The organism is Agromyces arachidis (assembly GCF_052805135.1).
In genome coordinates this window covers 1-57671 of record NZ_JBRBDK010000011.1, presented here as the reverse complement: position 1 = coordinate 57671, position 57671 = coordinate 1, and the positions used below count along the sequence as shown (strand labels likewise).

Sequence of the window (57671 nt, the reverse complement as noted above, 5' to 3'; positions counted from 1 at the left end):
TCGTCGTTGATCGTGTAGGTCGCGACGACGAAGTCGACCTCGCCGTTCTCGATGAACGGCTCGCGGTTGGCCGAGACCGTCTCGACCCACTCGATGTCCTCGGGCGCGATGCCGAGCTCGCCGGCGATGATCTTCGCGATCTCGACGTCGAACCCGACGGGCACGCCGTCGGGACCGACGAGGCCGAACAGCGGCTGGTCGAACTTCGTGCCGATCGTGACCGTGCCCGCCTCGGCGAGATCGGCCATCGTCGTGCCCTCCTCGAACTCGGGGGCCTCCTCGACGGTGGGCTCCTCGGCCGCGTCGTCGCCGCCGCCGGCGCAGCCGGTGAACAGGAGTGCGCTCGCGGCGGCCGCCGCGACGAGTGCGATTCTGCTGCGTCTCATGTCGTGCCTCATCTCTCGTGGTTCGTTCGGGTTCCCCGCAGCTCGTGGCCGCGGAGGTCTAGTGCTCGAGGATCTTCGACAGGAAGTCCTTCGCGCGGTCGGTCTTGGGGTGGTCGAAGAACTCGGCCGGGGTCGCCTCCTCGACGATCTTCCCGTCGGACATGAAGAGCACGCGGTCGGCCGCCTTGCGGGCGAATCCCATCTCGTGGGTGACGGCGATCATCGTCATGCCCTGCTCGGCCAGGCCGACCATCACGTCGAGCACCTCGTTGATCATCTCGGGGTCGAGCGCGCTCGTGGGCTCGTCGAGCAGGATGAGCTTGGGGTTCATCGCCAACGACCGGGCGATCGCGACGCGCTGCTGCTGCCCTCCGGAGAGCTGCGCCGGCATCTTCTGCGCCTGGTTCGCCACGCCCACTCGCTCCAGGAGTTCCATGGCCTTCGCCTCGGCCTCCTTGCGCGGCACCTTCCTGACCCGGATCGGCGCCAGCGTCACGTTCTCGAGCACCGTCTTGTGGGCGAAGAGGTTGAACGACTGGAAGACCATGCCCACGTCGGCGCGCAGCTTCGCCAGCCCCGCGCCCTCTTCGGGCAGCTTCTCACCGTCGATCGTGATCGTGCCGGAGTCGATCGTCTCGAGCCGGTTGATGGCACGGCAGAGCGTGGACTTGCCCGAGCCCGACGGCCCGATCACGACGACGACCTCGCCGCGGTTGACGACCGTGTTGATGTCGTTGAGCACGTGGAGGTCGCCGAAGTGCTTGTCGACGTGGTCGATCACCACGAGCGGTTCGCCGCGGCGGACCGAGATGTTCGACGTGGGCGGAGCGGTGTCGGCCGGAGGCATACCCCTCAAACTAGGGCTCGGCGCCGTCCCGCGGCCACCCGCACGCCGGGGGGTTTACCGTTTCGTGACCTAGACGTCGCGCTGGGCGAAGGCGCTCTCGTAGAGGCAGACGGCGGCCGCCGTCGCGAGGTTCATCGACTCCGCGTTGCCGTAGATGGGCACGGTCACCACGCGGTCCGCGAGCTCCAGCTTCTCGTCGGGCAGCCCGCGCGCCTCGTTGCCGAAGAGCCACGCCGTCGGTCGCTCGAGCAGCCCCTCGCGGCGCGCGGCCAGCAGGTCCTCGCCCTTCACGTCGGCCGCGAGGACGGTGAGCCCGGCTTCGCGGGCGCGCGCCAGCACGTCCTCCAGCTCCGCGCCCACGGCGACGGGAAGGTGGAAGATCGATCCGGTCGACGAGCGGACCACCTTGGGGTTGTACAGGTCGACCGCTCGGCCGGTGAAGACGACGGCGTCGGCGCCCGCGGCATCCGCTGCACGGACGATCGTGCCCGCGTTGCCGGGGTCGCGCACCTCCTCGAGGATGGCCACGAGCGTGGGCTTCGTCGCGAAGACGTCCTTCACCGCGGTCGGGAACTGGTGGCACACGGCCACGAAGCCCTGCGGCGTGACCGTGTCGGCCATCGCGTTCAGCACTTCCTCCGACACGAACTCGACGTCGACGCCCGCATCGATCGCGGTGTCGCCGATGTCGGCGTAGCGTTCGAGCGCGGTCGGAGTGGCGTACAGCTCGACCACGAGCTGCGGGCGGAACGTGAGCGCCTCGGCGACGGCCTGCGGCCCTTCGAGCAGGAACATGCCCGTCTCGACGCGTGCGGGCTTCTTCGCGAGCTTCGCGACGGCCCGCACGCGCGGCGACCTCGGGTTCTCCAGCATGCCGTCAGTCTATTGACCGACGGGGATGGCGCGGCATGGCGCGCCATCCCCCCGACGACGGCGAACGGCCCGGCACCCGCGAAGGGTGCCGGGCCGTTCGGACCGGAGGACGGGGCTACGCCGCGTCCTTCGGAGCGTTCACGTCGCTCGGGAGCGCCTGCTTGGCGGACTCGACGAGGGCGGCGAACGTCGCGGGCTCGTGGACCGCGAGGTCCGCGAGGATGCGGCGGTCGACCTCGATGCCGGCCAGGCCGAGGCCCTGGATGAGGCGGTTGTAGGTCATGCCGTTCTGGCGCGCGGCCGCGTTGATCCGCTGGATCCAGAGGCGACGGAAGTCGCCCTTCTTGGCACGACGGTCGTTGTACGAGTAGACGAGGGAGTGGGTGACCTGCTCCTTCGCCTTGCGGTAGAGGCGCGACCGCTGACCGCGGTAGCCCTCGGCGCGCTCGAGGATGACCCGACGCTTCTTGTGGGCGTTGACCGCCCGCTTCACTCTTGCCATTGCTCTGTTACTTCCTTATCGGGTCTCGTCGCTCAGCGACCGAGCAGCTTCTTGATGACCTTGGTGTCGGGCGCCGAGGCGACCTTGTCCTGGTTCAGACGGCGGGTGCGCACCGAGGACTTGCCCTCGAGGTTGTGACGCATACCGGCCTGCTGCTTCTTGATCTTGCCGCTGCCGGTGACCTTGAAGCGCTTCTTGGACCCGGAGTGGGTCTTCTGCTTCGGCATCTCGTGTTTCTCCTTGGTTCTGCCGCCACTCGGGGATGGCGGACGTCGTACTGGCCTAGGCCTCGGTGGCCTCGGCCGACTGCGACTGGTCGCCCTCGGCCTCGGCCGGGGGGCGCTGCTTCGCCGCAGCACGCTGTGCGTTCGCCTCGGCCTTGGCCTCGGACTTGTTCTTCAGCGGAGCGATGACCATCACCATGTTCCGGCCGTCGATCGTGGGGTTGTGCTCGACCGTGCCGAACTCGGCCACGTCCTCCGCGAAGCGCTGCAGGAGGCGGACGCCCATCTCGGGACGCGACTGCTCGCGACCCCGGAACAGGATCATCGCCTTCACCTTGTCGCCGGCCTTCAGGAAGCCGACGGCGCGCTTCATCTTGGTCTCGTAGTCGTGCTTGTCGATCTTGAGGCGGAACCGGACCTCCTTGAGGATCGTGTTCGCCTGGTTGCGCCGAGCCTCCTTGGCCTTCTGCGCAGCCTCGTACTTGTACTTGCCGTAGTCCATGATCTTGACGACCGGCGGACGGGAGTTCGGCGCGACCTCGACGAGATCGAGGTCGGCCTCCTGCGCGAGCCGCAGTGCCACCTCGATCTTCACGACGCCGACCTGCTCTCCGCCTGGGCCCACGAGGCGGACCTCGGGGACGCGGATACGGTCATTGGTACGCGGATCGCTGATGCGTGTCTCCTCTACTCGAACTGGTTCCAGCTCCTCGGGAGACGGATGCCGCCCGAGGACGAGAGCGGAAATCCACGCGATGATCCCAGCGGTTCTGCACCGCGGACTCATGCGGCACCCTTGCTACTCCCCCGCCGGAGCGGGGAAGCGGAGTGCGAACGACCCGGTAACCTTGATGAAGCGGTATGCGCGGGTGGGAGTCTCTCCACTTTCGTACCGGGGACTGGCCCCGGAGCCCGCAGTAGTCTAGCAGAGGAATCCCCCGGTGACCGACACTTCGCCCGAGCCCACGCCTGCGCCCGAGCACGCCCCCGCCGACGACCAGGGCGACGCGGTCGCCGGCGCGACGCGCGACATCGCCGAGGTGCCCGCCGTCGAGGTCATCACGACCGCGTCGGTGCACCTGATGAGCGCGGCGGCCGTGAAGGTCGGGCTCGCGGACGACCCGGCGTCGCAGACCGACCTCGACGAGGCTCGGAAGCTCATCAACGCGCTCGCCGGCCTGATCACCGCGGGCGCACCGGAGATCAGCGACATGCACGCCCGCTCGCTCCGCGACGGCCTCCGCTCGCTGCAGCTCGCGTTCCGCGAGGCCTCGTCCATCCCCGACCCGATCGGCAAGGGGCCGGGCGAGAAGTGGACCGGCCCGGTCACCTGACCGAACGCCGGCCGGTGCGTCGCTCACGGCTGGCAGTGCGGACACCAGTAGGTCTCGCGCAGTTCGACGTCGTTGCGGCCGAATCGCCCGTGCGCGATGCGCGTCCCGCACCGACGGCACGGCTCGCCCTCGCGACCGTAGACCCACAGTCGGCGCCCCGGGCGCGTATCGCCCGTCGTGGTGCGCTCGAGCCGGTCGCGGTTGGCGAAGATGACCCGGCGGGCGAGGTCGATCGTCGGCGCGAGGTCGACCTCGCCGATCGGCCGGTCGGGGCGGATGCCGCGCAGGAAGCACACCTCGTTGACCAGGACGTTGCCGAGGCCGGCGAGGTTGCGCTGGTCGGCCAGTGCGACGACGGCGGGCACGTCGGGGGCGGCGGCGAGGCGGCGGCCGGCTTCCGCCGCATCCCAGTCCGGGCCGAGCAGGTCGGGACCCAGGTAGCCCATGCGCTCGGCTTCCTCGGAAGCGGCGAAGACCTCGACGAGGCCGAGATCGAAGCCGACCGCGGTGGCCTCCGCGGTCTCGACGATCGCCCGGGCCCGGTACGCCGGGCGTGGCCACTTCTGGCCGGGCCGGAGCACGCGCCACTCCCCCTCCATCTTGAGGTGGGTGTGCAGCACCGCGTCGCCGATGCGCATCAGCAGGTGCTTGCCTCGGCTTCCCACCGAGTGGATGGCGTCGCCGGCGAAGTCGACGGTCGCGAAGGCGGGCACGCGCAGGTCGCTCCGGGTGACCACGCGCCCGGCCAGCGCGGCATCGAGCCGCTTCGCGGCACGGAAGACGGTGTCGCCCTCGGGCACGGCCTCAGCTCCTCGACTCGAACCGGAGCCCCTGCGGCGACTCCCGGAATCCGGCGGCGCGCAGCGGCGCGTCGAGCACCGACCCGTGGACGCCGTCGCCGTTGACCGACTCGACCCGGAACCGCGCTCCACGGCCTCGGGCCAGCGCTGCGGCGAGGGCGGAGGCGCCCGCCGCGAGCACCTCGGGGTCGTCGGTGAAGACGAGGGCCGTCCGTCCGCCGCGTTCGAGGTAGAACGCTGCCTCGCCGTCGACGATGGCGACGAGCGCCCCGCCCTTGCGGGCGGGCCGATGGGTGAGCTCCGCCGTCGGCTCCGGCCAGTCGAGCGCGGCGCCGAACGGATTGGCCGGGTCGGTCGCCGCCAGCACGAACGCACCTCCCGACGGCGCCTGGCGCAGCCGGTCGACTGCGGCGCTCGTGGCGAACTGCGCCCCACCCTGGCCGTCGACGAAGTACCCGCGGCGAACCCGGCCCGACTCCTCGAAACCCGCGAGCGTCCGGTAGGCCAGCGCGAAGCCCCCGAGCAGGTCCTCCGCCATCACTGAGCCGCGGGTCACGACGCCGTAGCGCTCGAGCAGGGTCTCCCCGAGCGCGTGGGCGCGGGGGGTCGCCGCATCGCTCGGCATCGGGAGCACCGACCAGCGGCCGGCGGCGCGGGGCGGGGCGGCGCGAGGGGCGCGAGCACCCTCCGCCGCGGCCGCCGCCGCGGCGAGCGCCCGTCGCGACACCGCTCGGCCTCGGACTCGCGCCCGGGGCGCCGCGGCCTTCGTCTTGTGCGCGCCGCCTCCCGCGAGCAGGCCCCGGACCGGCGCGAAGGTGTCGTTGGTCACGAGCCCGCCCCACACGAGCCGCCAGAGCGCGTCGAGCACGGCGCGGTCGTCGGTGCCGCCGACGGCGTCGACGAGTTGCCGGAAGAAGAACGCGCCGCCGCCGCCGAGGACCGCGAGCAGCTCGGTCTCGAGCGCGTCGAGCGGTTGATCGACCGCCGCCGGCATGGTCAGCTTCGCGGTGTCGGCCAGGTGGAGGCTGATCCAGACGTCGTCTCCTGAGAGCGGCCCGCGACCGACCCAGAGCACCTCGCCGTTCGCGGTGAGCTCGTCGAGCATCTCGGGGCGGTAGTCGCCGACCCGTGCCGGAAGCACGAACGTCTCCCACGCCGACGCCGGGACGGGGACCCCCTCGAGCTGCTCGATGACCGCCGCCACGCCGTCGACGCCCCGCAGTCGACCGCCGACGTGCTGCCAGTCGGGCAGGAACCGCGCGAACTCCCGAGGAGCGACGGGTTCGACCTCCTCCCGCAACGCCGCCAGTGAGCGTCGGCGCAGCCGGCGGAGGACTTCGGCGTCGCACCACTCGGCACCGCTGCCGTGCGGTAGGAACGCCCCCTCGACCAGCCGGCGGTCGCTGGCGAGGCGCGCGAGCGCGGCCTGGGCGATCGCCACGCCGATGCCGAAGCGCTCCGCGACGGCAGGGGCGGCGAACGGGCCGTGCGTACGGGCGTATCGGCTCACGAGGTCGCCGAGCGGGTCGCCGACCGACTCGCCGAACACCTCGGGGAGCCCGGGCGGGATCGGCACGCCGAGCGCGTCGCGGAGTCGGCTCAGGTCCTCGACGGCCACGAACCAGTCGCTCCCCGCGAACCGGACCGCGGCGGCGCGGCGTGCGGCGACGAGCTCGCCGACCGAGGCGGCGACATCGGTCTGGGAGTCGACGCGCTCGCCGAGCTCGTGCGCCGTCAACGGGCCGAGCTCCCGCAGCAGGTCGGCCACGCCCTCGGCGCCGTCGGCGCGCCGGTCGGGGTGCGTGCGCTGCAGCATCCGCTCGACCTCGTCGACGATCGCGGGGTCGAGCAGTTCGCGCAGCTCGACCGTGCCGAGGAGTTCGGCGAGCAGCCCCGGGTCGAGCGAGAGCGCGGCGGCGCGCCGCTCGGCCAGCGGGGCGTCGCCCTCGTACATGAACGCGCCGACGTACCCGAAGAGCAGGCTCGCCGCGAAGGGGCTCGCCGTGTCGGTCGCGACGTCGACGAACCTGACGCGACGCGCGCGGATGCGCTCGGCGATCGCCGTGAGCGCGGGCAGGTCGTACACGTCCTGCAGGCATTCCCGGACGGCCTCGAGCACGATCGGGAAGTCGGGGAAGTCGCGCGCGACCTCGAGCAGCTGCGACGCCTTCTGCCGCTGCTGCCAGAGCGGCGACCGCCGGCCGGGGTTCTGCCGCGGCAGCAGGAGCGCTCGGGCCGCGCACTCCCGGAACCGGGAGGCGAACAGCGCCGAGTCGCCGACCCGCTCCGTCGCGAGCTGCGCGAGCTCGGCGGGCTCGAAGTCGAACAGCTCGCTGCCGGGCGGGTCGTCGGCGGTGTCGGGCAGCCGCAGCACGATGCCGTCGTCGCTCGCGACCGCATGCGACTCGACGCCGAGGCGCTCCCGGATCCGCGCGTCGACCGCCAGCGCCCAGGGCGCGTGGACCCGCATGCCGTACGGCGAGTGCAGCACGATGCGCCAGTCCCCCAGCTCGTCGCGGAACCGCTCGACGACCAGGTTCTGGTCGTCGGGCACGATGCGCGTGGCGTCGCGCTGGTCGCCGATGAACCGCACGAGGTTCGCGCCGGCGCGTTCGTCGAGCCCTGCGGCGGTGCAGCGCTCGAGCGCTGCGGGCGGTTCCGCGCCGGCGAGCTCGCCGATGAACCCGCCGATCGCCTCGCCGAGCTCGGCCGGCCGGCCGATGCCGTCACCCTTCCAGAACGGGAGACGCCCGGGTTCGCCGAACGCCGGCGAGACGAGGACGCGGTCGTGCGTGATCTCCTGGATGCGCCAGCTGGTGGCGCCGAGGGCGAACACGTCGCCGACCCGGGACTCGTAGACCATCTCCTCGTCGAGTTCGCCGACCCTGCGGCCGGGACCGGCATCGCCGATCATGAAGACGCCGAACAGCCCGCGGTCCGGGATGGTGCCGCCCGACGTGACCGCGAGGCGCTGGGCGCCGCGGCGACCGGTGATCGTACCCGCATCGCGGTCCCACACGATGCGGGGCCGGAGCTCGCCGAACCGATCGGACGGATAGCGGCCCGCGAGCAGGTCGAGCGTCGCGTCGAACGCCGAGCGCGGCAGGGTGTGGAACGGCGCCGCACGCCGGACGACGTCGAACCAGTGCTCCACCTCCCACTCGTCGACCGCCGAGGCCGCGACCGTCTGCTGCGCGAGCACGTCGAGCGGGTTGGCCGGGATCCGCAGCGGCTCGATGCCGCCGGCGACCATGCGCTCGGCGACGACCGCCGAGTGCAGCAGGTCGGCCCGGTGCTTCGGGAACATCACGCCCTTGGAGACCTCGCCGACCTGGTGCCCGGCGCGGCCGATGCGCTGCAGCCCGCTCGCGACGGATGGCGGCGACTCGACCTGCATGACGAGGTCGACCGCGCCCATGTCGATGCCGAGCTCGAGGCTCGAGGTCGCCACGACGCACTTGAGCCGGCCGGCCTTCAAGTCGGCCTCGACGAGCGCGCGCTCCTCCTTGCTCACCGAACCGTGATGGGATCGGGCGATCACGGGCTCGGCGCCGGCGGTGATCCCGGATGCGCCGGCGAGCTCGGCGGGAGGGCGCCGGGGTGCGACCGGCGCCGCGCCGCCCGAGGCGCCGGGCGTCGCGGAGGCCGACACCGCCTCGAGCTCGGACTCGGCGGTCGACTCATCGGGCGGCGCGTTCCGCTCGGCCCAGAGCTCGTTCAGCCGCGCGGTGAGCCGCTCCGCCAGGCGCCGCGAGTTCGCGAACACGATCGTGGAGCGGTGCGCGAGCACCTCGTCGAGGATGGCCTCCTCGACGTGCGGCCACACGGATCCGCCGGTGTCTCCGGACAGGTCGGCGAGGTCGTCGACCGGAACGGTCACGCGCAGGTCGAACCGCTTGCCGGATGGCGGCGCGACGATCGTCACCGGGCGGGTGCCCGAGAGGAACCGTGCGACCTCCTCATGGGGCCGCACCGTCGCCGAGAGCCCGATGCGCTGGACCGGTGCGGCGACCAGCTCGTCGAGCCGCTCGAGCGACAGCGCGAGGTGCGCGCCGCGCTTGCCGCCCGCCAGCGCGTGGATCTCGTCGACGATGACCGTCTCGACTCCGGCGAGGGTCTCGCGGGCCTGCGACGTGAGCATCAGGAAGAGCGACTCGGGCGTCGTGATCAGGATGTCGGGCGGCCGCTTGACGAGCGCACGCCGATCGGTGGGCGACGTGTCGCCGGACCGCACGCCGACGGTCACCTCGGGGACCGACGCCCCCGTCGCCGCCGCCGTCCGCGCGATGCCGATGAGCGGCGCGCGCAGGTTCCGCTCGACGTCGACGCCGAGGGCCTTGAGTGGCGAGATGTACACCACCCGGGTCCCGCGCTGGGCGGCGTCGCCCACCTCGCCCGTCGCCGGATCGGCCAGGGCGGCGGGTGCGTGGTGGAGCCGGTCGATCGCCGACAGGAACGCGGCGAGGGTCTTCCCGGAGCCGGTCGGCGCCACCACCAGCGCGTGCTCGCCGCGCGCGATGGCCCGCCAGGCCGCCTCCTGCACGGCGGTGGGCTCGCGGAAGGACTCGGTGAACCACGCCCGCGTCGCGGGCGCGAACTCGTCGAGCGCGCCGGTCATCCTCCCATTCAAACGGATGCCGCCGACATCGCCGCCGGACCGCGCTCAGGGTTCGGCGCGCACGGCGCGGAGTGCGCGCTCGACCGCCTCGACCGTGCGGTGCGCCTGCGCCGCATCCGTCCCCCAGTTGCTCACGGAGAAGCGGACGACCGCGCGGTCGTGCCACCGGGAGGTCATCGCGAGGACCTCGCCGTCGTCCCACAGCCGCGCGCTCAGCGCCTCGGTGGCCGAATCGTCCTCGAGGGCGATGCACACCTGCGTGAACACGACCTCGTTCAGGACCTCGACCCCCGGCAGTGCCGCCACGCCCTCGGCGATGATCCGCGCCGATGAGGCGAGCCGGTCGATGAGGTCCGCCACGCCCTCGCGACCGAGGGTGCGCAGGACCGCCCACGTCGGCACGCCCCGCGCGCGACGCGACAGCTCGGCCACCTTCTCGTGCGGGTCGGCGCCCTCCGCGGTCGCCTGGAGGTAGCTCGCGTGCATGGTCAGCGCATGCCGCATCGCCGCGCCGTCGCGCACCATCGCGATGCCGCAGTCGTACGGGACGTTGAGCGTCTTGTGCGCGTCGGTCGACCAGGAGTCGGCGTCGGCGAGCCCGACGGTGAGCGGCCGGAGGCGCGGCGAGGCCGCCGCCCACAGGCCGAAGGCGCCGTCGACGTGCACCCAGGCGCCCGCCTCGTGCGCGACCCTGCACGCCTCGGCGAACGGATCGAAGGCGCCCGAGTGGATGTTGCCCGCCTGGAGGCAGACCACCGCCGGACCCGAGTCCGCGGCGAGGACCTCGCGGAGGGATTCCGGGACGATCCGTCCCTGCTCGTCGGACGCCGCCGCCACGGGCGCGCCGAGGCCCAGGTATCGGCCGGCGAGGTCGATCGTGCCGTGGCGCTCCGCTCCGACGATGAACCGCACGCGCGGACCGCCCGCCAGCCCGTCGCGCGCGACATCCCAACCGGCGCGACGCAGGACCTCGTCGCGGGCCGCCGCGAGGCAGGCGAACTGCGCGGTCGTCGCCCCGGTCGCGAATCCCACCTCGCTCTCGGCGGGCAGCCCGAGCAGGTCGAGCACCCACGCTGCGGCGAGCTCCTCCACGGCCGCGGTCCCGGGGGTGACGTTCCGCAGTCCGTTGTTCTGGTCCCACGCCGACACGAGCCAGTCGGCGGCGAGCGCGACCGGCTGGGCGCCGCCGATCACCCAGCCGAAGAACCGGGGCGAGCCCATCGCCATGAGCCCCGGCTCGATTCGCTCCGCGAGCCGTTCGATCACCTCGTCGGCGGGCTCGCCGCGATCCGGCAGCTCCCGCCCGAGCGCCTCGGCCACCTCGTCCACCGTGGCGCGCGGCGGGATCGGCCGCTCGGGCAGGGCCTCGAGCCACTTCGCCGCGTGCCTGCGAGCCAGGTCGAGCAGGGCCGGGTCGTGCGGCCGGAGGTCGGGCGCCGAGGGCGCCCCGATCGTCTGATCGGACATCATGCACCTGGATTCCGCGCGGCGTCGCGCAATCCTGATCATGCTCCGTCGCGCGCGCGTGCGTCAAACGCCTCGCTGCGGTGGGCTACGGCGCCGGACAGGTCACGTCGGCCGACGGCACCACCCCGTCGAGGAGGTACTGCTCCACGACGTCGTCCACGCACGCGTCGCCCTTGTTGAAGGCGGTGTGGCCCTCGCCCGTGCGGGTGACCAGCACGCCGCTCTCGAGCTGCGATGCGACCGCGACCGCCCAGGCGTGCGGCGTGGACGGATCGCCCGTGGTCCCGAGGACGAGGATCGGTGCCGCGCCCGGTGCGGTGATCGCCACGCGCTCCAGCTCGGAGCGGTACGGCCACGAGAGGCATGCGATGTCGCCGTACGAGAAGTAGACGCCGAGGTGGGGCGCGGCCTCGCTCAGCGACCGCGCCTCCTCCTTCATGACCTCGACGTTGTTCTGCGTGGTGTGATCGAGGCAGTTGACGGCTCGGATGGCCTCGGGGAGGTTGCCCGAGTACTCGCCCTCCGCCGTCCGGCCGTAGTACCCGTCGACGACGGCGAGCGCCGACTCGGCCTGTCCCGCGGCGACGGTCGCGAACACGGCGTCGAGCACGGGCCAGGTGTCCTCACGGTACAGCGGTGCCGCGATCGCGAGCAGGAGGTTGTCGACGCCGAGGACCCGCCCGTCGGTCGACGGGATGGGGTTCCGTCCGACGCCGTCGAGGATCTGGCGGACCACCGGCAGCGCGTCGTCCGCGCTGCCCTCGAACGGGCAGGTGGCGGCGGCGATGCAGGCCGTCAGGTACGAGCGGAGCGCGGCCTCGAATCCCTTCGCCTGGGCCAGGGTGATCGCCGCCCGGTCGAGCGACGGATCGATGGGACCGTCGAGCACGAGCCGGCCGACCCGATCGGGGAACAGCCCGGCGAACACGGTGCCGAGGTAGGCGCCGTACGAGTAGCCGAGGTAGGCGAGCTCGTCCTCGCCGAGAGCGGCGCGCAGCATGTCGAGGTCGCGGGCGACGCTCGCGGTGTCGACGTGGGCGAGCAGGTCGCCGGTGTCGCGGAGGCACGCCTGGCCGAACCGGTGGGTGAGCTCGTTCTGCGAGGTGAGCCAGGTCGTGCTCCCGCGGATGCCGCGGGCCGGCGCGTAGAGGAACCGGTCCAGGTCGGCGGGCGGCAGGCAGTCGACGGCGGTGGAGCGGCCCACGCCGCGCGGGTCGAAGCCGACGATGTCGTAGCGATCCTGCACGGACTCCGTCGCGACGACGTCGAGCGAGACGGCCACGGCGTCGTAGCCGGACACGCCTGGCCCGCCGGGATTGACGAGCATGGAGCCGATCCGGTCCCCCTGCGCCGGCTGCCGGATCAGCGCCAACTCGATCTCGGCGCCGCCCGGGGCGTCCCAGTCGAGCGGGGCCACGGCCGTCGCGCATTCGAAGTCGCCGCACTGCTCCCACCGGAGCACCTGGCCGTAGAACGGCTCGAGTGCGGCGTCCACCTTCTCGCCCGTCGGCGTCGACTCGTCCACCACCGGGAAGAAGGTGGAGAGGCCGCAGCCGCTCGCGCTCGCGGCCGCGGCGAGCGCGATGACGCCGGCGACCGGGAACGCCACCCCCCTCGGCGCTCGACCCATGGAACCCACGTTCCCCCACCTCCGCGCGGACCGCCCCTCCCCCGTTCTGGGGGTTCGCTCGTTCCGGCCGTTTGTCCCCCGGTCCAGCGCCCGGATCCGCGAGGATCGTGGGGTCCGATGCGCTGTTTGTACCCCGAAACGGGGATGCGCGGGCGGGTTGTGGCCGTCCGCGGACCACGCAATACTGCACGGGTCGCGGCATGGACTCGAACGGCGCACGCCGGTGCCGCGCAGGGGGGTTGAGTCCGTGAACTCGTACGCGCTCGGAATCGACATCGGCACGACCTTCACGGCCGCCGCAGTGGGGCGGCGCGGAGCCGACGGCGACCTTCGGCTGAGGCCGCTGGAACTCGGCACGCGCCGGTCGGCCGTGCCGACCGTGGTCTTCCTCGGCGACGACGGGGCCGTCGTCGTCGGCGAGCCGGCCGAGCGGCGTGCGATCGACGCGCCCGACCGCGTGGTCCGCGAGTTCAAGCGCCGCATCGGCGATGAGACCCCGTTGATCGTCGGCGACGTCGCCGCCGCGCCCGAGGAACTGTTCTCGCTGGTCGCCCAGTGGGTCGTCGCTCGAGCCGAGGCCGAGGAGGGGGCGCCGCCGTCCGCCGTGGCGCTGTCGTATCCGGCCGCGTGGGGCGAGCATCGGATCGGGTCGATCCGGGACGCCCTCGCGGGCGTCGGACTCGACGAGGTCGACCTCGTGAGCGAGCCCGAGGCAGCGGGGCTGAAGTACCTCGCCGACCACGAGCTCGACGACGACGGCGTGCTGGGCGTCTACGACCTGGGCGGCGGGACGTTCGATGTGGCGCTGCTGCGCCGCGACGCGGACGAACGCCTGGCGCTGCTCGGCGCGCCCCGCGGCATCGACCGCCTGGGCGGCTCGGACTTCGACCAACTCGTGTTCGACCACGTCCGCAGCGCCGCCGAGCGGGCCTTCGACGGGCTCGACGAGGGCACCGACGAGGCGACCGTCGCCCTCGCCGCCGTGCGCCGCGAGTGCACCGAGGCGAAGGAGGCCCTCTCCTTCGACGCGGAGACGGCCGTCGCCGTCGCCCTGCCGACCGGCCATGCCCGAGTGCGGCTGGTGCGAGGCGAGTTCGAGCGGATGATCGACGCCGACCTCAGGCGCACGGTCGACACGTTCCGTGAGGCCATCGATGCCGCGGGTCTCGATGTCGACGCCGTGTCCACAATCCTGCTCGTCGGCGGCTCGTCCCGGATCCCCGCCGTCACCCAGGTGATCTCGACGGAGCTCGGCCTGCCGGTGGCGATCGACGCGGATCCCAAGGCCTCCATCAGCCACGGGGTGGCGCTCGCGGCAGGGCGGCGACTCGACCCCGTCGTCGCTCCGATCGCCCTCGCTCCCCCGGCCGTCGACTCGGCCTCGACCGAGGAGCGCCTGGCGAGCCCCGCGAACGAGCGCGGTGGTCGCACCGCGGTGCCCGCGTGGATGCGCGGCGCGACGTCGACGCCCCATCTCTCGATGGGCGTGCGCACGACACTCCTGGCCGGCGTCGCGGCCGCGCTCCTGGCCGCCGTGGTGCCCATCACCCCGCTCGGAGCGGGCGGCCAGGCGGATGGGGCGACCGGCGGTGCCGCAGAACTGCAAGGGGCGGATGCCACGGCCGCCGGCCGGTACGTCACCGGAGCCCCCGACGCTACGGAGCGGGAGCCGCTCGCCGACGATCCCCTGACCCGAGTCGACGAAGCCGAGGTCGACGAACCGACGGGCCCGCTGAAGCCCGGCAAGACGACGCCGACGACCAGGAGCGCCTCGGCGAGCTCGTCCGGATCGTCGTCGACGGGGTCGGGAACCTCCGCGGCAGGCGACACGTCGGCCGCAGGAGGAGACCCGGCCGACACCACGCTCACACCGACCACCTCTCCGTCGCCCACGCCCACCGCAGATCCCGCACCGGCCCCCGATCCCGCTCCTGACCCCACTCCGGACCCCGCACCGGACCCCGCACCGGACCCCGCACCCGACCCCGAGCCCGTCAGCGAGCCGGCACCGGAGCCGACGCCTGAGCCCGCACCCGAACCCGCGCCGGACCCCGCACCCGATCCCGCCCCGGAGCCCACGGTCGCGCCGGAGCCGACGGTCGCGCCGGAGCCGACGTCCGACCCGGCCACCGACCCCGCGGAGCCCGTGCCCGCGCCATGAACGCCTCCCCACGCAACGATGCGCTGCATGCGCCCGCGATCGCGGGCTGGTCCGGCGGAGAGCAGATCGTCCGGCTCATCCTCCGCAATACGGACCGCGTCATCGCGGGCGTGACCGGGCCGGGCGGATCGGGGAAGTCCACGCTGCTGGAGCGGATGGCGGCGGAACTGCGCACCGGCGGCGCCCGGGTGCTGCGCGGCCCCGACGCTGCACCGAGCGCGGTCGTCGACGCACCGGTCGTGCTGCTCCTCGACGATGCGGAGCAACTGGGACCGGACGACCTCGCGCTGCTCGACGGACCGGGGGACGACGTGCCGCACGTCGTGATCGCCTTCCGGCCGGTTCCGACCTCACCCGTCGTGAGCGCCTTCGACCCCGCCGGACGCCGCCATCCGATCGTGACGTTGAATCCGCTGTCGGTCGCCGAGGTCGGCGACCGCTGGACGACGCTCCTGGGCGCACCGTCCGACCGCCGGACCCTCGAGCACCTCTCCCGGCTGACGCGGGGCAACCCCCGGTTCGTCGACCTCGCGCTCGATGCCGCCCGCGATGACGGATGGGATCTCGACGTCGACTCGGAACTGCCCGGCACGGTGCTGGCGCACGTCGCGGACGAGCTCGACGCCCTCGACCGGGTCACCCGGGAGTTCGTGCTCGCGCTCGCCGTCGGCTTCTCGTCGTCGGGACCGGCCCTCGCGACCGCCGCGCGCTTCGCCGGCGCCGACACCCTCACGCTCATGCAGACGGCCAGGGCCTCCGGTCTCGTCGGTGCCGACGGCGAGCTCAGCCCGCTCGTGCGCACGGCGGTCCTCAGGACCGCACTTCCGGACGAGGCGTGGTCGCTGCGGCGCGAACTCGTCGATGCGATGGAAGCGGCGGGCATGCCGCTGGAGACCGCCGCCCTGTCGCTGGCCGACGAGGGCTACAACGACCCGCGGGTCGCCGCGGCGCTCGAACACGCTGCCGACGAGCGCCTCTCGTCCGATCCCGAGGGTGCCGCACGACGCTACGCCGCCGCCGTCGCGGCGGGCGCCGACCGGACCTCCCTCGACGCTCGGCGTGCGCACGCCGCGTGGGCGTCCGGCGACGTCCGCGGCGCCGAGCGCCTGGTGGACCGGCTGCTCGGCCGGGCCGACTCGCCCGACCTGTGCCGCGCCGTGGAGGTCGCCGCCGCGGTCTGGGCGCGGCAGGGCATGCTGCGACGCAGCGCGGAGGCGTACGAGCGGCTCTCGATGGAGCGATGCGCCCTCGGGCCGCTGGCGGTCGTGAGCCTCGCCGCCACGGGAGAGATCGACCGTGCGGTCGCGCTCGACGCCTCCCGAGAGCGCGTCGGGTTCCCGACCTCGACGGACGTGGCGCTGGACCTCATGGCCGACGGCGTCCTGCGACTCGCCGGCGGCGAGCACGACCGGGCTCTCGGCAGCCTGCTGAACGCCTCGGGCATCCTGCCGGAGGCCGGTGCGGCGGCGCCGCTGCCGGAGATCCCAGCGGTGCTCGCCTCCCACGCCGCGCTCGCGGCCGGCGAACTCGCCATCGCCGATGACGTGCTGGCGTCGGCGATCGACGCCGCGCAGGGCGGCCCGGCCTTCGTCGCCCGTCTGCAGCTCACGCGCGGACTCGTGGCCCTGCGCGCCGATCGGCCGCTGCATGCTCGCGAGCACCTCGCCGCCGCGGCGGCGCACGCCGCAACGCATCCGCTCGGCCTGCGCGACGAGCTGCTCGCCGGCGCGTTGCGCGTCGGCCTCGCCCGACACCGGGGCGAGATCTCCGAGCTCGTGCGGGCCTGGCGGGCGGCTCGACCCGCGCTCGCCGGCATCCGACCGGACCTGACGACGCTGCCCGTGCTGGCGGAGCTCGCGCCGGCTGCCGCCCGCCTCGGCGAGATGCAGCTCGTCGAGGCGCAGCTCGCCGCGGCATGGGAGTTGCTCGATCGATTCGGTTCCGAGGGACCGCTGTCGACCGCGCTGCACTGGGCCGAGGTCGAGGCGGCACTCCTCCGGAACGATCCGGCCGCTCTCGTACGGCACGCGGAGGCGCTGGGCGCCGGGACCGGGGACCGGTCGGCTCCGCGCCTGGCCGGGGCGGCCCGGACCTGGGCTGCCGCACTCGCGGGCGACGTCGACCTCGAAGCGGTCGAACGCGCCGCACGCGACCTCGAGGCGGCCGGGTACCCCTGGGATGCCGCGAGGCTCGCCGGACACGCGGCGGCGCGCGCCGCCGAGCACCAGGATTCCCTGCGACTGCTCGCACTGGCTCGGAGCCTCCATCCCGACGAGGCCGACGCCGCCGCCGCGAGCAGGACGGCGGACGGGCCGGCCGCACCGTCCGGTTCGGCCTCGTCCAACGACGGTTCCGCGCTCAGCGCGCGCGAGCGGGAGGTCGCGCGCCTGGTGCTCGAGGGGAAGACCTACGTCGAGATCGGCGAGGCCATCTTCATCTCGCCCAGGACCGCCGAGCATCACATCGCGCGCATCCGCCGTCGCCTCGGCGCCGGCACCCGCTCGGATCTCATCGCCAAGCTGCGCTCGGCGCTCGGCGACTGACCCGCCGGATCGGCCGCGGAGCGCCCTGAGCCCCGGGGGGCCGGCCGCCGCACCGCCTGCTCCCCACCGGACCGCGGTCGGACCCGTACCGGATCCCCTAACGGCCCCGGGGCGAAACCCCCAACACCCCCTCCCGCAGGCAGGAAGCCGGGGGAAGCTCCCCGATGACCGGCGAGGGCGCGGAGAGCAGGCTTGCTCTCGGGGGACCGGCGCATGTCGGTCATCGTCACCTCGACGCATGGAGGAGATCGAACATGTCGAACATCACGACGGCGCTGCTGGACTTCCTGATGGGCCTGCTGAGGGACCCTGAGGCGGCAGCAGAGTTCCGGGGCGACCCGGACGGCGCCCTCACGAACGCCGGCCTGAACGGCATCTGCGCTGCGGACGTGGACGCGGTCATGCCGGTCGCGCTGGACTTCTCGCCGGTCGCCAACCGCGAGTACGACACGGGCGGCAACAGCATCGGCGGAGGCGGCTGGGGCGGCGGCTCGGGCGGCGGAGGCGGCTGGGGCGGCGGCTCGGGCGGCGGAGGCGGCTGGGGCGGCGGAGGCGGCAGCAGCGCCGCCAGCAGCCACCACAACGGCGGCAGCCACTACGGCGGCGGCGGCCACGACGGCGACTACGAGATGGCCGTCCACAAGATCATGAGCGTCGTCAACACCTACTCGTACATCGACGACCGCGATGTCATCAACGACGCGTCCGTGAACACGACCATCTGGGCGAACGACAGCATCGTCGGCGTCTCGAACGAGGTCGAGAACAACACGACGACGGCCTCCGGCGACGGAGCGGTCGCCGCAAGCACCGGCGCGGCCGTCTCGGCCTACAACGTCGACGAGTCGATGAGCATCGAGGACTCGTTCAACGAGGAGAACGAGCTCGAGATCGAGGACTCGTTCAACACCGACAACTCCACGACGAACATCGCGATGGACTCGTTCAACACCGACAACTCGGTCGAGGACTCCTACAACGAGGACTCGTACAACGACGAGTTCGAACTCGAGGTCGACATCGAGGACTCCTTCAACACCGACAACTCGATCGACAACTCGGTCGACAACTCGGTCGAGATCGAGGACTCGTTCACGATCGAGGACTCCTTCCAGGACAACACGGACAACTCGGTCGACACCGACATCGAGGATTCGTTCCAGGTCAACGACTCCTTCCAGGACAACACGGACAACTCGGTCAACACCGACGTCGAGATCGAGGACTCGTTCCAGGTCAACGACTCGTTCCAGGACAACACCGACAACTCGGTCGAGGTCGAGGACTCGTTCAACGGCAACAACCTCGAATCGGGCCCCGGCGACCTCACCGAGACCGAGGTCGAGGTCGAGGTCGAGATCGAGGACTCGTTCCAGGTCGAGGACTCGTTCCAGACCAACGACAACAACGTCGAGAACGGCCCGGGCGACCAGATCGCCGACAACGAGGTCGACCTCGCGCTGTAGTCCACGCAGCGGCTCGGCCCGGCGCACACGACGTGCGCCGGGCCGAATCCGCTGCTCGTCTGGTTGAATCGAAGGACCTCGAACGGGGAGCGCAACGGTGCAGCAACTCATCGAACTCGTCGACCGCGGCATCGCCCTGGCCGGCAGCGGCGACCGGCCCGACCTCCGCCGTCGGCTCGAGCAGACGCGCGGTCGACTGAACGACCCGAACATCCGCGTGATGGTCGTGGGCGAGTTCAAGCAGGGCAAGAGCCAGCTCATCAACGCCCTCGTCAACGCTCCCGTCTGCCCCGTCGACGACGACGTCGCCACCGCGGTGCCGACCACCGTCCGGTACGGCGAGCGCGCCTCCGCGTCGGTGCTGTCGACGAGTGCGATCGGGGGCACGGTCGAGGCCGACGGGCGCTCGCAGCGCACCGAGGTCCCGATCGCCGACCTGCCGAGGTACGTCTCGGAGCGCGGCGGCCGCGGCACGACGACGGAGGTCGCCTCGGCCGAGGTCGTGCTCCCCCGGAAGCTCCTGAAGAGCGGGCTGACCCTCATCGACTCCCCCGGCGTCGGCGGGCTGAACTCGGCGCACGCGATCACGACGCTCGCGACGCTGCCATCGGCGCATGCGATGCTCTTCGTCTCCGACGCATCGCAGGAGTTCACCGAGCCGGAGATCCAGTTCCTCCGCCACGCAATGCGGATCTCGCCGAACGTCGCCTGCGTGCTGACGAAGGTGGACCTGTACCCGGAGTGGCGTCAGGTGGCGGAACTCGATCGCGCCCACCTCCGGTCGATCGACCCGGAGATCCCCCTCTTCCCCGTCTCGTCGAACCTTCGACTGATGGCGCTGAAGGAGTCCGACGCGGAACTGAATGCCGAGTCCGGCTTCGCGACGCTGGTCTCCCACCTCCGAAAGGACGTGGTGGGGAAGGCGGAGCTGATCCAGCGCCGCTCGGCGGCCTCCGACCTGCTGTCCACGACCGAGCACCTGCGCCTGTCGATCGACTCCGAGCTCAGCGCGCTGCTCAAGCCCGAGAAGACGCCCGAGATGGTCGCCCGGCTCGAGTCGACCAAGGCCCGCGCCGACGAACTGCGACGCAACTCCGCCCGCTGGCAGATCACCCTCAACGACGGCGCCACCGACCTGATCGCCGACATGGAGCACGACCTGCGGGACCGGCTGCGCACCATCCAGCGCGAGGCCGAGGAGGCGATCGACGAAGGCGACCCCGGTCCGGTCTGGGACGAGCTCGTGGACTGGTTCGAGCAGCGCGTGTCGTCCGCGGTCACCGACACGTTCGTCTGGACCCAGGAGCGCGCGCAGTGGCTCTCCGCGAAGGTGGCGCGGCACTTCGACGAGGAGGAGGTCGCACTCCCCCAGATCCACGTCGATGACACGCACGAAGTGCTCGATGCCGTCGACGGCATCTCCGAACTGGATCCCGGACGGCTCGGCGCGATGCAGAAGTTCTACATCGGCCTCCGAGGCTCGTACGGCGGCGTCCTCATGGTCGGCATCATCACGAGCATCGTCGGGATGTCGCTCATCAACCCGCTCTCGCTGGCCGCCGGCGCCGTCATCGGCCGCAAGGCCTACAAGGAGGACGTGGAGAACCGCCTGCAGCGCCGCCGTGCCGAGGCCAAGAACCTCATCCGGCGCCAGGTCGACGAGATCATCTTCCAGGTCGGCAAGCAGCTGCGCGACCGCCTGCGCCTGGTCCAGCGCGTCACGCGCGATCACTTCACGGCGATCGCGGAGGAGCACCATCGTTCCCTCGCCGACTCCGTGCTGGCCGCGCAGAAGGCGGCGAACACCTACGCGAGCGATCGCGACCATCGCATCCAGCAGCTGCGCGCCGACCTCACCCGGGTCGACACGCTGTCGAGCCGCGCGAAGGCGATCGACGGCGCCGCGGTGGCGGGCGATCACGCCCGGCACGCCACCTCGTCGGCCGCACCTGCCGCCGCGGAGAGCAGTCGGGCGTGAGCGAGGGCCTGGTCGAGCAGGCGAACGAACTGCTCGAGCTCGCCGCGGATCACCTCCGTGGCGACGCGGCGGCCGTCGCGCGCATCCGGGACCAGCAGGCCCGCCTGCGCGAGCCCCTCCGCGTGGCGATCGCGGGCATGGTGAAGGCGGGCAAGTCGACCCTGCTGAACGCGGTCATCGGCGAGGAGATCGCCCCCACCGACGCCGGCGAGTGCACCAACGTGATCGTCTGGTACCGGCACGGCACGGCGCCGGCCATCACCGTCCGGCTCCGGGACGGCGGAGTCCGCTCGCTGCCGATCCGTCGCGAGGAGGGTCGCCTCCTCATCGACCTCGACCCCACGGAACCCGACGAGATCGAGCGCGTCGTGGTCGAGTGGCCGTCCAGCCGGCTCGAGGACGTGACCCTCATCGACACGCCCGGCATCGCGTCGCTCTCCTCCGACATCTCGGCCCGATCCGCCGCCTTCCTCACCCCGGAGGCCGATCCGTCCGAGGCGGACGCCATCGTCTACCTGACCCGGCACATGCATTCCGCCGACGTCGGGTTCCTCTCGGCGTTCCGCGACACCGTGGTGGGCCGGTCGCGCACGGTGAACGCGATCGCGGTGCTCTCGAGGGCCGACGAGATCGGCGCGGGTCGCATCGACGCGCTGCTCTCGGCCCGATCGATCGCCGAGCGGTACCGGTCCGACGGTTCGCTGCGCTCGCTCGCCCTCGACGTGGTGCCGGTCGCGGGCCTGCTCGCGCAGTCCGCGAGGACGCTCCGGGAGCACGAGTTCGATGCGCTCCGACGGCTCGCTCGGCTCCGGCGCACCGACCGCGAGCGGATGCTGATGTCCGTCGATCGCTTCGTCCGCGAGGACGCCCCGGTCGACGTCTCGGCGGAGGAGCGGCGCAACCTGCTCCGTCGGTTCGGGATGTTCGGGATCCGGATGGCCGCGGTCTCGATCCGCGCCGGGCACCACGATGCGACCTCCCTCGCCGATGAGCTCTACCGCCGCTCCGGGATGGAGGACCTGATCCACCTCGTGGGAGGCCAGTTCCGTTCGCGGGCCGACGTGCTGAAGGCGAGCTCGGCCCTCGCGGCGCTGCGGAGCCTGCTCGCCGAGCGTCCTCCGGCGGCGGCGTTCATCGAGCGCTCGATCGAGCGACTCGAGGCGAACGCGCACGAGCTCCGCGAGCTGGCGATGCTCTCGGCCGCGCGCACCACCGGGCTGGGCCTCGCGGCTGCGGATTCCGCCGAGGCCGAACGACTCATCGGCGCGGCCGGCACCGGGCTCGCCGAGCGGCTGGGGATGCCGCCGGACGCCCCGTCGGAGGACCTGCACCGCGCTGCCGCAGCGGCGCTGGCGCGCTGGCGGGCGCTCGCGGGCAGCCCGCTGCTCGACCGCGCGGCGGCCGAGGCCTGCGACGTGGTCACGCGGACCTGCGAGGCGCTCGTGATCGCCGCCGGACCGGCGTCAGTGGAGCGTCGCCGGCTGCACCTCGCCCCGAGTCCGGAACCAGTGGTTGGCGCGAGGGAGGAGGGTCGCGAGCCAGGCGACGACCGCGAGGGCGAGGCCGCCCAGGAGCAGGGCCTCGACGAGGAGGCCGAACTGCGCGACCGTCAGGAAGGCACTGCCGACGATCGCCACGCCGACGTGCACCAGTAGGAGCGGCAGCTGCGCCCAGCGCGCCCCGCCGCGGCGATTCAGCACCATCGCCAGCAGGATCGCCTCCACCGTGACGACGACGCCCAGGCTCGCGATGCAGGTCCAGTAGATGAGGTCGACGAGCGCCGAGATCGACGATTCGTCGTAGCCCGGTGCGACCCGCAGCAGCGTCTCCTCGAGTTCGAGGACGATCGACTCGTGCGACAGGAACGCGATGAGCATCGCGGCGGCGGCCGCGGTGAAGCTCAGCAGCCACAGCACGCGGGACGTGCGGACCGAACGCGGCGGCGGCACGATCTTGAGCACGGGCGGTCGCCGGTCGTCGGACAGGCTGGGGCGCTCCGGAGGCGGCGCGAGGTCGTCGTCCTCGGACGTGTCGTCGTGGTGCGGCGGACGCGGCTTCCCCCCGGAGGCGTCGGTCATGCCGTCAGCCTACGACAGGAGGTCCCCCGCGGGCGGCTCCGCCGCGTCGGCGACGAGCCGCACGGTGAGCGAGTCGACTCCGGTGGCGATCGCGTCGTCCTCCGCCCAGCGGCGTGCGAGCCGGGTCGTGACCGCGTCGAGCTCGGAGCGCGTGAGCCCGGCGATGAGGCGCAACCGCACCACGAGCTCGGGGCCGAGGAGCCGCGCGTCGGGATCGCCGGGCTCGAGGTCGACGCCGACGACGGCGAGCTCGCCCGCGATCGACCGTTCGAACGCGTCGCGCACCGACCCCGATTCGAACGGCGGCTGCCACCCATGCTGCTGGGCCACCGCCCAGACGGCGGGACGTCGCAGCACGAACTCGGTCGGGCTCGCAGGGTCGAGCACCACGAGTTCGGTGCCGTCATCCGCTGCGGCGAGCGCCACCCGCACGCCGTCCGCGGGCACGGGTCGGGCGCCGGGGTTCCAGCGGGACATCGCCCCGACCGAGCCGAACACGGGCAGCACCCTCCGGCCGTCGGGGCCTTCGACGGTGACGATCGAGAGCTCCTGGCTCTTGTCGACGGCGTGCCCGTGCGCGCCGACCTCGGTGCCGCCGTCGCCCAGCTCCGCGAGCAGCGGGATCAGCAGTCGCGCTCCGGCGAACGCCGCGACGACGTCGGCCTGCCCTCCGTCGCCGGATCGGAACCGTTCGAGCGCGGCGCCGAGCGCCGGCGGCATCCGCCCGTCGTCGCCCGCATGCGGGTTGGACTGGAACGACCGGCCCGCCCAGGGGCGACCGGCGGAGTCCGCGGCCGGATCAGTGGGATGCGACATCCAGCGCCTCGGGGAGCGTGAACGCACCCGCGTAGAGGGCCTTGCCGATGATGGCGCCCTCGAGGCCCTGCGGCACGAGCTGGCGCAGCGCCGCGATGTCGTCGAGGCTCGAGACGCCGCCCGACGCGATGACGGGTCGGCGGGTGCGCTCCATGATCTGGCGGAGGAGCTCGATGTTCGGGCCCTGCAGCGTGCCGTCCTTCGTGACATCCGTCACCACGTATCGTGCGGCGCCGGCCTCCTCGAGGCGGTCCATGACGTGCCAGAGGTCGCCGCCGTCCTTGGTCCAGCCGCGCGCGGCGAGCGTGTGGCCGCGCACGTCGAGCCCGATGGCGATGGCCTCGCCGTACTGCGCGATGACGGACGCGGCCCACTCGGGGTTCTCGAGCGCGGCCGTGCCGAGGTTGATGCGCTTCGCGCCGATGGCGAGCGCGTGCTCGAGCGAACGGTCGTCGCGGATGCCGCCGGAGAGCTCGACGTTCACGCCGCGCACCTGCTTGATGACCTTCTTCAGGACCCCGGCGTTCGATCCGCGGCCGAACGCCGCGTCGAGGTCGACGAGGTGGATCCACTCGGCGCCCTGGTCGGCCCAGTCCGCCGCGGCGTCCACCGGGTCGCCGTAGCTGGTCTCGGTACCCGCCTCGCCCTGGGTCAGGCGGACCGCCTTGCCGCCCGCCACGTCGACTGCCGGAAGCAGCACCAGGCGGGGGCTCTTGCTGAACTCACTCATCACTGTCCTCGAATCGGATGCCGCGGGAATCGCGACTTCGGCACAGTCACAGCATCCTAGTCCGCTGCGCGTCCATCGTGACGAACCGCGGTCGTTCGCCTCATCCGAGTGAGGCGATCCAGTTCGAGAGCAGCCGGATGCCGGCATCCGACGACTTCTCGGGATGGAACTGCGTGGCCGACAGCGGGCCGTTCTCGACCGCGGCGAGGAACCGTCCGCCGTGCTCCGCCCAGGTCAGCTTCGGCTGCGGGAAGGGCGGGATGACGTCGAGGTGCCACTCCTGGGCCGCGTAGGAGTGCACGAAGTAGAACCGCTCGTCCTCGATGCCGTCGAAGAGCACCGAGCCCGTGTCGGGTCGCACGGTGTTCCAGCCCATGTGCGGCAGCACGTCGGCCGGGAGCTCGCGCACCACGCCGGGCCATTCGCCGAGCCCTTCGGTGTCGACCCCGCGCTCGACGCCGTGCTCGAACATCACCTGCATGCCCACGCAGATGCCCAGGACGGGCCGTCCGCCCGCCAGGCGCCGGTCGATGAGTTCGTCGCCGCGGACGGCGCGCAGCTGGTCCATCACGGCCTTGAAGGCGCCGACGCCCGGCACCACCAGGCCGTCCGCCTCCATGACGGCGCTCCGGTCCGCGGTCAGCTCGACCTCGGCACCGGCGCGCTCGAGCGCCTTCGCCGCGGAGTGGACGTTGCCCGAGCCGTAGTCGAGCAGCGCCACGCGGCGGGTGCGGGTCACAGGGCGCCCTTCGTCGACGGGATGCCGGTGACCAGCGGGTCGAACGCCTTCGCCTGGCGGAACGCGCGCGCGAACGCCTTGAACTCGGCCTCCGCGATGTGGTGCGGGTCGCGGCCGCCGAGCACGTTCACGTGCACGGTGAGCCCCGCGTTGAAGGTGATCGCCTCGAACACGTGGCGGACCATCGACCCGGTGAAGTGGCCGCCGATCAGGTGGAACTCGAACCCGGCGGGCTCGCCGGCGTGCACGAGGTAGGGCCGCCCGGAGATGTCGACGACGGCCTGGGCGAGCGCCTCGTCCAGCGGCACGAGCGCGTCGCCGTACCGCGAGATCCCGCGCTTGTCGCCGAGCGCCTCGCGGATGGCGCGGCCCAGCGCGATGCCCACATCCTCCACCGTGTGGTGCACGTCGATCTCGATGTCGCCCTTCGCGCGCACGGTGAGGTCGGTCAGCGAGTGCTTCGCGAACGCCGTGAGCAGGTGGTCGTAGAAGGGCACGCTCGTCTCGATGTCGCTCGTGCCGGTGCCGTCGAGGTCGATCGAGAGGTCGATGCTCGACTCGCTGGTCTCGCGCTGCACGCGCGCGGTGCGCGCGGGGCGGTCGGTGCTCATGCGGTCATCCTATTCAGCGGGCTCGTGGGAAGGTCGGGTCGGGGGTCGACCGGCGGCGGATGCCGCTGGCGCGAAGGCCGCCATCGCCTCGAGGAACGCGGTCGTCTCGGCCTCCGTTCCGGCGGTCACGCGGAGGCATCCGGGCAGTCCGATCTCGCGGATCAGGATGCCGCGCTCGAGGAGCGCCTCGAACACCCCGTGGGGGTCGTCGACGCCGCCGAAGAGCACGAAGTTCGCGCCGCTGCGGTAGGGGCGGTAGCCCATCGCCTCCAGCTCGCGGCTGATGCGGTCGCGCTGCCCGCGGATCTCGTCGACCATCGCGAGCATCTCGCCGGAGTGCGCGAGCGCGCCGAGCGCGGCCGCCTGCGTGAGCGCGGAGAGGTGGTACGGCAGCCGGACGAGCCGGAGCGCGTCGACGACCGCGGGGTCCGCGGCCAGGTAGCCGACGCGGGCGCCGGCGAACGCGAACGCCTTGCTCATGGTGCGCGACACGAGCAGCCGGGGGCGGCCCTCGAGCAGGGTCAGCGCGCTCGGCGTGCCCGGGTCGGCGAACTCCTGGTACGCCTCGTCGACGACGACGACGCCGCGCGCCGCGTCGGCGACCGCCGCGATCGTCTCGATCGAGAGCGGCGTGCCCGTCGGGTTGTTGGGCGAGCAGAGCAGCACGATGTCGGGGTCATGGCGCTCGACCGCGGCGACGGCCGACTCGGGCGACAGCTCGAAGTCGGCGTCGCGCTCGGCGGTGACCCACCCGGTTCCGGTGCCCGAGGAGAGCAGGCCGTACATCGAGTAGGTCGGCGCGAAGCCCAGCGCGGTGCGCCCGGGCCCGCCGAACGCCTGGAGGATGTGCTGCAGCACCTCGTTGGAGCCGTTCGCGGCCCAGAGCTGCTCGGGGCGCAGCCCGTGGCCGAGGTAGGTCGCCAGCGCGGTGCGGAGCTGCGTGAACTCGCGGTCGGGGTAGCGATTGAGGCCGATGATCGCGGCCGCCACCCGGGCGACGATGTCGTGGGCGACGTCCTCGGGGATCGGATGCGTGTTCTCGTTGACGTTGAGGGCGACGGGCACGGACTTCTGCGGCGCACCGTACGGGGTCTTGCCGCGGAGGTCGTCGCGGAGGGGAAGGTCGTCGAGACTCGTCACCGACCAATGGTATCGACGGGACATGGAGCCGGGCGGTCAGCCCCTGCGGCGCAGCGCGCCGACCTGCCGGACGGCGGGCGCCGGAGGACCCAGCCGAGGTCGGCCGTGTCCGGTGTCCCCTGCTCCGACGCGGTTGCTGCGTTCGGTCAGGCTCACCAGGGCGAGGTGCCGATCGGCCGTCCAGCAGATCAGCTTCCCCTTCTGGTCCTTCGTGCGACCGAGGATGCCGGCATCGGCGAGCTGGGTGAGCGCGCGATGTGCGGCTGCCGCCGACACGGCGTGATGCGCGGCGACCCTCTCGATGGTCAGGACCGGCTCGGTGGCCAGCCCGTCGAGGATCTTCAGCACCACGGCATCGCTCCGCGGCGTCGCCGGCGTGATGCCCTGCGACGCGCGGAATCGGACCAGGTCCTCGCGCACCTCGTCGTCGAGCGCGGCGAGGTCCGCGGCGAACCTGACGGCGTTGCCCGCTGCCAGCTCGGCGGCTTCGGCGAAGCCGATGATCCACTCGTCCAGCCGCGACGGGATCCGGCGGAATGCGGTGAGTCCCGCGATGTAGCGATCCTTGTCGCCGGCGAACACCGTGCTGATGGGGATGAGGGTGTTGCGGAGTGCGTCGGCGCGGCGGAGCACGGTGTGGATCAGCGCCCGGCCCGTGCGGCCGTTGCCGTCGATGAAGGGGTGGATGGTCTCGAACTGCGCATGCGCGATCGCCGCGCGCACGACGGGATTGCCCGAGGTCGCCGTGACGAAGCGCGCGAGGTCGTCGACGAGGCGCCGCACCTCGGTCTCGGGGGGCGGGACGAAGTCCGCCCGGAGCGGGCTCCAGCCCGGCCCGCCGACCCAGTTCTGCTCGGTGCGCAGCCCCGGTTCGAGGCGGGGCTCGATGAGGTGCTGCAGGCGCTCGATATCGGCGGTCGTGACCTCGGGGGCGCGCTCGCGGTCGCCCAGCTCGGCGATCGCCTCCTCGGTGGCGCGCACGTTCGCGACGACGTCGAGTGCCACGCGGGCGTTGACCCCGCCGGCTGTGCGCTGGTCGAGGAGCTCGGCGATGGCGAGCTTCTTCGGGCTGATGCGATTGCCCTCGATCCACGATGAGGAGATGCTCTCGGAACGGATCAGCAGGTGGTTCAGGTATCCCCCGCGCTCGCCGATACGCTCATCGGCGCGAGCGAGCACGGCCAGCGAATCCTCCGCGGCCTGGTGCGCCTCCCGGCCGATCGGAGGGAGGTCCTCGCCGAGTTCGTCGGGGACGAAGGCCTCGTACCGGCCCGGAGCACGGTCCCTCCGCCCGAGGTGCGACGCGTCATCGGGATTCCAGAGCAGATCGACGTAATGGGCCATGATGCAGCTCCTAACGTCGACAGAGGTCGAGAGATATTTACTTTATACCACCTAAAGGTGATTTTGCGGATACGAATTCATCCGCTCGCGCGCCTCGGATCCGGATCGAAACGGTCGAGCGCTTCCTTCCGTCGGAGAAGCACGGGCGAGGATCGACGGCGCCGCGGGAGAGGCGAGTTGCAGGTTCAAGCCCGTTGCTCACTCTGCTCGTGGACGATCCCTCAGCGAGAAGGCTGAGGACAGCTGTCGTGAGTTCGTAAGGTGGCGATGTCAACCGCAACTGGGCCCAGATGGCGGCTTGATTTGGTACCACACACGCCCGCATCATGGTGCGATGTTTCGGCCGCTCAACGGAGAGCAGCTCGGAGCAGGGTACACCGGCGGTTGATAGCCTCTACCGGCACAAGGGGCCACTCGCGGCTCCGCGAGCGGCCCCTTGTCGTAGCTTCTGTCAGTATGCGATGGGACGTCCTTAGTCGTCGAGTCGGTCGAGCTGCACGAGCGCTCTTCCATCGTTGTCCAGGAGCGTCAGTTTTCCGGAACGCACCTCGGCTTCCCGCATCTGACCCAGGTTCGGCACATCAGCGCACGCCATGCCGGTCCCGGCGGAGACAACCAGCTCGATGCGGCCGTCGACTTCGGACCATTCTCCAGAGAGCAAGCAGACGTCGTGTGCTTCGAATCTTCCGTCCTCGTAGAATTGGATGCCGACGCCATCACTTAGCGAGGAACCCCAAGCGCCGACGAACACTTCAGACTGGTCCGGGGTTTGTGTCGGGTCCGGATGATCTGGCGCGCTGCAGCCGGACAGTAGCATGAACACCCCGGCAGCGACCGGTGCAAGCCGCCAATCAACCCAAGATGATGTCGAAGCCATCATTGCGTCATGATCGAAGCGCTGAGCGCGGAGCTGATCGGGGTGACCGGCATGTAGGAGCATCGCTTCAGGCCGATCACGGTGAAGTATCCGAAGTGCTGACCATGCCCGATCGCCTTCCCATCGTTTCGAGTTGTAAGCCACGGTCCGCCCGAGTCGCCTCCCAAGCACGCGCTGACAGTCGTATGCCGAAAGGGGCCGGTCCCCTGGTAGTAGCCCACGGTGCTAAGGATGGTGCCGGCGTGCAGCCCCGAGCGTGCAGCGCTCAGCGCGATCGCACCCCCCACGGGCTCACTCGCCTGTCCTGCGTGAACCGCGCGGCTGTCACTTGTCACGGCATCCCCGACCCAGACTCTCGCCTCAAACTGTCCTTGTGGCGAACTCCTAAGGAGCATCGTGTCTTTCTCGACGTTGTAGTAGTAGCGCTGTCCGACAAACGAACTGCTGTTGTACCACTGGGATACCCCGGTTCCGGTGAAGCAATGCTCGGCAATCGACCCCATGGCTTCGGTCGTGCCCCACTTTCTCCAGTTGAAGCCCGCAGTGCAGTCAGTCGGGTTGGGCGAACCGGAGTACTTCAGCCTCGTTCCTCCAGTCCACGGCGCGGTTCGACCGCACGATTCTGGGGAGCCGCCTCTGCTGTCGCGTCGCTGACTACGGATACCGGAACCCCCTCGATCTCCACGACGCTGGACCTAGCGGCAGCAGACTCGTCCGCAGTCACGATCGAGACTTCGCCGGAAACAGTGTCAAACATCACGCTCGAGACTGATGAGACGCCGATCCGTTCCGCCCACCCTTCACTGTCGGCGGAGATCTTGCGAGCCAGTTCGGCCCTCTGCTGAGGATCGAAGTCGACGGGGATCGGAGAGACCTTGGGGACCGCAGTGGACGAGGCAACCGCCTCAACTCGAGTCAGGAAGCTCCTGAGAGCCTGCTCGTCGCCGCTGGCGTTATAGAGCACGTTGAGCTGCTTGCCATGGTTCACTACTTCGAATCCCGCGAAGACGGACGGAAACTGATCCCCCACACCGCCGATGCCTACTTTCTCAAGGGACGCGGTAGCATCCACAAGCGGGTCGTTCACGGTTTGGTCCAGGATCGCCTCCACCTCAGCGGGTGACAGACGTTGGCCACCGTCCTCCGGGTCGGGTGTAGGTTCCGCGGCGGCAACGGGAGCCACCGCCAAGCTCAGTAGCGCGGCGGTTGCACCGACCGCTGTTAGCCCAGTGACGCCTCGAGCGCTGACGCCGCGCGAATGAATGATCCACCCCATGTCCCCTCTCACGTGCGGTGGGCTGACCCTATCCTGAATCGGCAGATAAGTGGACTGATGTCTCCTTATCTCAAGCTACCTGGAGCAGTGGGCGCTTCCTTGTATGTGTCGCCAAGGGCGCTTGGCTTGCAAGGGAAAGGCGCATCTGCGATTCGCCGTGAATCGGCCTGACTTTCGTTCCGTTCTTCAAGCAAGGATGGAACACGATGAACAGGAAGTACTCGCCGGAGATGCGTGAGCGGGCTCTGCGGATGCTCGCTGAGTCGCGGCCGGAGCACCCGAACATGATGAGCGCGGTCCGGCACGTGGCCGGGCTGCTCGGGATGAGCCCGGAGACGCTGCGGCTCTGGCAGCGTCGGTACGAGATCGACGCCGGCGTGAAGCCCGGTGTGACCACGGATGCGGCGGCGGAGATCAAGCGGTTGCAGAAGGAGAACGCCGAGCTGCGGAAGGCGAACGAGATCCTCAAGGCTGCGAGCGTGTTTTTCGCCAAGGAGCTCGACCGCCCTGACCGAAATGGTCCGGTTCATCGACGAGTACCGGGATCGTTTCGGGGTCGAGCTCATCTGCCGGGTCCTCAGGCCGGCAGTCACGGGGTTCCTCACCTCGCGCGGGTATCGCGCCGCCGTCGGCCGGGCGCCGTCGGCCCGGCAGTTGCGGGACGACCTGCTGGTGCCGGAGATCGTGCGGCTGCATGCGGAGAACTACGGCGTGTACGGGCGGCGGAAGATGCACGCGCTGATGCGGCGGCGGGGCTGGGACATCGGCCGGGATCAGACCGAGCGGTTGATGCGCCTGGCCGGGGTGCGTTGGGTGAAGAAGTCCAAACACGTGTTCACCACGAAGACCGACAAGGCGCTGTCACTGCCGAGCGACCTCGTCAACCGGCGCTTCACCGCGGACGCCCCGCGGCGGCTGTGGGTGTGCGACGTGACGTACGTCGCGACGTGGTCGGGGTTCGCGTACGTCGCGTTCGTCACCGATGTGTACTCGCGTCGGATCGTGGGGTGGAACGTCGCGGCGACGCTGAAGGCGGAGATCCTGCCGTTGCAGGCGTTGGATATGGCCGCGTGGGACGCTGGCGGCGACCTGACCGGGCTGACGCACCACTCGGACCACGGGTCGAACTACATGGCCATGGTCTACACCGACCGTGTCGTCGAACTCGGCGCCGTCCCGTCCACCGGCACGGTCGGCGACTCGTACGACAATGCCCTGGCCGAGGCGATCAACAACCTCTACAAGACCGAGCTGATCCGTCAGCGCGGTCCGTGGCGGACCGTCGAGCAGGTCGAACTCGCAACCCTCGAGTATGTGTGGTGGTGGAACCATCAGCGACTGCGCGGCGAGCTCGACATGCGCACCCCGATCGAGTTCGAAGACGCGTACTACGCTGACCTCGAATCAGCCCAGCCGGCACCTGCCGGACAAAGAAGCCGATAGGAACGAAAGTCAGGCCGATTCAAGAAGCGCAACGCGCATATCGCGGCACACTGACTGATCGCTGCCGATCCCTCAGCGGGCGAATACCTCGCCACGGGGCGAGGCCAGCCGCGCGGCTCGTCTATCCGAGGTTCTCGAAGGTGTCCTCGCCGGGGCGCCAGACCATCCACGATCCGTCGTGAAAGCCCATAATCTCCGCGATCTCGACGTAGACCTCATCCGCGGTCGGCTTGATGAGCAGGGAGCCTGTGTCGAGAACAACGCGAAGCCCGGTGCCTGTTGCTTCTGTCGTGGAGAGCACGACTCCGGGTGTCAGTCGGCGCAGAGCGTCGGCGTAGCCCAAGTCGGACTCGCGCCACGACCGCGCGTCCACCTCGACAACCGGCCACACGTAGCTGTTCAGGGTGACGGGACTTCCCGCACCTGGCGTGCCGTCGAAGCGAAACTGGACATAGTCGTTGAGGACAAACTCGACGGAATACATCCGGTCGCCGACCAGGCGCGAAAGCAGCTCGTTTGGAACATACGTCTCTGATGGCAACTTAGCCAGTCCCTTCTCGACGTGCTCATCATGCCCGACTGGGCTCGGCGAGGCTCAGACGAAGCGGCTTCGGATCGGAGTCGTGCGACCAGGGCGCCGCAACCCGCTTCCGTCCTATAGCCGGTCCGCCAACGATCCCTCAGCGGACGCCCGCGAGCGGACCGAACGTGACGGAGCCTTCGCACTGATGAGTTATGCGAGCGGGCGGGTTAGTCGACGGGCCAATTGACTAGTCCGCCGCCCGAAAGCACACGATCGACGGCGGACGCAGTCAGAGCAGCTTGGCCAGCGATCTCGTCTCGAGTCATACCGTGAGCGGCGCAGTCGCGGATGACTTCCTCCATCGACGAGAGCATGGTCATTGTTGCGTGGAGCTGCTCTTGCGCCCCTCGCACAGCGAGCTTGACGACGTCCAATCGCGGATCCGTTCGCGTCTCCTTTGGCGGCTGACCCAGCTCTATCTTCCAACCCGGACGAGTGGCGCCGTCGCCTGCGTCTTCTGCCATCGGATCACATTGCCTCCAACGATATTCACGCAGTTCTCCGTCTGTGACGGTCTGCGAGCGCCCGTTAGCCGGTCCGCCCGCGACGCACGGACGATCGGCTATGCATGCCGCGCCTCCGGGCGAGGGGGAAAGGTATCCGCGGGATACCTTTCCTCCTCGACCGAGCATGGGGATGCCGCCTCGCTGCCGGTCGCTCCAGCGATGCATCCGGGTGCCACTGAAAGCGTTGTCGGTTCCCGCGGAGTGGGACCGTGATCAGTCGCTGGCCGATGATTTCGGCGCGAGCGCGGACAGCATGCTCGTGGGCGAACCGATCTCGACGGTACGCGGATCCGCAGTGAAGTCGTGTTCGGTGCGGAGGTCGTAGTAGGCGTGCAGCAATGTGCTCTCGATCACCTCGTCGATCCGAGAATGCCGCACCGCCTCCTGGAGGCTGACCTGCGCGACGTCCGCCTCGAGGTCGTCGGCGGCGATGTCGACGAAACCGACCGAGAGGATCTCGCGTGAGTCCTCGACGGAGACGGCGTTGAACACCCGAGCCGGGACGCCGAAGCCCCGGTCGGCCTCCCACGCGCTGATGAAGTCGTCGAAGGTCGCGCCGTCGCGCAGGCGGCGACGAAAGATCGCGATGATCACGGCCCCGAGCGTACGCGCACGTTCATCCGCGCACCATCCCCGGGTCGACCACCGGACCGTTCGGCATGGCGCGCCCAGATCAGGCGGCGGGCGCTTCGGAGAAGGCCGCCGTCGTCGCCGTAACCTCGCCCGCAGAGATTCTCACTCAGGGGGCGGTCTCAGTCGACCGCGGGGAGCACGAGCTCTTGGCCCGGCTGCACCACGGCGTCGCGCAGGCCGTTGAGCTGCATGATCTCGTGGATGACGTCGCGAGGGTCGGCGGTCGGTGCGATCGACTCGGCGATGCCCCACAGCGAGTCACCGGCGCCGACGACCACGGTCTCGAACGTGGTGGTGGCGCGCCCGTCGTCGATGCCGGCGACGGCTCCGCCCGAGGAGAGCGTTCCGACGAGCACGCCCGCGACGATCGGCATGGCGGCGAGGATCGTCAGCACGACGCGGCCACGGGGCGTCAATCGGAGTCGGGTGCGCGCCGAGGGCCCCGCGAAGCCGGGCATGGCCGGCGCCGCGCCGACTGATCCGATCACCACTGCACTCATTCCGCACCTCCCTGGGTTCCAGCCACGCATCCGACCCTCGGCCGGGAGGGCCGGATGCGAAGCTGTGTTCCGAATATATCTTCGAACAATCGAACCTGCAAGGACCGGAGGTGGGAGATTCCGGCCCGAATTCCGCGACACACTCGAACGGATGTTTGTCGCGTGCACGCGAGGCGGATACAGTTTCGAATGTCCGACCACAGTCGAACACCGACCACCGACATCCGGGCCATGGCGGCCCCGACGAGAGGGCAGCACGTGAGCATCGAGACCGACCGGGCGAGCGGCACGAGCGGCCGGTCGCGTCGGCGCACGACCCCGAGCGCGAAGCAGCTCGCGATCCTCGATGTCATCCGCGCCTCGGTCGCCGATCGCGGCTACCCGCCCAGCATGCGCGAGATCGGCGACGCCGTCGGGCTGTCCTCGCTCTCGAGCGTGACGCACCAGCTGAACCAGCTCGAGCTGGCCGGGTACCTGCGGCGCGACCCGAACCGCCCCCGCGCCCTCGAGGTCCTGGTCGACGCGCCCAGCTCCGAGCCCAAGCCGTCGGTGGTCGAGTCCGTGTCCATCGGCGACGCCATGATGGTCCCGCTCGTCGGCCGCATCGCCGCGGGCGTGCCGATCACCGCCGAGCAGCAGGTCGAAGAGGTCTTCCCGCTCCCCCGCCAGCTCGTCGGCAAGGGCGAGCTGTTCATCCTGAAGGTCGTCGGCGACTCCATGATCGACGCCGCGATCTGCGACGGCGACTGGGTGGTCGTGCGATCGCAGAAGACGGCCGAGAACGGCGAGATCGTCGCCGCGATGCTCGACGGCGAGGCCACCGTCAAGGTGTTCCGCCAACGCGACGGCCACACCTGGCTGCTCCCCCGCAACTCGGCGTTCGAGCCGATCCTCGGCGACGAGTCCGAGGTGCTCGGCAAGGTCGTCGCGGTGCTCCGCACCGTCTAGCGGGCGCCGTGCCCGGCCATCGCCGGGACGACGATCAGGGCGGATGTCGCGGAGTCGAGCGCGTCATCCGCCCTCGCGCACCTCACGCGGACGCCACCGCGATCCCTGCGCGCACCGAGCGCGCCGCCTCGACGATGTTCGCGAGCGACGCGACCGTCTCGTCGTAGCCTCGCGTCTTCAGTCCGCAGTCGGGGTTCACCCAGAGGCGACCGGCCGGCACGCCGTCGACCGCGCGCTCGAGGAGCGAGCGCACCTCCTCGACGCTCGGCACGCGCGGCGAGTGGATGTCGTAGACACCCGGGCCCACGCCGTGGTCGAAGCCGCTCGCCGCGAGGTCGCCGACGACCTCCATGCGGCTGCGCGCCGCCTCGATCGAGGTCACGTCGGCGTCGAGCTCGCGGATCGCGTCGATGACGACGCCGAACTCCGAGTAGCAGAGGTGCGTGTGCACCTGCGTCGCGGGCGCGGCACCTCCCGTGGCGAGGCGGAACGCGCCGACCGACCAGTCGAGGTACGCCGGCTGGTCGGCGCGCTTCAGCGGCAGCAGTTCGCGCAGCGCGGGCTCGTCGACCTGGATGACGCGGATGCCGGCCTCCTCGAGGTCGCCGATCTCGTCGCGCAGCGCGAGCGCGACCTGCCGGGCGGTGTCGCCGAGCGGCTGGTCGTCGCGCACGAACGACCACGCGAGGATCGTGACCGGCCCCGTGAGCATGCCCTTCACCGGCTTGGCCGTGAGCGACTGGGCGTGCGCCGACCACTCCACGGTCATCGGAGCGGGCCGCGACACGTCGCCCCACAGGATCGACGGGCGCGTGCACCGCGAGCCGTACGACTGCACCCAGCCGTGCTGCGTGACCGCGAAGCCGTCGAGCAGCTCGGCGAAGTACTGCACCATGTCGTTGCGCTCGGGCTCCCCGTGCACGAGCACGTCGAGGCCGAGGTCCTCCTGCAGGCGGATGACGCGCGCGATCTCCTCGCGCATGAGCTCGCGATATGCCGCATCCGTCAACTCGCCCTTCACCAGGCGGGCCCGGGCGCGGCGGATGTCGGCGGTCTGCGGGAACGACCCGATGGTCGTGGTCGGCAGCGCCGGCAGCGCGAGGTCCTCCTGCGCGGCGACCCGATCGTCGTACGCCGCGCGGGCGAATGCGGCGGCGTCGAGCGCGGCGAGGCGGTCGCGCACGGCCGGCACGCGCACGCCCGGCGCGGCGGCTCGGTCGGCGAGGGCGACGGATGCCGCGTCGAGGTCGGCCGCGATCGCCTCGCGTCCCTCGGCGAAGCCGCGCGCGAGCGTCGCGACCTGTGCGACCTTCTGGTCGGCGAACGCGAGCCAGCCGGCGAGTCGCGGGTCCAGCGCGGTCTCCTCGTCGACGTCGTGCGGCACGTGCAGGAGCGACGTCGAGGTCGACACGGCGACGGATCCCGAGAACGAGCGGACCGCCTCGGCGCGGGCGAACGCGTGCGCGAGGTCGCCGCGCCAGATGTTGTGGCCGTCGACGACGCCCGCGACGAGCGTCTTCGCGGCGAGCGCCTCCTCCGTCGCCGGATCGAGCTGCGCGGGGAGGTCGCCGCGGACGAGATCCAGGCCGATGGCCTCGACCGGCGTCGCCGCGAGCGCCGGCAGCGCATCCCCGAGGTCGCCGTACGGTGCCGCGACGAAGATCGCCGGGCGCGCGTCGGCCGCGCCGAGCGCGTCGTACGCCTCCGCGACGGCCTCGAGCACCCGGCCGCGCGGCTCGTCGAGGCTCTCGCTGACGAGACCGGGCTCGTCGAGCTGCACCCACTCCGCGCCCGCGGCGGCGAGTTCGGCCAGGAGCGCGCGGTAGACGGGCACGAGGTCGGCGAGGCGGTCGAGCGGACGGAAGCCGTCGGGCGCGCCATCCGCCGCCTTCGAGAGCAGGAGGAACGTGACCGGGCCGACGAGCACCGGACGCGTGACGAACCCCGCCTCGCGCGCCTCGCGCACCTGGGCGACGAGCGCATCGGCGTGCGGCGCGAACGCGGTATCCGGCCCGATCTCGGGCACGAGGTAGTGGTAGTTCGAGTCGAACCACTTGGTCATCTCGAGCGGCGCGTCGGCACCCTCGCCGCGGGCGACCGTGAAGGTGCCCGCGAGGTCGAGCCGGCCGTCGGCGTCGAGCAGGCGCTCGAAGCGCGCCGGGACCGCGCCCAGGGCGACGGCCGCGTCGAGCACCTGGTCGTAGTACGAGAATGACTCGGGGATCGCCGAGTCCGTGCGGCCGAGCCCGAGCGCGGCGAGGCGTTCGCGCGTGGCGGCGCGCAGGGCCGCGGCCGTGCGCTCGAGCTCGTCGGCGTCGATCCGGCCCGCCCAGAACGCCTCGACGGCGTGCTTCAGCTCGCGGCGGCGCCCGATGCGCGGGTAGCCGAGGATCGTTCCGGTGGGGAAGGCGGGTGCGGTCATCGTTCTCTCGTGTTCCTCTCGGTGCCCGCATGGGCGGGGGCGTTTACGAGGCCGAGCCGGTCGAGCACGGCGAGCACGGCCTCGTGGCGGTTGAACGTGTACAGGTGGAGGCCGGGCGCGCCGCCCGCGAGCACCTCGTCGGCGAGCTTCGCGGCGTACTCGACGCCGAGCGCGAACTGGGCGCCCGCGTCGGGCTCGATCTCGAGGTCGATCGCGAGTCCGGCAGGCGCCGGAACGCCGGTGAGCTGCTCCAGCCGACCCAGGCGCGCGGGCGTCGTCACCGGCATGATGCCCGGCAGGATCGGGATGGTCACGCCGCCGGCACGGGCACGTCGCACGAACGACAGGTAGTCGTCGGCGTGCCAGAACAGCTGCGTGATCGCGAGGTTCGCTCCCGCGACCTCTTTCGCGAGCAGCACGTCGACGTCGTGGCTCGATCCCCGCGAACGCGGGTGGCCGCCGGGGAACGCGGCGACCGCGACGCGCTCCGGTCGCGGTCGCTCCCGGATGGCAGTGACGCCGGGCATGCCCGGAATGCGCGACTGGCCGAACGGCTCGCGCTCCTCCTGGACGCGGTGGATCAGCTGCACCAGCTCGGCGGCGCTGTGCAGGTCGCCGATCGCGTCCTCCGCGTCGGCGGTGCCCGCGGGCGGATCGCCGCGCAGCGCCAGGAAGCTCGTGACGCCGGCGTCGAGGAACTCGCGCACGAGCCGGTTCGCCTCGGCGTGGCTCGAACCGACGCACGTCAGGTGGGCCATGGGCTCGACGCTCGTCTGCTCGAGCATGTACCGGAGCACGGTCAGCGAGCGATCGCGGCTCGACCCGCCCGCGCCGAACGTGACCGAGATGAAGGCGGGCTCGACCTCCGCGAGGCGGTCGATGGTGCGGCCGAGCGCGATCGCCGCCGCGTCGGAGCGCGGCGGGAACAGCTCGAACGAGATCGGCACGCGCGGCCGGGCGGCGGGGCCGTCGGGCTCGGTTCCGGTCATGTCGCTCCAGGTGGCGAGCAGTTCCGGGTCGGTCGAGTGCACGGCACGCCGCGCCCGACCGGCCGGAACGGCAGGCGGGTCTCGCGGGCGGGTGCCGGGCTCGGCGGTCGCTCCAGGCGGGCGGCATCCGGCCGCTCGCCACGATCAGGTGCGACGATACGCCGCGTTCGCGGCATCCGCCCCGGTGTTACGACGCGTGACTCGGACGGCGCCGCGACGGGGCGATCGAGCGGATGCTACGCGAGCGCCTCGGCGCGGAACTCCTCGAGCTGCGCGGCCTGCTCGGGCGAGGCGAGCGCCCGGATCCGCGTGCCGTCCTCGACGTAGTCGGTGGAGAGCACGCGACCGCCCTCGTGCAGCGCCGAGATGACGTCGCCCCGGTCGTACGGCACGAGGAGGTCGACCTCGACGGCGGGATCGGGCAGCATGCGCCCGATCGCGGCGAGCACCTCGGCGACGCCCTCGCCCGTGCGCGCGGACGCGAACACCGCGTTCGGCTCGAGGCCCTGCAGGACCAGGCGGTCCTCGGGCGCGATGAGGTCGGCCTTGTTGAAGACGACGAGCTCGGGGATGTCGCGTGCGCCCACCTCGCCGATGACGTCGCGCACCGTGGCGATCTGCTGCGCGGGGTCGGGGTGCGCCGCGTCGACGACGTGCACGATCAGGTCGGCGTCGCCGACCTCCTCGAGCGTCGAGCGGAACGCCTCGACCAGCTGGTGCGGCAGGTTCCGCACGAAGCCGACCGTGTCGGCGATCGTGTAGATGCGTCCGTCGGCCGTCGTGTTGCGGCGCACGGTCGCATCGAGCGTCGCGAACAGCGCGTTCTCGACGAGCACGCCCGCTCCCGTGATGCGGTTGAGCAGGCTCGACTTGCCCGCGTTCGTGTACCCCGCGATCGCGACCGACGGCACGGCGTTGCGCTTGCGGTTGGCGCGCTTGGCGTCGCGCGCGGGCTTCATGCCCGCGATCTGCCGGCGCAGCCTCGCCATGCGGGTGTGGATCCGTCGACGGTCGAGTTCGATCTTCGTCTCACCGGGACCACGGGAGCCCATGCCGGCGCCCGCGCCGCCCACCTGGCCACCGGCCTGGCGGGACATCGACTCGCCCCAACCGCGCAGGCGCGGAAGCAGGTACTCGAGCTGCGCGAGCTCGACCTGCGCCTTGCCCTCGCGGCTCTTCGCGTGCTGGCTGAAGATGTCGAGGATCACCGCGGTGCGGTCGATGACCTTGACCTTGACCGCGTCCTCGAGCGCACGGCGCTGGCTCGGAGCGAGCTCGGTGTCGGCGACCACGGTGTCCGCACCGAGCGCGGCGACCACGTGCCGCAGCTCCTCGGTCTTCCCGCGGCCGAGGTACGTGCTGGGGTCCGGATGCGGACGGCGCTGCAGCACGCCGTCGAGCACGCGCGCTCCGGCCGTCTCGGCGAGCGCGGCGAGCTCGCGGAGCGAGTTCTCGGCATCCTCGAGCGAGCCCTGCGGGTACACGCCGATGAGCACGACGTTCTCCAGGCGCAGCTGCCGGTACTCGACCTCGGTGACGTCCTCGAGTTCGGTCGACAGGCCGCCGACGCGGCGGAGCGCCGCACGCTCCTCGCGGTCGTACTGCTCGCCGTCGTACCCGTCGTACCCGTCCGCCTCGCGCGCGCGCCCGTCGCCGTCGCGCTGGATCGAGGTGGCGTCGGCGCCGCCGAATCGCGCGACACCGGCGCGCGTCTCCGCGCTGCGCAGCACGCGCTCGACCGCGTCGTCGGAGGGCTCGTGTGCAGCGTCGTTCATCAGGTCCAGCCTACTTCCGTTCGTGCGATAGGTTCCCGTGTATGCCGCAGGAGCACTACTTCTCGTCCAAGCCCGCCGATCAGGGGGCCCTGCGGACCGTGCCCGTGCGCCTCGCCGGCCGCGACGTCGAGGTGGTGACGGCGGGCGGCGTGTTCAGCCCCGGCCATCTCGACCTCGGCACGCGCGTGCTGCTCGACGAGGTGCCCGATGCGCCGCAGGCGGGCCACCTGCTCGACCTCGGATCGGGCTGGGGCCCGATCGCGCTGACCATGGGGCTCGAGGCGCCGCATGCCACGGTGTGGGCGGTGGACGTGAACGAGCGGGCGCTCGACCTGGTCCGGAGGAATGCGCGGCGGTTGGGCCTCGACAAGGTCAACGCCGTCGCGCCCGACGATGTTCCCGCCGACGTGCGATTCGCCGCCATCTGGTCCAACCCGCCGATCCGCATCGGCAAGGCCGAGCTGCACGCCCTGCTGCGCCGCTGGCTGCCGCACCTCGCGGACGGCGCCACCGCGTGGCTGGTCGTGCAGAAGAACCTCGGCGCCGACTCGCTCCAGCGCTGGCTCGCCGAGGAGTTCGGGGACGGCTGGACCGTCGCCCGTGCCGCCACGTCGAAGGGCTTCCGCGTGCTCACGGTGACCCGAGGGCGCTGAGCCGGAGCATCTGGGGAGGCGCCGCCGCGCCGCCGCGGTACGGATCGCCGGGGCTCGGGCCGCCGGCATCCGCTCGCTCAGGCGAGGCTCAGCACGCCGTCGAAGACGAGTTCGGCCGGCCCCGACAGCAGCACGTGCTCCCCGTCGGCCTGCTCGGCCATCCGGACGCCCACGATGCCTCCCGGAACCTGGACGACCCACTCAGTGGGCGCGCCCGCTCCGGCCCAGTGCCGCACCGCGAGCGCCGAGGCGACGGCGCCGGTACCGCACGAGAGCGTCTCACCGGAGCCGCGCTCGTGCACGCGCATGCGGATGCGGCCGCGCCCGCCCTCGACGAGCGGCTCGGCGGGCACCACGAACTCGACGTTCGCGCCGGCCTGCGGCTGCGGCTCGATGAGCGGGATGTAGGCGAGGTCGAGCCCGTCGAGCTCGTCGTCGTCGGCGAGCGCGACCACGACGTGCGGGTTGCCTACGTCGATGCCGAGGCCGGGCCGGGCCACCGGGAGGTTCTTGGCTCGGACGAGCGGCTGGCCGCCGTCGAGGCGCCACAGGCCGAGGTCGGCCTCGAAGCCGCCGTTGCCGAGCGCCCGGACGCGTCGCACGCCGGCACGGGTCCCGACCGCGAGCCACTCGTCGGGCCCGAGGTCGACCAGCCCCTGGTCGATGAGGTAGCGGACGAACACGCGGATGCCGTTGCCGCACATCTCCGACGGGCTCCCGTCGGCGTTCCAGTAGTCCATGAACCACGTCGCCTGCGGATCCTCCGCGAGGGCCGCGGCGCCGTCGTCGAGGCGCTCGGAGCGCACGGCGCGGATCAGGCCGTCGGCCCCCACCCCGAAGTGCCGGTCGCACACCGCCGCGATCCGGGTCGGGGTGAGGTCGGTCTCGCCGTCGGGGTCGCTGAACAGCACGAAGTCGTTGCCCGTGCCGTGTCCCTTGGTGAACCGCAGATCGAAGACCATCGCCCCAGTCTAGGCAGCGGCGGGGCGCCGTCCTGCGCGGCGTGCTCACCGTCGGGGCGTCACCCCTCGGCGGCCTGCCGCGACACCTCGGCCGCGAGCGCGGCGGGGTCGTCGGCGTCGACGACGGATGCCGCGGCGTACCGCCGGAACCACCCGACCTGCCGGCGGGCGTAGGTGCGGGTGAGGGCCTGGGTCTCCGCGATCGCGTCGGCCTGCGACATCCCGCCGTGGATCTCCGCGAGCGCCTGCGCGTAGCCGATGGCCTTCCGCGCGGTCACGCCGCGCTCGATGCCCTGCGGGATGAGCCCGCGCACCTCGTCCAGGAGTCCGTCGGCCCACATCCGGAGCGCGCGGGCGTCGAGCCGCTCGACGAGGCGCGCCCGCTCGCCGCGCAGGTGCACGATGCGGTGGGGTCGCCACGCCACGGGCTCATCCGGGAGGCGCGCCGCCTTCGGCTCCCCGGTCAGCTCGATGACCTCCAGCGCGCGCACGATCCGGCGGCCGTTCTGCGGGTCGACGGATGCCGCGGTGGCCGCATCGAGCTCGCGGAGCCGCCGGTGGAGGAGGCCGGGCCCGGACTCGGCGAGCTCGTGCTCGAGCCGGGCGCGGATCGCGGCATCCGTGCCGGGGAACCGGAGGTCGTGGATGACGCTGGACACGTACAGGCCCGATCCCCCGGTGAGCAGCGCGACGCCTCCGCGAGCGCCGATGTCGGCGACCGCGGCGCGGGCGGCGCGCTGGTACGCGGCGACGGACGCCTCGTCGGTGACCTCGAGGACGTCGAGGAGGTGGTGCGGCACGCCCTCCCGTTCGTCGGGGTCGAGCTTCGCGGTGCCGATGTCCATGCCGCGGTACAGCTGCATGGCGTCGGCGTTCACGACCTCGGCGAACCCTCCCCGCGCGGCGACGGCATGCGCGAGATCGAGGGCGAAGCGCGACTTGCCGGTGCCGGTGGCGCCGACGATCGCGATGAGCGTCACGTCAGCGGAGGCCGTCGGCCGGGTCGTAGATCGGCATGGTCCCGACGCCGGGCGAGGTGAGCGGTTCCGACCCGACGCGCAGGGTCGGCAGGCCGAGCGCGACGCGGCCGGGGGCGGATGCCGCGGCGCCGGTCGCGACGGGGACGCCGCAGCTCTCGGCCTGCGCGCGGTCCCACGCGTCGCCGGCACGCGTGCGGCGGATGCGCAACGGGCTGCCGTCGGTCGAGTCGGCGAGCAGGTGGAACGGCGCGGCCTGCGTGATCACGACCGAGACGACGTCGCCGGGGCGCGGCAGGTCGGAGCCGGCGGGCACCTCGAAGTGGACGAGCCGGCTGTCCTCGGCTCGGCCGCTCATGCGGTGCGTCTCGGCATCCTTCTTGCCCTCGCCGGTCGAGACCAGCACCTCGACGGCGGTGCCGACGAGCTTCTGGTTCTCCTCCCACGAGATGCGCTCCTGCAGTGCGATGAGCCGGTCGTAACGCTCCTGCACGACCTCCTTCGGCACCTGGTCCTCCATGGTCGCCGCGGGCGTGCCGGGGCGGATGGAGTACTGGAACGTGAAGGCCGACGCGAACCGGGCGGCCTCGACGACGCGGAGGGTCTCCTGGAAGTCCTCTTCCGTCTCGCCGGGGAAGCCGACGATGATGTCGGTCGAGATCGCGGCGTTCGGGATCCTCGCGCGAACGCGATCGAGGATCCCGAGGAACTTCTCGGACCGGTACGAGCGGCGCATCGCCTTGAGGATCCGGTCGGAGCCGGACTGCAGCGGCATGTGGAGCTGCGGCATCACGTTCGGCGTCTCTGCCATGGCTTCGATGACGTCGTCGGTGAACGCGGCCGGGTGCGGGCTCGTGAACCGGATGCGCTCGAGCCCGTCGATCTCGCCGGCGGCGCGCAGGAGCTTGCCGAACGCGTGCCGGTCGCCGAACTCGACGCCGTAGGAGTTGACGTTCTGGCCGAGCAGCGTGACCTCGATCGCGCCGTCCTCGACGAGCGCCTGCACCTCGGCGAGGATCTCGCCGGGCCGGCGGTCCTTCTCCTTGCCGCGCAGGGCGGGCACGATGCAGAACGTGCAGGTGTTGTTGCAGCCCACGGAGATCGAGACCCAGCCCGAGTAGGTGGAGTCGCGCTTGGTGGGCAGCGTCGACGGGAAGACCTCGAGCGCGTCGAGGATCTCGAGCTGCGCCTCGTCGTTGTGCCGCGCGCGCTCGAGGAGGCTCGGCAGCGAGCCCATGTTGTGCGTGCCGAACACCACGTCGACCCATGGGGCCTTCTCGAGGATGACGTTCTTGTCCTTCTGGGCGAGACATCCGCCGACGGCGATCTGCATGCCGGCGTGGCGGCGCTTCACCCCGGCGAGATGGCCCAGGTTGCCGTAGAGCTTGTTGTCGGCGTTCTCGCGAACGGCGCAGGTGTTGATCACGACGACGTCGGGCTCGGCACCGTCGGCGGGGACGTACCCGGCGGCTTCGAGCGAACCGCTGAGCCGCTCGGAATCGTGCACGTTCATCTGGCACCCGTAGGTGCGGACCTCGTACGTGCGCGGCGCGACGGTGTCGACCGCGCCGGCCGCGCGCGTCGCCTCGTGGATGGTGCTCATGATCGCACCAGTCTACGAGCCGTCAGTCGGGGTCGCCGTCGAGCGCGACGCGCACCGCCTCGCGCACGACCTCGCTGCCGTACCCGCGACGCAGGAGGAAGGCGGTGAGCCGGCGCTGTGCGACCGATCGTTCCAGCCCGGCGAGCTGGCGGACGCGACGCTCGGCGATCGCGGTCGCATGCTCGAGCTCGACATCGGGGTCGAGCGCGTCGAGCGCAGCGCGTGCGAGGTCGCCGTCGATTCCTCGGCGTCCGAGTTCGTGCAGCAGCGCGCCGCTCCCCCGCCCGCGACGAACGCCGTGGCTGTGCACGAGCTGCTCCGCGAGGCGCCGGTCGTCGAGGTACCCCAGTCGCTCGTAGCGCTCGACCCACTCCTCGACCTCGACGTCGTCGAGACCGTGCTCGCCGAGTGCCGACCGCACCTCGGCCACCGACAGCGACGACCGGCGGAGCCGGCCCACGATCATCCGGTCGATGCGCTCGTCTCGCTCGACGCCCGTCTCGGCGCGCGGCTCGTCGTCGACGACGGCCGCCACGCGGCGGCCCGCGCGACGCGGCGCCGACGGGACCTCGCCTTCGGCGGCGGGCACGCCACGCGGCGCGCCCGCACGACGCCCGCGGCCGGCCGGGTGGCGCCCTCCGACGACGGATGACCGCTCGTCGACGGCCCGTGCGCCCCACCCGGCACCGTGATCGGGCTCGACTGATCCGTCGCCTGCCGATTCCGCCGCGCCGCCGCCTCGCTCAGGCGACGGCGCGGCCCACGGAAGATAGGTGACCGGAGCCAGTCCGTCATTCCGCTGTTCGTCCATGCGATGCGGGCTCAGGCGCCCTTGCGCTTCGCGGCGAGCGACTCCACCTTCGCGACCGGCGCGACCGGTGCCGCCCCTGCCGCGGGCTGGCCGATGCCGAGCTTCGCGAGGATCTTGCGCTCGATGTCGGCCGCGATGTCGGGGTTCTGCAGCAGGAAGTTGCGCGCGTTCTCCTTGCCCTGGCCGAGCTGGTCCCCGTCGTACGTGTACCAGGCCCCCGACTTCTTGACGATGGCCTGGTCGACGCCGTAGTCGATGAGGCTGCCCTCTCGCGAGATCCCGACGCCGTACAGGATGTCGAACTCGGCCTGCTTGAACGGCGGCGCCATCTTGTTCTTGACGACCTTCACGCGCGTGCGGTTGCCCACCGCCTCGGTGCCGTCCTTCAGCGTCTCGATCCGACGGATGTCGAGCCGGACCGAGGCGTAGAACTTCAGGGCCTTGCCGCCCGCGGTCGTCTCGGGGCTGCCGAAGAAGACGCCGATCTTCTCACGCAGCTGGTTGATGAAGATCGCCGTGGTCTTGGTCTGGTTGAGGCCACCGGTCAGCTTGCGCAGGGCCTGCGACATCAGGCGCGCCTGGAGGCCGACGTGGGAGTCGCCCATCTCGCCTTCGATCTCCGCACGCGGAACGAGCGCGGCGACCGAGTCGATGACGACGAGGTCGATCGAACCGGATCGGATCAGCATGTCGGCGATCTCGAGCGCCTGCTCGCCCGTGTCGGGCTGCGAGACGAGGAGGGAGTCGATGTCGACGCCGAGCTTCTTGGCGTACTCGGGGTCGAGCGCGTGCTCGGCGTCGATGAAGGCCGCGATGCCGCCCGCGCGCTGCACGTTCGCGATCGCGTGGAGCGTGAGCGTGGTCTTTCCCGAGGATTCAGGGCCGTAGATCTCGATGATTCGGCCTCGCGGGAGGCCGCCGACGCCGAGCGCCACGTCGAGCGCGATCGAACCGGTGGGGATGATCTCGACCGGTGCGCGCTCCTCGCTGCCGAGGCGCATCACCGAGCCCTTGCCGAACTGGCGGTCGATCTGGGCGAGTGCGGTCTCGAGGGCCTTCTCGCGGTCTGCGGGTGATGGCATCGGTGCTCCTTGGGATCGTGTGCGGCTGCCTCTAGGCTGTCGGTCCGCGTGCCGGGCCGTGACCCGGCACGTCTCGCGACAAGGCGTTGGCGGTGTGTTCCGACGCTTCGACCGTATGGCCGGCCACCGACATCCCGTCGCCCGAGGCGACGTGATGTGGACGGGTGCGTCATCCCCTCCGCTGTGCAGGAGCCTAGCGCGCGAACCGAACGGATGTTCGACGACACGCGCGGCGCGTCGAACGAGTCTTCGGCAGGATCAGCCGCGCTCCCGCGGCAGCGGCCGCCCGGCACCGTGACGACGCGACTCCGGGACGTCGGTCGCGCGGCAGATCGCGAACCAGACGTCGCGTGGCGCGACGCCGTCGGCCAGCGCCTCGGCGGCCGTGCGTCCGCCGACCTCGGCGAGCACCAGGTCGTTCACGACGACGCCGCCGTACGCGGCGCCGAACTCCTGCTCGATCGCCAGGGTGAACTCGCTGCGCTTCACGGATGCCTCCGGACATGACGTCGGCCGGTCCGAGGACCGGCCGAAGTCGTATTCAGGTGTCTGCGGGTCAGCGGACCATCATGTCCGCGTCGAACTCGGCGACGAGGTCGTCGGGCAGGCTGTCGGGCACCGACGGGGTGCTGAGCCCCTCGAGGACCGCGATGCGGTCGCCGACCTCGTGCATGATCACCGAGATGGGCGTGTCGAGCGCCTCGGCCACGGAAGCGAGGATCTCGCTCGAAGCCTCCTTCTGACCGCGCTCGACCTCGCTGAGGTACCCGAGCGCGACGCTCGCCTTGCTGGCGACCTGACGCAGGGTGCGGCCCTTCTGCAGGCGGAAGTCCCGGAGCACGTCGCCGATCTCCTGTCGAACCAGAACCATCGGAACCTCCCTCTCAGATGCCGGCGGCCCCTGCGGGGCCGGTGCGGGGAGGTCAGTCTAGCTCCTCATCCCGATGTACCGAGCCTACCGACGCACACTGGACTTTTCTTGTGAACCTGCCACCTGTAACAGGCTGTTCACGTGCGCTATTCCGCGGCTCGCGGGCCGAGCGCGTCCAGTTCCCGCATCGCCTCCGCGAGGGCTCGCGCGACCGTCGCTCGACGGACGGCCGACCGGTCTCCGTCGAGGCGCAGGGCGACCGAGCGCACGCCGCGCGCCGAGGCGATCCCGATGAAGACGGCACCCGGCGGGTGGCCGTCCTGCGGGTCCGGCCCGGCGACGCCGGTCGTGCCGATCCCGAGGTCTGCGGGCCGGCCGTCCACCGCGCACAGCGACCGGACGTGGTCGGCGAGCTGCTCGGCGACTTCATGATCCACGGGACCGCGCTCGGCGAGGAGGTGCGCGTCGACGTCGACGAGCGCGCGCTTCAGGTCGGTGGCGTAGGCGACGATGCCGCCGAGGAACGTCGCAGAGGCGCCCGGGACGTCGACGAGCGTGGCGGCCAGGAGGCCGCCCGTGAGCGACTCGGCGCAGGCGATCGTGCGACCTGACGCGGTCAGCCGCGCGACGAGCGCCGCGGCATCGGTGGTCGCGGGCGGCGAGGTCGGATCGGCCGCCGCCCGGGTCATCGCGACTCGGCCCGGTGCTCGCGCGACAGGCGGATCGCATCGCGCACGTAGAGCAGGCCCGACCAGACCGTCAGCACGAGCGCGGCGATCATGAACGCCCAGTTGACCCAGACGATCCAGTCGCCCACGAGCGTCCAGAGCGGGGTGAGGAACAACGAGATGGCGATCGCCTGGGTGAGGGTCTTGAGCTTGCCGCCCGACGACGCGGGCACGACGGTGCCGCGACCGAGCTCGACGAAGCGCCACACCGTGATGCCGACCTCGCGCACCACGATGACGATCGTGATCCACCACGGCAGCTCGCCCAGGATCGACAGGCACACGAGTGCACCGCTCGTCAGGAGCTTGTCTGCGATCGGGTCGAGGAGCTTGCCGAGGTCGGTCACGAGTCCGTTGCGGCGGGCGAGCCAGCCGTCGACCCAGTCCGTCGAGATCGCGACGATGAAGATGGCCGCGGCCCACCACCGCATGGCCCCGTCGGAACCGGCATCGGCGAGCAGGAGCCAGAAGAAGACCGGGGCCATCACGATCCGGACGACCGTGATGGCGTTCGGCAGGTTCCAGTTCGCCGAACGAGCGCGGGCCGTGGGTGAACTCATGTGGTCAGCCTAGTGCGCGACCGCCGCGGCCCCACGGGTCATCCGGCCCACCGGTCAGTCGCGGCCGGTGAGGCCCCACGCGTCCTCGTCGGAGTCCGCGTCGACCTCCTCGAGGCCCTGGGTCGCGCGCCCGACGGGGTCGTCGTACCGGTCGTCGGCCTCGGCGTCCCGCGCCGGCGGGACGGGCGTCCCGCCGATCTCCTGGGTCGCCCCGTCGTCGGCCACGGGGGCCGCGGCGACCTGGCCCGGGGCGGGCGCCGGCGGGCCCGCCGGCTCCTCGCCGCGCAGCTTCGCGAGCACGCCGAGCAGCTGCTCGGGCGTGACGAGCACGTCGCGAGCCTTCGACCCCTCCGACGGGCCGACGATCTCACGCGACTCGAGGAGGTCCATGAGCCGGCCCGCCTTCGCGAACCCGACGCGGAGCTTGCGCTGCAGCATCGACGTCGAGCCGAACTGCGTCGAGACCACGAGCTCCGCCGCCGCGAGCAGCAGCTCGAGGTCGTCGCCGATGTCGGAGTCGATCTCCTTCTTCTCGACGGCGGCCTCCACGTCCTTGCGGTACTCGGGCCGCGCCTGACGCGTCACGTGCTTCACCACGCGATCGATCTCGGTCTCGGTCACCCACGCGCCCTGCACGCGGATCGGCTTGGACGCGCCCATCGGCAGGAAGAGCGCGTCGCCCTGGCCGATCAGCTTGTCGGCGCCGGGCTGGTCGAGGATGACGCGCGAGTCCGTGACGCTCGTCACCGCGAACGCCAGCCGCGACGGCACGTTCGCCTTGATGAGACCGGTGACGACGTCCACCGACGGTCGCTGGGTCGCGAGCACGAGGTGGATGCCGGAGGCGCGGGCGAGCTGGGTGATGCGCACGATCGAGTCCTCGACGTCTCGCGGCGCGACCATCATGAGGTCGGCGAGCTCGTCGACGACCACCAGCAGGTACGGATAGGGCTTGAGCTTGCGCTCCGACCCGGCCGGGAGCACGATCTCGTCGTCGACCACCGCCTTGTTGAAGTCGTCGATGTGCCGGAAGCCGAACGACGCGAGGTCGTCGTACCGCATGTCCATCTCCTTCACGACCCACTGGAGCGCCTCGGCGGCCTTCTTCGGGTTCGTGATGATGGGAGTGATCAGGTGCGGCACGCCCGCGTACGGGGCGAGTTCGACGCGCTTCGGGTCGATCAGGACCATCCGCACCTCGGACGGCTTCGCACGCATGAGGAGGCTGGTGATCATCGAGTTAACGAAGCTCGACTTGCCCGATCCGGTCGACCCGGCGACGAGCAGGTGCGGCATCTTGGCCAGGTTGGCCACCACGTAGCCGCCGCCGACGTCCTTGCCGACGCCGATCGTCATCGGGTGCTTCGCGTTCACCGACGCGCCGGAGCGCAGCACGTCGCCCAGCGTGACCGTCTCGCGGTCGGCGTTCGGGATCTCGACGCCGATGGCGCTCTTGCCCGGGATCGGCGAGAGGATGCGCACCTCGTTGGACGCGACCGCGTAGGCGAGGTTCTTCGACAGCGCCGTGACGCGTTCGACCTTGACGCCCGGTCCGAGCTCGATCTCGTACTGGGTCACCGTCGGCCCGCGGGAGAAGCCGGTGACCTTCGCGTCGACGTTGAACTGGTCGAGGACGGCCGTGATCTGGCGCACCACGTCGTCGTTGACCGCGGACCGCGTCTTCGCCGGGGCACCCGCCGCCAGCGTCGAGGCCGCGGGCAGGTGGTAGGGCCGATCGGGCTCGTCCGGAGCGACCGGGGTCGCGTCGGACGGCGCTGCGGCGCCCGCGGCGCCGTCCACGGCGACGACGCCCGCAGCGACCGCGGGCTCGATGCCGGCCGGGGGCTGCACCGCCGCGCCGGCCTCGTCGGCCTGCAGCCCCGTGCCGCCGTGGGGCAGTTCGCCCGTGACCTGCTGCACGGCCGACTCGGCACGTTCGAGGTCGTCGATCACGCCGGCGCCGTAGGCGTCGCCGGCGGACCGCGCGCCCTCGAGCGGGGTGTCGAAGCTGCCCGCTGCCGACCCCTGGCCGAACACCTCGGTCAGCCCCTCGGCGCCCGCGGCCTCGAAATCGGGGTCCTCCTCGCGGTTCGACGAGTTGCGACGCCACCACGGCAGCAGGCCGCCGCCGGCCTGCTCGTCGTCGTCGATCCCGTCGAGTTCGACCTGCTCCGCTCGATCCTTCCGCGAGCGGCGCTTGGGCTTCTCGGCGCCATCCGACGCGGTGGACTGCCCCTCGCCGTGGTCGACCGCACCGAAGAGCCACTCGTACAGCTCGCGGAACCGCTGCGGGATGCGGTTCGGCGGCGTCTTGGTGAGGATCAGCAGTGCCAGGATCCCGAGCAGGCCGAGTGTGATCGCGGCGCCGACGTCGGTGAGGAGGAAGACGAGCGGCTGCGCGAGCATCCAGCCGAGGATGCCGCCGGCGGTGGCGAGCTCCGGCATGCCCGCGCTCGGCGAGGGCTGGCCGCCGAAGAGGTGGCAGAGCCCCGAGACGGTGACCAGCAGCATGCCGAGGCCGATCCCGATGCGCGTGTTGTCGTGCACCGAGCTCGGGTGGCGGAACAGCCAGACCGCGAACATGAGCATCACGACCGGCAGCGCGAACGCGACCCGTCCGAAGAGCCCGCCGAACGTGTACGCGTCGAGCGTGCGCGCGACCGGGTCGTTGATCAGGAACCACTCGACGACGGCGCCGGCCACGGCGAGCAGCACCAGGAAGAACGGCAGCCCGTCGCGACGCTCCTCGCGCGCGAGCGTCTCGGGCCCGAGCGCACGTGCGGCACCGCCGGTCAGGTGCGCCAGCCCCATCCAGGCGCGGACGAGGAGGCCGGGTCGGTCCGGCGCCGGGGTGCGCGACGCCCGCGTCGACGATCGCTGCGCCGGCAGCTTCTTCGTGGGCGCGGTGCGGGTCGAGGCGCCGCGGCCGGACGCGCCCGAGCCGCGGCCGGACGCACCCGAGGCGCGGCCGTTCGACTTGGTGCTCGTAGCCATGCGTTCCACGTTACGGCCCACCGCCGACGCCGCCTCGCAGGCCGGTCGAGTGTCGCCCGCGCCGGTTCGGACGCGGCGGCGGCCGATCAGGCCAGGCGACGCACCATCGTGTCGCGCCCCGAGGCCGACGCCACCACCGCGAACCCCTCCGAACGGTAGAGCTCCCGCGCGAAGTTGTCGTGCTCCACGCTGAGCGCCAGTCGCGCGTACCCGCCGGCCCGGGCCTCGGCCGCCAGAGCCCGCACGAGGGCGCGGCCGACGCCCTGCGACCGCCACAGCGGACGCACGCCGACGATCAGCTCGGGGACCCCCGCGGCGACGAACCCCATCGACGGCCGGTCGGCCCCGAAGAGCCGGAACCAGGCGGCGCCGACCGGTCGACCGTCGCCGTCGAGCGCGACCACGCCGCGATCCGCGGGACGCTGCCATCCGGCCACGTACGCCGCGTGCCGCGCATCGGCGAGCACCACTGGCCTCGGACGGGTGGCGCCGGGACGCCAGTTCGCGGCCTCGACGACCATGTCGGCGAGGAATCCGCCGTGGGCCGCCTCCGCAGGCGCGATCGTGAACTCCGCCATGCGCGGAGGGTACGCGAACGCCGTTACGGCGATGTTTCGTGCGAGCGGATGCCGCGCGGCATCCGCTCGCCGCCTAGGCCTCGATGACGAGCGGGACGAGCATCGGCCGACGGCGCAGGCGCCGGTTGACCCAGCTGCCCAGCGTGCGGCGCACCGTCTGCTGGAGCGCCCGCGGATCGCGCACGCCGTGGTGCGCGGCATCGGCGAGCGCGGCGACGATCTTCGGCTTGACGTCCTCGAACACCGCGTCGTCCTCGGCGAACCCGCGAGCGTGGATCTCGGGGCCGACGATGACCTTGCCGGTGTTCGCGTCGACCACGATGATGACCGAGATGAATCCCTCCTCGGAGAGGATGCGGCGGTCCTTCAGGTCGGCGTCGGTGATCTCGCCCACCGTCGAGCCGTCGACGTACACGAAGCCGAGGTCGAGCTGGCCGGCCACCGTCACCCGCCCGTCGCGCAGGTCGAAGACCGTGCCGTTCTCGCCGAGGAACGTGCGCTCGGCGGGGATCCCGGTGTCCTGCGCGAGGCGCGCGTTCGCCACCAGGTGCCGGTACTCGCCGTGGATCGGGATGACGTTGCGCGGCTGCAGGATGTTGTAGCAGTACAGCAGCTCGCCCGCTGCGGCGTGGCCGGAGACGTGCACCTTCGCGTTGCCCTTGTGCACGACGTTCGCTCCGAGCTTCGTGAGCCCGTCGATGACGCGGTAGACGGCGTTCTCGTTGCCGGGGATGAGGCTCGAGGCGAGGATGACGGTGTCGCCCTCCCCCACCTCGATCTGGTGGTCGCGGTTGGCCATCCGCGAGAGCACCGCCATCGGCTCGCCTTGCGACCCGGTCGACATGTAGACGATGCGGTCGTCGGGGATGTCGCCGGCCTTCTTGTAGTCCACCAGCACGCCCGGCGGGACGTCGAGGTAGCCGAGGTCGGCCGCGATGGTCATGTTGCGCACCATCGAGCGGCCCAGGAGCGCGACGCGGCGACCGTTCTGGTGCGCGGCGTGGAGCACCTGCTGCACGCGGTGCACGTGGCTGGAGAAGCTCGCGACGATCACGCGGCGCGGAGAGCGCGCGATGACCTCGTCGAGGACCGGGCCGATGGCGCGCTCCAGCGGGGTGAATCCGGGCACGTCCGCGTTGGTCGAGTCGACCATGAACAGGTCGACGCCCTCCTCGCCGAGGCGGGCGAACTCGCGCAGGTCGGTGAGGCGGCCGTCCAGCGGGAGCTGGTCCATCTTGAAGTCGCCCGTGGCCAGCACGGTGCCGGCATCCGTTCGGATCGCCACCGCCAGCGCGTCGGGGATCGAGTGGTTGACCGCGATGAACTCGAGGTCGAACGGGCCGAGCGTCTCGTGCTGGCCCTCCTTCACCGTGAGGCTGTACGGCTGGATGCGGTGCTCCTTGAGCTTCGCCTCGACGAGCGCCAGGGTCAGCTGGGACCCCACGAGCGGGATGTCGGCGCGGAGCTTCAGCAGGTAGGGCACGGCACCGATGTGGTCCTCGTGGCCGTGGGTGAGTACGACCGCGACGACGTCGTCGAGGCGGTCGCGCAGGAACCCGAAGTCGGGCAGGATCAGGTCGACGCCCGGCTGGTGCTCCTCGGGGAAGAGCACGCCGCAGTCGACGATCAGCAGCTTGCCGTCGATCTCGAAGAGCGTCATGTTGCGGCCGACCTCGCCGAGGCCGCCGATCGGGATGACGCGGAGCGTGCCGGCTTCGAGCGGCGCGGGGTCGATGACTTCGTCGGGCATGTGCCCTCCTCACATTCGCGGTGTTCAGTTCGGTGCGACCCTCGTGGTCGCGGATGTCTCGTGGTACGCGCTCCGCGGGCCCGCCGCGCGCCGGCGCGGTCAGCGCGTGGTGCCGGCCACCTTCGGCAGCGCGCCGCCCGCGGCGGCGTTGCGGTCGGGGCGGAAGTTGCGGAAGTCGACGCCGGGGATGCCCTGCACGAGGTCGATCTCGTCCTCGATCAGCGCGGCCTCCCACTCCTCGGGGCCGACGAGCGGAAGCCGAACGCGCGGGCTGCCGATCCGGCCGAGGCCGTGCAGGATGTACTTCGCCGCGACGGTGCCGGGCACGTGCGTCATCACCGCCCGCACCAGCGGCTCGAGGCGCCGGTGCTCGGCGGTCGCGGCCGCCAGGTCGCCGCGGTTGACGGCGTCGACGATCGCCCGGTACGGCGCGGGCGCGATGTTCGCGGTCACGCCGATGAGTCCCGTCGCGCCGATCGAGAGGTGCGGCAGGACGTTGGCGTCGTCGCCGGAGAAGTACATGAGGTCGGTCTGGTTGAGCACGCGGCTGACCTCGGAGAAGTCGCCCTTGGCGTCCTTGATGGCCAGGATGTTCGGGTGCTTCGCGAGGCGCAGGATCGTCTCGTACTTGATCGGAACGCCGGTGCGGCCCGGGATGTCGTAGAGGATCACGGGCAGGTCCGTGGCATCCGCGACCAGCCGGAAGTGCGTCAGGATGCCGGCCTGCGTCGGCTTGTTGTAGTACGGCGTGACGATCATGATGCCGTCGGCGCCGGCACGCTCGCTGTGCTTGTACAGCTCGATGGCGTGCGCGGTCTCGTTCGATCCGCCGCCGGTGATGATCTTCGCCCGGCCGGCCGCCACGTCCTTGCCGACCTCGACGAGCCGGATCTTCTCCGGGTCGGTGAGGGTCGACGTCTCGCCGGTGGTGCCGGTGACCACGATGCCGTCGGCGCCCGCGGCGATGACGTCGTCGATGTGCTTCTCGACGGCGGGCCAGTCGACCTCGCCGTCCGCCGTCATGGGCGTGACGAGCGCGACGAGCACCTGTCCGAACGGGTTCTCTGCAGTCACGCCCTACAGGCTATCGGTTCGCGGCTGACCGAGCCGATCCGTGACGCCCGCCCGCCCGCCCACCATGCCGGCGGATATACGATCCGCCGTGCCGGTGAATGCTGGATCTTGCCCGCGTGTCGGATCGTATATCCGCCGTCTTGGTCGGTCGAGGGACGAGGCGGGCGGCGCCGGATCAGGCGGAGCGGAGCCGGATCAGGCCGAGCGGCGCCGCTCGGCCCAGGAGTCCAGGTGCAGGCCGCGCCCGACCTTGGCGAGGATGGCGTCCTCCACGGTCGCCCAGTCGTGCACCACGAGGTCGTAGTCGAAGCGGATGGTGTCGAAGCCATGAGCGGCCGCGACCGCATCACGCACCCTGTCCTTGTGCCGGTCGGACGCGTCATCGTGCCCGTTCCGGCCGTCGACCTCGACGATGAGACGGTCCCCGACGACGAAGTCGACGCGACCGACGCCGGCGATCTCGACCTGGGTGCGCAGCGTGAGCCCGAGGCGGTGGAGGCGCAGCCGGAGGAGCGATTCGAGACCGCTTCCGGCATCGGCGCGCGCGAGGTCGACGAGCCACCGGGCGGACTCGGTCATCCGTTCCCGAAGCTCGGCTCTCTCGTGCCGGGAGAGGACGCGCTGGTGCAACGCCGACTCGAGGGTGGCGAAGAACGCGTCCTCGCCGAGGCATCCGCGGATCTGCAGCAGCGCGTCGACGAGCGAGACCTCGGTGCGCGACGGCGCGAGCTCGTTCCAGTGCTGCACGCACGTGCAGCCCTCATGCGGCTGTGCGTGACGGTGCGGCGGAAGGGACACGTGCACGTCGTCGTCGAGCGGAAGGACCCAGAGGCCCTTCCGGCGCGCGACGGACACGCAGCCGAGCACGCCGCCGTGCCGCAGCGCGGTCCTGATGGGCCGCGGAAGAGCGGGCGAGGCGTACAGACCGGGCCGGATCCGGATCACCGCACCGGCCGCAAGGGCACGTCGGAGGGACCGGTCGTCGATGCCGTTCGCGAGGTATTCGCGACGTCGCGCGACTGATCCGAGCTCAGCACACAATGCCGCAACGTCTCCGGGACTCCGCACCCCGCAATGCTGCGGGACGCGTGCGCTCAGGCGACCTCCTCGGCCGGCCGTCGTGCGCCTGCGCCACCTCCCCGGCCTTGAGGAGGAGGAGTCACCCGTCCGGGTCGGCGGATATACGATCCGGCGCGCCGGCGAATCTCGGCGATCCGCGGCGCGCCGGATCGTATATCCGCCGGGTTGGGGCTCGGGCGGCGAGGGGGGCGAGGAGGACCCGGGGTCAGCGCTCGAGGGTGAGGAAGCGGTGGCGGATGCCGGTGCGGGAGCTGTGCCATCCGTCGGCCGGATCGACGGAAACGACGCGCCAGCCCGACCGGTCGGGCGCGAACGTGTCGCCGTCGACGTCGAGGTCGAGCTCGGTGACCACGAGGCGGTCGGCGCGGTCGATCGTGCGCGCGAAGAGCTCGGCGCCGCCGATGACCCAGATCCGGTCGTCGGCGTCGGATGCCGCGAGCGCGAGCGCCTCGTCGACCGACGCGGCCCGCACGGCGCCCTCGGCGCGCCAGTCGGCCTGCCGGGTCACGACGAGGTTCGCCCGGCCGGGCAGCGGCCGGAACCGCTCCGGCAGCGAGTCCCACGTGCGGCGGCCCATGACGACCGGGGCCCCGTGCGTGGTGCGCTTGAAGTGCGCGAGGTCCTCCGGGACCTGCCAGGGCATGCCGCCGCGGGCGCCGATCACTCCCCCGTGGGCCTCCGCCCAGATCAGGCCGATCCGCGGGGCGGCCGCGTCGTCGAACGCGTCGCTCATACGGCGACGGCCGCGCGGATCGCCGGGTGGTGCTCGTAGCCGACGACCTCGAAGTCCTCGAAGCGGTAGTCGTCGATCGAGTCGGGTCGGCGCGCGATGCGGAGGGTCGGGTACGGGAAGGGCTCGCGGGAGAGCTGCTCGGTCACCTGATCGACGTGGTTGTCGTAGATGTGGCAGTCGCCGCCCGTCCACACGAAGTCGCCGACCTCGAGGCCGGTCTGCTGGGCGATCATGTGCGTGAGCAGGGCGTAGGAGGCGATGTTGAACGGCACGCCGAGGAAGAGGTCGGCGCTGCGCTGGTAGAGCTGGCACGACAGTCGCCCGTCGGCGACGTGGAACTGGAACAGCGCGTGGCACGGCGCGAGCGCCATGTCCGGGATGTCGGCCGGGTTCCACGCCGAGACGATGTGCCGGCGCGAGTCGGGGTTCGTTCGGATCTGCTCGATCACCTGGGCGACCTGGTCGACCTGGTCGCCCGACGGCGTCGGCCAGCTCCGCCACTGCACGCCGTACACGGGGCCGAGCTCGCCCGAGGCATCCGCCCATTCGTCCCAGATGGTGACGCCGTGCTCCTGGAGCCACCCGACGTTCGACTCGCCCCGGAGGAACCAGAGCAGTTCGTACGCGATCGACTTGAAGTGGACCCGCTTGGTGGTCACGAGCGGGAAGCCCTGCGACAGGTCGAACCGGATCTGGCGGCCGAACACGCTCCGCGTTCCGGTGCCGGTGCGGTCGGACTTCGGCGTGCCGTGCTCGAGCACGTCTCGGAGCAGGTCTTCGTACGGGGTGGGGATCGCGCTGGCCACGGCGTCAAGGCTACGCCCATGGGCGGGCCGGGAGGCGGTCCCGGCGCGGGGGGGTCCCCCCCCCCCCCCCCCCCTACCCCCCCCCCCCCTCCCCCCCACCCCCCCCCCCCCCCCACCCCCCCCCCCCCCCCCCCCCCCCCCCCCCCCCCCCCCCCCCCCCCCCCCCCCCC

At 71.6% G+C, this 57671-nt stretch carries 48 protein-coding genes and 1 pseudogene (1 of these 49 running past the window's edge); 9 read left to right on the top strand and 40 right to left on the bottom strand.

Annotated features, from left to right (window positions below; all coding sequences use genetic code 11):
• The 6 genes from ACUY4T_RS13405 to infC all read right to left on the bottom strand — a co-directional run.
• Nucleotides 1-386, bottom strand: the start of a protein-coding gene (locus ACUY4T_RS13405; protein WP_446019461.1) for a glutamate ABC transporter substrate-binding protein. It extends 481 nt beyond the left edge of the window; only the first 386 of its 867 coding nucleotides appear in the window; the start codon lies at nucleotides 384-386; its stop codon lies beyond the left edge, outside the window.
• A 58-nt stretch (nucleotides 387-444) separates the two neighbouring features.
• Nucleotides 445-1233, bottom strand: coding sequence for an amino acid ABC transporter ATP-binding protein (locus ACUY4T_RS13400; protein WP_446019460.1), 789 nt, complete (start codon nucleotides 1231-1233; stop codon nucleotides 445-447).
• 69 nt (nucleotides 1234-1302) lie between these two features.
• Nucleotides 1303-2106, bottom strand: a complete 804-nt coding sequence (locus ACUY4T_RS13395; RefSeq protein ID WP_446019459.1) for a TrmH family RNA methyltransferase — start codon at nucleotides 2104-2106, stop codon at nucleotides 1303-1305.
• Nucleotides 2107-2221: 115 nt separating this feature from the next.
• Nucleotides 2222-2608 carry a 50S ribosomal protein L20 gene (rplT, locus tag ACUY4T_RS13390; protein WP_446019458.1) on the bottom strand — a complete coding sequence of 129 codons (387 nt, stop codon included), beginning with the start codon at nucleotides 2606-2608 and terminating at the stop codon, nucleotides 2222-2224.
• A 32-nt stretch (nucleotides 2609-2640) separates the two neighbouring features.
• A complete protein-coding gene (gene rpmI / locus ACUY4T_RS13385; RefSeq protein WP_067949205.1) occupies nucleotides 2641-2835 on the bottom strand; it encodes a 50S ribosomal protein L35 in 195 nt (64 codons plus the stop codon).
• A 55-nt stretch (nucleotides 2836-2890) separates the two neighbouring features.
• The gene (gene infC, locus ACUY4T_RS13380) at nucleotides 2891-3508 is read right to left on the bottom strand and encodes a translation initiation factor IF-3 (protein ID WP_446019464.1); all 618 of its coding nucleotides are present in this window, start codon (nucleotides 3506-3508) and stop codon (nucleotides 2891-2893) included.
• A 355-nt stretch (nucleotides 3509-3863) separates the two neighbouring features.
• Here infC and ACUY4T_RS13375 point away from each other — a divergent pair, with 355 nt between their 5' ends.
• A complete protein-coding gene (locus ACUY4T_RS13375) occupies nucleotides 3864-4166 on the top strand; it encodes a DUF1844 domain-containing protein (protein ID WP_446019463.1) in 303 nt (100 codons plus the stop codon).
• A gap of 23 nt (nucleotides 4167-4189) precedes the next feature.
• On the opposite strand, the gene ACUY4T_RS13370 is transcribed toward ACUY4T_RS13375, so the two are convergent.
• The 4 genes from ACUY4T_RS13370 to ACUY4T_RS13355 form a co-directional block, all read right to left on the bottom strand.
• A complete protein-coding gene (locus ACUY4T_RS13370) occupies nucleotides 4190-4966 on the bottom strand; it encodes a DNA-formamidopyrimidine glycosylase family protein (RefSeq protein ID WP_446019457.1) in 777 nt (258 codons plus the stop codon).
• A 4-nt stretch (nucleotides 4967-4970) separates the two neighbouring features.
• Nucleotides 4971-9584: an ATP-dependent helicase gene (locus ACUY4T_RS13365; RefSeq protein ID WP_446019456.1), complete on the bottom strand. Its 4614-nt coding sequence runs from the start codon at nucleotides 9582-9584 to the stop codon at nucleotides 4971-4973.
• A 45-nt stretch (nucleotides 9585-9629) separates the two neighbouring features.
• Nucleotides 9630-11051, bottom strand: coding sequence for a pyridoxal phosphate-dependent decarboxylase family protein (locus ACUY4T_RS13360; RefSeq protein ID WP_446019455.1), 1422 nt, complete (start codon nucleotides 11049-11051; stop codon nucleotides 9630-9632).
• 85 nt (nucleotides 11052-11136) lie between these two features.
• The gene (locus ACUY4T_RS13355; protein WP_446019454.1) at nucleotides 11137-12660 is read right to left on the bottom strand and encodes an alpha/beta hydrolase; all 1524 of its coding nucleotides are present in this window, start codon (nucleotides 12658-12660) and stop codon (nucleotides 11137-11139) included.
• Between the two features lie 268 nt (nucleotides 12661-12928).
• On the opposite strand from ACUY4T_RS13355, the gene ACUY4T_RS13350 reads away from it, so the two are divergent.
• The 5 genes from ACUY4T_RS13350 to ACUY4T_RS13330 all read left to right on the top strand — a co-directional run bounded on the left by ACUY4T_RS13350 (nucleotide 12929) and on the right by ACUY4T_RS13330 (nucleotide 22484).
• Nucleotides 12929-14842 carry an Hsp70 family protein gene (locus tag ACUY4T_RS13350; RefSeq protein ID WP_446019453.1) on the top strand — a complete coding sequence of 638 codons (1914 nt, stop codon included), beginning with the start codon at nucleotides 12929-12931 and terminating at the stop codon, nucleotides 14840-14842.
• Nucleotides 14839-17385, top strand: coding sequence for a LuxR C-terminal-related transcriptional regulator (locus ACUY4T_RS13345; RefSeq protein ID WP_446019452.1), 2547 nt, complete (start codon nucleotides 14839-14841; stop codon nucleotides 17383-17385). Before ACUY4T_RS13350 ends, ACUY4T_RS13345 begins: the two co-directional genes overlap by 4 nt.
• A 254-nt stretch (nucleotides 17386-17639) precedes the next feature.
• Nucleotides 17640-18851 carry an IniB N-terminal domain-containing protein gene (locus ACUY4T_RS13340; protein WP_446019451.1) on the top strand — a complete coding sequence of 404 codons (1212 nt, stop codon included), beginning with the start codon at nucleotides 17640-17642 and terminating at the stop codon, nucleotides 18849-18851.
• Nucleotides 18852-18948: 97 nt separating this feature from the next.
• Complete coding sequence (locus tag ACUY4T_RS13335; RefSeq protein ID WP_446019450.1) at nucleotides 18949-20829, top strand: dynamin family protein; 1881 nt, start codon at nucleotides 18949-18951, stop codon at nucleotides 20827-20829.
• A complete protein-coding gene (locus ACUY4T_RS13330; RefSeq protein WP_446019449.1) occupies nucleotides 20826-22484 on the top strand; it encodes a dynamin family protein in 1659 nt (552 codons plus the stop codon). The genes ACUY4T_RS13335 and ACUY4T_RS13330 overlap by 4 nt, the downstream gene beginning before the upstream one ends.
• Nucleotides 22485-22916: 432 nt before the next feature.
• Here ACUY4T_RS13330 and ACUY4T_RS13325 read toward each other — a convergent pair whose 3' ends face one another.
• The 8 genes from ACUY4T_RS13325 to ACUY4T_RS13290 all read right to left on the bottom strand — a co-directional run bounded on the left by ACUY4T_RS13325 (nucleotide 22917) and on the right by ACUY4T_RS13290 (nucleotide 30440).
• Nucleotides 22917-23723, bottom strand: a complete 807-nt coding sequence (locus ACUY4T_RS13325) for an SseB family protein (RefSeq protein ID WP_446019448.1) — start codon at nucleotides 23721-23723, stop codon at nucleotides 22917-22919.
• Nucleotides 23707-24453, bottom strand: coding sequence for a bifunctional 1-(5-phosphoribosyl)-5-((5-phosphoribosylamino)methylideneamino)imidazole-4-carboxamide isomerase/phosphoribosylanthranilate isomerase PriA (gene priA, locus ACUY4T_RS13320; protein WP_446019447.1), 747 nt, complete (start codon nucleotides 24451-24453; stop codon nucleotides 23707-23709). The genes ACUY4T_RS13325 and priA overlap by 17 nt, the downstream gene beginning before the upstream one ends.
• A gap of 100 nt (nucleotides 24454-24553) precedes the next feature.
• Entirely contained in the window at nucleotides 24554-25192 is a 639-nt protein-coding gene (gene hisH, locus ACUY4T_RS13315) for an imidazole glycerol phosphate synthase subunit HisH (protein ID WP_446019446.1), read from the bottom strand.
• A complete protein-coding gene (gene hisB / locus ACUY4T_RS13310) occupies nucleotides 25189-25803 on the bottom strand; it encodes an imidazoleglycerol-phosphate dehydratase HisB (protein WP_446019445.1) in 615 nt (204 codons plus the stop codon). Before hisB ends, hisH begins: the two co-directional genes overlap by 4 nt.
• A gap of 9 nt (nucleotides 25804-25812) precedes the next feature.
• Nucleotides 25813-26943, bottom strand: coding sequence for a histidinol-phosphate transaminase (locus tag ACUY4T_RS13305; protein ID WP_446019444.1), 1131 nt, complete (start codon nucleotides 26941-26943; stop codon nucleotides 25813-25815).
• A gap of 36 nt (nucleotides 26944-26979) precedes the next feature.
• On the bottom strand, nucleotides 26980-28287 hold the full coding sequence (locus tag ACUY4T_RS13300) for a Fic family protein (RefSeq protein WP_446019443.1): 1308 nt from the start codon (nucleotides 28285-28287) through the stop codon (nucleotides 26980-26982).
• 472 nt (nucleotides 28288-28759) lie between these two features.
• Entirely contained in the window at nucleotides 28760-29167 is a 408-nt protein-coding gene (locus tag ACUY4T_RS13295; RefSeq protein ID WP_446019442.1) for an META domain-containing protein, read from the bottom strand.
• Nucleotides 29168-29741: 574 nt separating this feature from the next.
• Complete coding sequence (locus ACUY4T_RS13290) at nucleotides 29742-30440, bottom strand: hypothetical protein (protein WP_446019441.1); 699 nt, start codon at nucleotides 30438-30440, stop codon at nucleotides 29742-29744.
• Between the two features lie 206 nt (nucleotides 30441-30646).
• On the opposite strand from ACUY4T_RS13290, the pseudogene ACUY4T_RS13285 reads away from it, so the two are divergent.
• Nucleotides 30647-31883, top strand: a pseudogene (locus tag ACUY4T_RS13285) (IS3 family transposase).
• 121 nt (nucleotides 31884-32004) lie between these two features.
• Here ACUY4T_RS13285 and ACUY4T_RS13280 read toward each other — a convergent pair.
• From ACUY4T_RS13280 to ACUY4T_RS13270, 3 genes are all read right to left on the bottom strand, one after another.
• Nucleotides 32005-32367 (bottom strand): hypothetical protein, encoded by a 363-nt coding sequence (locus ACUY4T_RS13280; protein WP_446019440.1) that lies wholly within the window; start codon nucleotides 32365-32367, stop codon nucleotides 32005-32007.
• Between the two features lie 818 nt (nucleotides 32368-33185).
• On the bottom strand, nucleotides 33186-33566 hold the full coding sequence (locus tag ACUY4T_RS13275) for a hypothetical protein (RefSeq protein WP_446019439.1): 381 nt from the start codon (nucleotides 33564-33566) through the stop codon (nucleotides 33186-33188).
• A gap of 158 nt (nucleotides 33567-33724) precedes the next feature.
• Nucleotides 33725-34093 carry a LysM peptidoglycan-binding domain-containing protein gene (locus tag ACUY4T_RS13270; protein WP_446019438.1) on the bottom strand — a complete coding sequence of 123 codons (369 nt, stop codon included), beginning with the start codon at nucleotides 34091-34093 and terminating at the stop codon, nucleotides 33725-33727.
• 243 nt (nucleotides 34094-34336) lie between these two features.
• Here ACUY4T_RS13270 and lexA point away from each other — a divergent pair, with 243 nt between their 5' ends.
• On the top strand, nucleotides 34337-35053 hold the full coding sequence (gene lexA / locus ACUY4T_RS13265) for a transcriptional repressor LexA (RefSeq protein WP_446019462.1): 717 nt from the start codon (nucleotides 34337-34339) through the stop codon (nucleotides 35051-35053).
• Nucleotides 35054-35135: 82 nt separating this feature from the next.
• Here the strand turns inward: lexA and metE are convergent, their stop codons facing one another.
• The 3 genes from metE to hflX all read right to left on the bottom strand — a co-directional run bounded on the left by metE (nucleotide 35136) and on the right by hflX (nucleotide 40239).
• Nucleotides 35136-37475 carry a 5-methyltetrahydropteroyltriglutamate--homocysteine S-methyltransferase gene (gene metE / locus ACUY4T_RS13260; RefSeq protein ID WP_446019437.1) on the bottom strand — a complete coding sequence of 780 codons (2340 nt, stop codon included), beginning with the start codon at nucleotides 37473-37475 and terminating at the stop codon, nucleotides 35136-35138.
• Complete coding sequence (locus tag ACUY4T_RS13255) at nucleotides 37472-38506, bottom strand: methylenetetrahydrofolate reductase (RefSeq protein ID WP_446019436.1); 1035 nt, start codon at nucleotides 38504-38506, stop codon at nucleotides 37472-37474. The genes metE and ACUY4T_RS13255 overlap by 4 nt, the downstream gene beginning before the upstream one ends.
• A 194-nt stretch (nucleotides 38507-38700) precedes the next feature.
• Nucleotides 38701-40239: a GTPase HflX gene (gene hflX / locus ACUY4T_RS13250; protein WP_446019435.1), complete on the bottom strand. Its 1539-nt coding sequence runs from the start codon at nucleotides 40237-40239 to the stop codon at nucleotides 38701-38703.
• Nucleotides 40240-40280: 41 nt separating this feature from the next.
• On the opposite strand from hflX, the gene ACUY4T_RS13245 reads away from it, so the two are divergent.
• On the top strand, nucleotides 40281-40892 hold the full coding sequence (locus ACUY4T_RS13245) for a class I SAM-dependent methyltransferase (RefSeq protein WP_446019434.1): 612 nt from the start codon (nucleotides 40281-40283) through the stop codon (nucleotides 40890-40892).
• A 77-nt stretch (nucleotides 40893-40969) separates the two neighbouring features.
• Here ACUY4T_RS13245 and dapF read toward each other — a convergent pair whose 3' ends face one another.
• The 16 genes from dapF to ACUY4T_RS13165 form a co-directional block, all read right to left on the bottom strand.
• Nucleotides 40970-41854, bottom strand: a complete 885-nt coding sequence (dapF, locus tag ACUY4T_RS13240) for a diaminopimelate epimerase (RefSeq protein WP_446019433.1) — start codon at nucleotides 41852-41854, stop codon at nucleotides 40970-40972.
• A 59-nt stretch (nucleotides 41855-41913) separates the two neighbouring features.
• Nucleotides 41914-42834, bottom strand: coding sequence for a tRNA (adenosine(37)-N6)-dimethylallyltransferase MiaA (miaA, locus tag ACUY4T_RS13235; protein WP_446019432.1), 921 nt, complete (start codon nucleotides 42832-42834; stop codon nucleotides 41914-41916).
• Between the two features lies 1 nt (nucleotide 42835).
• The gene (gene miaB / locus ACUY4T_RS13230; RefSeq protein ID WP_446019431.1) at nucleotides 42836-44434 is read right to left on the bottom strand and encodes a tRNA (N6-isopentenyl adenosine(37)-C2)-methylthiotransferase MiaB; all 1599 of its coding nucleotides are present in this window, start codon (nucleotides 44432-44434) and stop codon (nucleotides 42836-42838) included.
• A gap of 22 nt (nucleotides 44435-44456) precedes the next feature.
• The gene (locus tag ACUY4T_RS13225) at nucleotides 44457-45023 is read right to left on the bottom strand and encodes a regulatory protein RecX (protein WP_446019430.1); all 567 of its coding nucleotides are present in this window, start codon (nucleotides 45021-45023) and stop codon (nucleotides 44457-44459) included.
• 233 nt (nucleotides 45024-45256) lie between these two features.
• Nucleotides 45257-46327, bottom strand: a complete 1071-nt coding sequence (gene recA, locus ACUY4T_RS13220; RefSeq protein WP_446019429.1) for a recombinase RecA — start codon at nucleotides 46325-46327, stop codon at nucleotides 45257-45259.
• Between the two features lie 258 nt (nucleotides 46328-46585).
• Complete coding sequence (locus tag ACUY4T_RS13215) at nucleotides 46586-46816, bottom strand: DUF3046 domain-containing protein (RefSeq protein ID WP_446019428.1); 231 nt, start codon at nucleotides 46814-46816, stop codon at nucleotides 46586-46588.
• 67 nt (nucleotides 46817-46883) lie between these two features.
• Nucleotides 46884-47198, bottom strand: coding sequence for a helix-turn-helix domain-containing protein (locus ACUY4T_RS13210; RefSeq protein ID WP_067949248.1), 315 nt, complete (start codon nucleotides 47196-47198; stop codon nucleotides 46884-46886).
• Nucleotides 47199-47344: 146 nt separating this feature from the next.
• Complete coding sequence (locus ACUY4T_RS13205) at nucleotides 47345-47887, bottom strand: CinA family protein (RefSeq protein ID WP_446019427.1); 543 nt, start codon at nucleotides 47885-47887, stop codon at nucleotides 47345-47347.
• A complete protein-coding gene (gene pgsA, locus ACUY4T_RS13200) occupies nucleotides 47884-48486 on the bottom strand; it encodes a CDP-diacylglycerol--glycerol-3-phosphate 3-phosphatidyltransferase (protein ID WP_446019426.1) in 603 nt (200 codons plus the stop codon). Before pgsA ends, ACUY4T_RS13205 begins: the two co-directional genes overlap by 4 nt.
• A gap of 54 nt (nucleotides 48487-48540) precedes the next feature.
• Nucleotides 48541-51480, bottom strand: coding sequence for an FtsK/SpoIIIE family DNA translocase (locus tag ACUY4T_RS13195; protein WP_446019425.1), 2940 nt, complete (start codon nucleotides 51478-51480; stop codon nucleotides 48541-48543).
• Nucleotides 51481-51566: 86 nt separating this feature from the next.
• Entirely contained in the window at nucleotides 51567-52058 is a 492-nt protein-coding gene (locus tag ACUY4T_RS13190) for a GNAT family N-acetyltransferase (RefSeq protein ID WP_446019424.1), read from the bottom strand.
• 73 nt (nucleotides 52059-52131) lie between these two features.
• Complete coding sequence (locus ACUY4T_RS13185) at nucleotides 52132-53808, bottom strand: ribonuclease J (RefSeq protein ID WP_446019423.1); 1677 nt, start codon at nucleotides 53806-53808, stop codon at nucleotides 52132-52134.
• A gap of 99 nt (nucleotides 53809-53907) precedes the next feature.
• On the bottom strand, nucleotides 53908-54882 hold the full coding sequence (gene dapA, locus ACUY4T_RS13180) for a 4-hydroxy-tetrahydrodipicolinate synthase (RefSeq protein WP_446019422.1): 975 nt from the start codon (nucleotides 54880-54882) through the stop codon (nucleotides 53908-53910).
• Nucleotides 54883-55077: 195 nt separating this feature from the next.
• A complete protein-coding gene (locus ACUY4T_RS13175) occupies nucleotides 55078-55629 on the bottom strand; it encodes an endonuclease domain-containing protein (protein ID WP_446019421.1) in 552 nt (183 codons plus the stop codon).
• 538 nt (nucleotides 55630-56167) lie between these two features.
• Complete coding sequence (locus ACUY4T_RS13170; RefSeq protein ID WP_446019420.1) at nucleotides 56168-56695, bottom strand: dihydrofolate reductase; 528 nt, start codon at nucleotides 56693-56695, stop codon at nucleotides 56168-56170.
• Nucleotides 56692-57501, bottom strand: coding sequence for a thymidylate synthase (locus tag ACUY4T_RS13165; protein WP_446019419.1), 810 nt, complete (start codon nucleotides 57499-57501; stop codon nucleotides 56692-56694). Before ACUY4T_RS13165 ends, ACUY4T_RS13170 begins: the two co-directional genes overlap by 4 nt.
• Between the last annotated feature and the right edge of the window lie 170 nt (nucleotides 57502-57671).

Excerpts from the sequence above, each read along its gene's own strand:
- ACUY4T_RS13400 (WP_446019460.1), bottom strand. The coding sequence starts at position 1,233 with ATGCCTCCGGCCGACACCGCTCCGCCCACGTCGAACATCTCGGTCCGC.
- ACUY4T_RS13395 (WP_446019459.1), bottom strand. The coding sequence starts at position 2,106 with ATGCTGGAGAACCCGAGGTCGCCGCGCGTGCGGGCCGTCGCGAAGCTC.
- rplT (WP_446019458.1), bottom strand. The coding sequence starts at position 2,608 with ATGGCAAGAGTGAAGCGGGCGGTCAACGCCCACAAGAAGCGTCGGGTC.
- rpmI (WP_067949205.1), bottom strand. The coding sequence starts at position 2,835 with ATGCCGAAGCAGAAGACCCACTCCGGGTCCAAGAAGCGCTTCAAGGTC.
- ACUY4T_RS13365 (WP_446019456.1), bottom strand. The coding sequence starts at position 9,584 with ATGACCGGCGCGCTCGACGAGTTCGCGCCCGCGACGCGGGCGTGGTTC.
- ACUY4T_RS13360 (WP_446019455.1), bottom strand. The coding sequence starts at position 11,051 with ATGTCCGATCAGACGATCGGGGCGCCCTCGGCGCCCGACCTCCGGCCG.
- ACUY4T_RS13345 (WP_446019452.1), top strand. The coding sequence starts at position 14,839 with ATGAACGCCTCCCCACGCAACGATGCGCTGCATGCGCCCGCGATCGCG.
- ACUY4T_RS13340 (WP_446019451.1), top strand. The coding sequence starts at position 17,640 with ATGTCGAACATCACGACGGCGCTGCTGGACTTCCTGATGGGCCTGCTG.
- ACUY4T_RS13325 (WP_446019448.1), bottom strand. The coding sequence starts at position 23,723 with ATGTCGCATCCCACTGATCCGGCCGCGGACTCCGCCGGTCGCCCCTGG.
- priA (WP_446019447.1), bottom strand. The coding sequence starts at position 24,453 with ATGAGTGAGTTCAGCAAGAGCCCCCGCCTGGTGCTGCTTCCGGCAGTC.
- hisB (WP_446019445.1), bottom strand. The coding sequence starts at position 25,803 with ATGAGCACCGACCGCCCCGCGCGCACCGCGCGCGTGCAGCGCGAGACC.
- ACUY4T_RS13300 (WP_446019443.1), bottom strand. The coding sequence starts at position 28,287 with ATGGCCCATTACGTCGATCTGCTCTGGAATCCCGATGACGCGTCGCAC.
- ACUY4T_RS13295 (WP_446019442.1), bottom strand. The coding sequence starts at position 29,167 with ATGATGGCTTCGACATCATCTTGGGTTGATTGGCGGCTTGCACCGGTC.
- ACUY4T_RS13290 (WP_446019441.1), bottom strand. The coding sequence starts at position 30,440 with ATGGGGTGGATCATTCATTCGCGCGGCGTCAGCGCTCGAGGCGTCACT.
- ACUY4T_RS13280 (WP_446019440.1), bottom strand. The coding sequence starts at position 32,367 with ATGTATTCCGTCGAGTTTGTCCTCAACGACTATGTCCAGTTTCGCTTC.
- lexA (WP_446019462.1), top strand. The coding sequence starts at position 34,337 with ATGGCGGCCCCGACGAGAGGGCAGCACGTGAGCATCGAGACCGACCGG.
- metE (WP_446019437.1), bottom strand. The coding sequence starts at position 37,475 with ATGACCGCACCCGCCTTCCCCACCGGAACGATCCTCGGCTACCCGCGC.
- hflX (WP_446019435.1), bottom strand. The coding sequence starts at position 40,239 with ATGAACGACGCTGCACACGAGCCCTCCGACGACGCGGTCGAGCGCGTG.
- ACUY4T_RS13245 (WP_446019434.1), top strand. The coding sequence starts at position 40,281 with ATGCCGCAGGAGCACTACTTCTCGTCCAAGCCCGCCGATCAGGGGGCC.
- dapF (WP_446019433.1), bottom strand. The coding sequence starts at position 41,854 with ATGGTCTTCGATCTGCGGTTCACCAAGGGACACGGCACGGGCAACGAC.
- miaB (WP_446019431.1), bottom strand. The coding sequence starts at position 44,434 with ATGAGCACCATCCACGAGGCGACGCGCGCGGCCGGCGCGGTCGACACC.
- recA (WP_446019429.1), bottom strand. The coding sequence starts at position 46,327 with ATGCCATCACCCGCAGACCGCGAGAAGGCCCTCGAGACCGCACTCGCC.
- ACUY4T_RS13210 (WP_067949248.1), bottom strand. The coding sequence starts at position 47,198 with ATGGTTCTGGTTCGACAGGAGATCGGCGACGTGCTCCGGGACTTCCGC.
- ACUY4T_RS13205 (WP_446019427.1), bottom strand. The coding sequence starts at position 47,887 with ATGACCCGGGCGGCGGCCGATCCGACCTCGCCGCCCGCGACCACCGAT.
- pgsA (WP_446019426.1), bottom strand. The coding sequence starts at position 48,486 with ATGAGTTCACCCACGGCCCGCGCTCGTTCGGCGAACTGGAACCTGCCG.
- ACUY4T_RS13195 (WP_446019425.1), bottom strand. The coding sequence starts at position 51,480 with ATGGCTACGAGCACCAAGTCGAACGGCCGCGCCTCGGGTGCGTCCGGC.
- ACUY4T_RS13190 (WP_446019424.1), bottom strand. The coding sequence starts at position 52,058 with ATGGCGGAGTTCACGATCGCGCCTGCGGAGGCGGCCCACGGCGGATTC.
- ACUY4T_RS13185 (WP_446019423.1), bottom strand. The coding sequence starts at position 53,808 with ATGCCCGACGAAGTCATCGACCCCGCGCCGCTCGAAGCCGGCACGCTC.
- ACUY4T_RS13170 (WP_446019420.1), bottom strand. The coding sequence starts at position 56,695 with ATGAGCGACGCGTTCGACGACGCGGCCGCCCCGCGGATCGGCCTGATC.